This window comes from Agromyces luteolus (assembly GCF_009729855.1).
Taxonomy (GTDB): domain Bacteria; phylum Actinomycetota; class Actinomycetes; order Actinomycetales; family Microbacteriaceae; genus Agromyces; species Agromyces luteolus.
Map to the genome: position 1 here is coordinate 111142 of NZ_WODA01000006.1, position 56623 is coordinate 167764.

At 72.4% G+C, this 56623-nt stretch carries 52 protein-coding genes (2 of these 52 running past the window's edge); 24 read left to right on the plus strand and 28 right to left on the minus strand.

Annotation, left to right across the window (positions count from 1 at the left end):
- Both GLX25_RS04145 and GLX25_RS04150 read left to right on the plus strand, forming a co-directional pair.
- On the plus strand, window positions 1-1181 hold the 3' portion of the coding sequence (locus GLX25_RS04145; protein WP_155840932.1) for a DUF6421 family protein. 283 nt of this gene lie to the left of the window's left edge; the window shows 1181 of its 1464 coding nt (coding positions 284-1464); its start codon lies beyond the left edge, outside the window; it ends in the stop codon at window positions 1179-1181.
- 153 nt (window positions 1182-1334) lie between these two features.
- Window positions 1335-1991 (plus strand): SDR family NAD(P)-dependent oxidoreductase, encoded by a 657-nt coding sequence (locus GLX25_RS04150; RefSeq protein ID WP_166548431.1) that lies wholly within the window; start codon window positions 1335-1337, stop codon window positions 1989-1991.
- On the opposite strand, the gene GLX25_RS04155 is transcribed toward GLX25_RS04150, so the two are convergent.
- Window positions 1960-2406 carry a hypothetical protein gene (locus GLX25_RS04155; RefSeq protein ID WP_155840934.1) on the minus strand — a complete coding sequence of 149 codons (447 nt, stop codon included), beginning with the start codon at window positions 2404-2406 and terminating at the stop codon, window positions 1960-1962. The genes GLX25_RS04150 and GLX25_RS04155 overlap by 32 nt on opposite strands.
- A 213-nt stretch (window positions 2407-2619) precedes the next feature.
- Between GLX25_RS04155 and GLX25_RS04160 the strand changes: the two genes are divergently transcribed.
- Together GLX25_RS04160 and GLX25_RS04165 are read left to right on the plus strand one after the other, a co-directional pair.
- Entirely contained in the window at window positions 2620-3462 is an 843-nt protein-coding gene (locus GLX25_RS04160; protein WP_166548432.1) for a PIG-L deacetylase family protein, read from the plus strand.
- A 51-nt stretch (window positions 3463-3513) separates the two neighbouring features.
- The gene (locus GLX25_RS04165; protein WP_166548433.1) at window positions 3514-4335 is read left to right on the plus strand and encodes an alpha/beta fold hydrolase; all 822 of its coding nucleotides are present in this window, start codon (window positions 3514-3516) and stop codon (window positions 4333-4335) included.
- A gap of 30 nt (window positions 4336-4365) precedes the next feature.
- Here GLX25_RS04165 and GLX25_RS04170 read toward each other — a convergent pair whose 3' ends face one another.
- Entirely contained in the window at window positions 4366-5766 is a 1401-nt protein-coding gene (locus GLX25_RS04170) for an FAD-binding oxidoreductase (protein ID WP_155840936.1), read from the minus strand.
- A 52-nt stretch (window positions 5767-5818) separates the two neighbouring features.
- Window positions 5819-7213 carry an MFS transporter gene (locus tag GLX25_RS04175; RefSeq protein ID WP_271192350.1) on the minus strand — a complete coding sequence of 465 codons (1395 nt, stop codon included), beginning with the start codon at window positions 7211-7213 and terminating at the stop codon, window positions 5819-5821.
- A 293-nt stretch (window positions 7214-7506) separates the two neighbouring features.
- Here GLX25_RS04175 and GLX25_RS04180 point away from each other — a divergent pair, with 293 nt between their 5' ends.
- The 3 genes from GLX25_RS04180 (at window position 7507) to GLX25_RS04190 (ending at window position 12107) form a co-directional block, all read left to right on the plus strand.
- A complete protein-coding gene (locus tag GLX25_RS04180; protein ID WP_155840937.1) occupies window positions 7507-8649 on the plus strand; it encodes a sugar phosphate isomerase/epimerase family protein in 1143 nt (380 codons plus the stop codon).
- A gap of 101 nt (window positions 8650-8750) precedes the next feature.
- Window positions 8751-11513, plus strand: coding sequence for a PQQ-dependent sugar dehydrogenase (locus tag GLX25_RS04185; RefSeq protein ID WP_155840938.1), 2763 nt, complete (start codon window positions 8751-8753; stop codon window positions 11511-11513).
- Between the two features lie 201 nt (window positions 11514-11714).
- A complete protein-coding gene (locus GLX25_RS04190; protein WP_155840939.1) occupies window positions 11715-12107 on the plus strand; it encodes a phage holin family protein in 393 nt (130 codons plus the stop codon).
- A 2-nt stretch (window positions 12108-12109) separates the two neighbouring features.
- Here GLX25_RS04190 and GLX25_RS04195 read toward each other — a convergent pair whose 3' ends face one another.
- The 3 genes from GLX25_RS04195 to GLX25_RS04205 form a co-directional block, all read right to left on the minus strand.
- Window positions 12110-13210: an ABC transporter ATP-binding protein gene (locus GLX25_RS04195; protein ID WP_155840940.1), complete on the minus strand. Its 1101-nt coding sequence runs from the start codon at window positions 13208-13210 to the stop codon at window positions 12110-12112.
- Window positions 13207-14814 carry an ABC transporter permease gene (locus tag GLX25_RS04200; RefSeq protein WP_155840941.1) on the minus strand — a complete coding sequence of 536 codons (1608 nt, stop codon included), beginning with the start codon at window positions 14812-14814 and terminating at the stop codon, window positions 13207-13209. Before GLX25_RS04200 ends, GLX25_RS04195 begins: the two co-directional genes overlap by 4 nt.
- Before the next feature lie 73 nt (window positions 14815-14887).
- A complete protein-coding gene (locus tag GLX25_RS04205; RefSeq protein WP_155840942.1) occupies window positions 14888-15907 on the minus strand; it encodes an extracellular solute-binding protein in 1020 nt (339 codons plus the stop codon).
- Window positions 15908-16152: 245 nt separating this feature from the next.
- Between GLX25_RS04205 and GLX25_RS04210 the strand changes: the two genes are divergently transcribed.
- Genes GLX25_RS04210 through GLX25_RS04220 form a run of 3 tightly spaced genes read left to right on the plus strand, consistent with a single transcriptional unit; the run spans window position 16153 to window position 17509 of the window.
- Window positions 16153-16491, plus strand: a complete 339-nt coding sequence (locus tag GLX25_RS04210; protein ID WP_155840943.1) for an ArsR/SmtB family transcription factor — start codon at window positions 16153-16155, stop codon at window positions 16489-16491.
- Window positions 16488-16949: an SRPBCC family protein gene (locus GLX25_RS04215; RefSeq protein ID WP_155840944.1), complete on the plus strand. Its 462-nt coding sequence runs from the start codon at window positions 16488-16490 to the stop codon at window positions 16947-16949. Before GLX25_RS04210 ends, GLX25_RS04215 begins: the two co-directional genes overlap by 4 nt.
- A complete protein-coding gene (locus tag GLX25_RS04220) occupies window positions 16949-17509 on the plus strand; it encodes a dihydrofolate reductase family protein (RefSeq protein ID WP_155840945.1) in 561 nt (186 codons plus the stop codon). Before GLX25_RS04215 ends, GLX25_RS04220 begins: the two co-directional genes overlap by 1 nt.
- 5 nt (window positions 17510-17514) lie before the next feature.
- Here the strand turns inward: GLX25_RS04220 and GLX25_RS04225 are convergent, their stop codons facing one another.
- Window positions 17515-18870: an MFS transporter gene (locus tag GLX25_RS04225; protein WP_155841166.1), complete on the minus strand. Its 1356-nt coding sequence runs from the start codon at window positions 18868-18870 to the stop codon at window positions 17515-17517.
- Window positions 18871-19044: 174 nt separating this feature from the next.
- Between GLX25_RS04225 and GLX25_RS04230 the strand changes: the two genes are divergently transcribed.
- The 6 genes from GLX25_RS04230 (at window position 19045) to GLX25_RS04255 (ending at window position 25107) form a co-directional block, all read left to right on the plus strand.
- Window positions 19045-20382 carry a sensor histidine kinase gene (locus tag GLX25_RS04230; protein ID WP_155840946.1) on the plus strand — a complete coding sequence of 446 codons (1338 nt, stop codon included), beginning with the start codon at window positions 19045-19047 and terminating at the stop codon, window positions 20380-20382.
- Window positions 20379-21167, plus strand: coding sequence for a response regulator (locus GLX25_RS04235; protein WP_166548434.1), 789 nt, complete (start codon window positions 20379-20381; stop codon window positions 21165-21167). Before GLX25_RS04230 ends, GLX25_RS04235 begins: the two co-directional genes overlap by 4 nt.
- Before the next feature lie 108 nt (window positions 21168-21275).
- On the plus strand, window positions 21276-22160 hold the full coding sequence (locus GLX25_RS04240; protein ID WP_155840947.1) for an ABC transporter ATP-binding protein: 885 nt from the start codon (window positions 21276-21278) through the stop codon (window positions 22158-22160).
- The gene (locus tag GLX25_RS04245; RefSeq protein WP_155840948.1) at window positions 22157-23263 is read left to right on the plus strand and encodes an ABC transporter permease; all 1107 of its coding nucleotides are present in this window, start codon (window positions 22157-22159) and stop codon (window positions 23261-23263) included. Before GLX25_RS04240 ends, GLX25_RS04245 begins: the two co-directional genes overlap by 4 nt.
- Window positions 23264-23308: 45 nt before the next feature.
- The gene (locus GLX25_RS04250) at window positions 23309-24400 is read left to right on the plus strand and encodes a threonine aldolase family protein (protein ID WP_271192349.1); all 1092 of its coding nucleotides are present in this window, start codon (window positions 23309-23311) and stop codon (window positions 24398-24400) included.
- A gap of 119 nt (window positions 24401-24519) precedes the next feature.
- Entirely contained in the window at window positions 24520-25107 is a 588-nt protein-coding gene (locus GLX25_RS04255; protein ID WP_155840949.1) for a nitroreductase family protein, read from the plus strand.
- A gap of 112 nt (window positions 25108-25219) precedes the next feature.
- Here GLX25_RS04255 and GLX25_RS04260 read toward each other — a convergent pair whose 3' ends face one another.
- The gene (locus GLX25_RS04260) at window positions 25220-26269 is read right to left on the minus strand and encodes a zinc-dependent alcohol dehydrogenase family protein (protein ID WP_155840950.1); all 1050 of its coding nucleotides are present in this window, start codon (window positions 26267-26269) and stop codon (window positions 25220-25222) included.
- Window positions 26270-26399: 130 nt separating this feature from the next.
- On the opposite strand from GLX25_RS04260, the gene GLX25_RS04265 reads away from it, so the two are divergent.
- The gene (locus tag GLX25_RS04265) at window positions 26400-28010 is read left to right on the plus strand and encodes a sensor histidine kinase (protein WP_155840951.1); all 1611 of its coding nucleotides are present in this window, start codon (window positions 26400-26402) and stop codon (window positions 28008-28010) included.
- On the opposite strand, the gene GLX25_RS04270 is transcribed toward GLX25_RS04265, so the two are convergent.
- Window positions 27964-29490 (minus strand): TRAP transporter substrate-binding protein, encoded by a 1527-nt coding sequence (locus GLX25_RS04270; RefSeq protein ID WP_166548435.1) that lies wholly within the window; start codon window positions 29488-29490, stop codon window positions 27964-27966. The two genes, GLX25_RS04265 and GLX25_RS04270, sit on opposite strands and share 47 nt — an antisense overlap.
- A 159-nt stretch (window positions 29491-29649) precedes the next feature.
- On the opposite strand from GLX25_RS04270, the gene GLX25_RS04275 reads away from it, so the two are divergent.
- Together GLX25_RS04275 and GLX25_RS04280 are read left to right on the plus strand one after the other, a co-directional pair.
- Entirely contained in the window at window positions 29650-31032 is a 1383-nt protein-coding gene (locus GLX25_RS04275) for a histidine kinase (RefSeq protein WP_155840953.1), read from the plus strand.
- A complete protein-coding gene (locus tag GLX25_RS04280; RefSeq protein WP_155840954.1) occupies window positions 31029-31697 on the plus strand; it encodes a response regulator in 669 nt (222 codons plus the stop codon). Before GLX25_RS04275 ends, GLX25_RS04280 begins: the two co-directional genes overlap by 4 nt.
- Window positions 31698-31713: 16 nt before the next feature.
- Here the strand turns inward: GLX25_RS04280 and GLX25_RS04285 are convergent, their stop codons facing one another.
- Complete coding sequence (locus GLX25_RS04285) at window positions 31714-33273, minus strand: carboxylesterase/lipase family protein (protein WP_155840955.1); 1560 nt, start codon at window positions 33271-33273, stop codon at window positions 31714-31716.
- Between the two features lie 114 nt (window positions 33274-33387).
- Between GLX25_RS04285 and GLX25_RS04290 the strand changes: the two genes are divergently transcribed.
- A complete protein-coding gene (locus tag GLX25_RS04290) occupies window positions 33388-34647 on the plus strand; it encodes an MFS transporter (RefSeq protein ID WP_155841172.1) in 1260 nt (419 codons plus the stop codon).
- Between the two features lie 165 nt (window positions 34648-34812).
- Window positions 34813-35409, plus strand: a complete 597-nt coding sequence (locus tag GLX25_RS04295) for a hypothetical protein (RefSeq protein WP_155840957.1) — start codon at window positions 34813-34815, stop codon at window positions 35407-35409.
- 60 nt (window positions 35410-35469) lie between these two features.
- Here the strand turns inward: GLX25_RS04295 and GLX25_RS04300 are convergent, their stop codons facing one another.
- Entirely contained in the window at window positions 35470-37680 is a 2211-nt protein-coding gene (locus tag GLX25_RS04300) for an ATP-dependent Clp protease ATP-binding subunit (RefSeq protein ID WP_155841174.1), read from the minus strand.
- Window positions 37681-37823: 143 nt separating this feature from the next.
- Here GLX25_RS04300 and GLX25_RS04305 point away from each other — a divergent pair, with 143 nt between their 5' ends.
- Entirely contained in the window at window positions 37824-38273 is a 450-nt protein-coding gene (locus GLX25_RS04305; RefSeq protein WP_155840959.1) for a nitroreductase family deazaflavin-dependent oxidoreductase, read from the plus strand.
- Window positions 38274-38283: 10 nt separating this feature from the next.
- Here GLX25_RS04305 and GLX25_RS04310 read toward each other — a convergent pair whose 3' ends face one another.
- From GLX25_RS04310 to GLX25_RS04355, 10 genes are all read right to left on the minus strand, one after another.
- Window positions 38284-39447: an FAD-dependent oxidoreductase gene (locus tag GLX25_RS04310; protein ID WP_155840961.1), complete on the minus strand. Its 1164-nt coding sequence runs from the start codon at window positions 39445-39447 to the stop codon at window positions 38284-38286.
- On the minus strand, window positions 39440-40201 hold the full coding sequence (locus tag GLX25_RS04315; protein WP_155840963.1) for a methyltransferase: 762 nt from the start codon (window positions 40199-40201) through the stop codon (window positions 39440-39442). Before GLX25_RS04315 ends, GLX25_RS04310 begins: the two co-directional genes overlap by 8 nt.
- Before the next feature lie 3 nt (window positions 40202-40204).
- Window positions 40205-41353 carry a type III polyketide synthase gene (locus GLX25_RS04320; protein WP_155840965.1) on the minus strand — a complete coding sequence of 383 codons (1149 nt, stop codon included), beginning with the start codon at window positions 41351-41353 and terminating at the stop codon, window positions 40205-40207.
- Between the two features lie 114 nt (window positions 41354-41467).
- On the minus strand, window positions 41468-43237 hold the full coding sequence (locus GLX25_RS04325; protein WP_155840967.1) for a SulP family inorganic anion transporter: 1770 nt from the start codon (window positions 43235-43237) through the stop codon (window positions 41468-41470).
- The gene (locus tag GLX25_RS04330) at window positions 43224-44348 is read right to left on the minus strand and encodes an AI-2E family transporter (RefSeq protein ID WP_271192348.1); all 1125 of its coding nucleotides are present in this window, start codon (window positions 44346-44348) and stop codon (window positions 43224-43226) included. Before GLX25_RS04330 ends, GLX25_RS04325 begins: the two co-directional genes overlap by 14 nt.
- Window positions 44349-44383: 35 nt before the next feature.
- Window positions 44384-46258 carry an alkyl/aryl-sulfatase gene (locus tag GLX25_RS04335; protein WP_155840969.1) on the minus strand — a complete coding sequence of 625 codons (1875 nt, stop codon included), beginning with the start codon at window positions 46256-46258 and terminating at the stop codon, window positions 44384-44386.
- A gap of 55 nt (window positions 46259-46313) precedes the next feature.
- A complete protein-coding gene (locus tag GLX25_RS04340; protein WP_271192364.1) occupies window positions 46314-46976 on the minus strand; it encodes a GAP family protein in 663 nt (220 codons plus the stop codon).
- A 35-nt stretch (window positions 46977-47011) separates the two neighbouring features.
- Window positions 47012-47635: a hypothetical protein gene (locus tag GLX25_RS04345; RefSeq protein ID WP_155840973.1), complete on the minus strand. Its 624-nt coding sequence runs from the start codon at window positions 47633-47635 to the stop codon at window positions 47012-47014.
- Window positions 47636-47645: 10 nt separating this feature from the next.
- A complete protein-coding gene (locus GLX25_RS04350; protein WP_240898141.1) occupies window positions 47646-48002 on the minus strand; it encodes an SHOCT domain-containing protein in 357 nt (118 codons plus the stop codon).
- A gap of 9 nt (window positions 48003-48011) precedes the next feature.
- Complete coding sequence (locus GLX25_RS04355; RefSeq protein ID WP_155840975.1) at window positions 48012-48443, minus strand: DUF6325 family protein; 432 nt, start codon at window positions 48441-48443, stop codon at window positions 48012-48014.
- A 181-nt stretch (window positions 48444-48624) separates the two neighbouring features.
- Here GLX25_RS04355 and GLX25_RS04360 point away from each other — a divergent pair, with 181 nt between their 5' ends.
- Window positions 48625-49020 carry an SHOCT domain-containing protein gene (locus GLX25_RS04360; RefSeq protein ID WP_166548436.1) on the plus strand — a complete coding sequence of 132 codons (396 nt, stop codon included), beginning with the start codon at window positions 48625-48627 and terminating at the stop codon, window positions 49018-49020.
- Window positions 49021-49079: 59 nt separating this feature from the next.
- Here the strand turns inward: GLX25_RS04360 and GLX25_RS04365 are convergent, their stop codons facing one another.
- The 6 genes from GLX25_RS04365 to GLX25_RS04390 all read right to left on the minus strand — a co-directional run bounded on the left by GLX25_RS04365 (window position 49080) and on the right by GLX25_RS04390 (window position 55590).
- On the minus strand, window positions 49080-50207 hold the full coding sequence (locus tag GLX25_RS04365; protein WP_155840977.1) for a hypothetical protein: 1128 nt from the start codon (window positions 50205-50207) through the stop codon (window positions 49080-49082).
- A 135-nt stretch (window positions 50208-50342) separates the two neighbouring features.
- Window positions 50343-50750, minus strand: a complete 408-nt coding sequence (locus GLX25_RS04370; RefSeq protein WP_155840978.1) for a DUF7144 family membrane protein — start codon at window positions 50748-50750, stop codon at window positions 50343-50345.
- An 89-nt stretch (window positions 50751-50839) separates the two neighbouring features.
- Window positions 50840-51337, minus strand: coding sequence for a DUF2017 family protein (locus GLX25_RS04375; RefSeq protein WP_155840980.1), 498 nt, complete (start codon window positions 51335-51337; stop codon window positions 50840-50842).
- Entirely contained in the window at window positions 51334-51630 is a 297-nt protein-coding gene (gene clpS, locus GLX25_RS18750) for an ATP-dependent Clp protease adapter ClpS (protein WP_420837638.1), read from the minus strand. The genes GLX25_RS04375 and clpS overlap by 4 nt, the downstream gene beginning before the upstream one ends.
- Window positions 51631-51698: 68 nt before the next feature.
- Window positions 51699-54368, minus strand: coding sequence for an adenylate/guanylate cyclase domain-containing protein (locus GLX25_RS04385; RefSeq protein WP_166548437.1), 2670 nt, complete (start codon window positions 54366-54368; stop codon window positions 51699-51701).
- Window positions 54369-54411: 43 nt separating this feature from the next.
- Entirely contained in the window at window positions 54412-55590 is a 1179-nt protein-coding gene (locus tag GLX25_RS04390) for a class I SAM-dependent methyltransferase (protein ID WP_271192347.1), read from the minus strand.
- Window positions 55591-55870: 280 nt separating this feature from the next.
- On the opposite strand from GLX25_RS04390, the gene GLX25_RS04395 reads away from it, so the two are divergent.
- Window positions 55871-56473: a hypothetical protein gene (locus GLX25_RS04395; protein WP_155840989.1), complete on the plus strand. Its 603-nt coding sequence runs from the start codon at window positions 55871-55873 to the stop codon at window positions 56471-56473.
- 128 nt (window positions 56474-56601) lie between these two features.
- On the opposite strand, the gene GLX25_RS04400 is transcribed toward GLX25_RS04395, so the two are convergent.
- On the minus strand, window positions 56602-56623 hold the end of the coding sequence (locus GLX25_RS04400; protein WP_155840991.1) for an ArsR/SmtB family transcription factor. It continues 362 nt past the right edge of the window; only the last 22 of its 384 coding nucleotides appear in the window; its start codon lies off the right edge, out of view; it ends in the stop codon at window positions 56602-56604.

The window sequence follows — 56623 nt, forward strand, 5'->3', positions numbered from 1 at the left end:
TCGAGGCGCTGCAGGCCGACTTCCGGAAGTGGCAGGCCGAGGGCCTCGGCGTGCCCGACTTCCTCGACTCGCTCGTCGAGTTCCAGCCGCAGCTGCACCGCGTCGACGGCATCCGCCACCTCGTCGTGTTCCCGATGACCACCCAGAACGGTTCGTCGGACCGGCACGTCGAGGCGCTCGTCGTCGAGACGATCTGGCCCGAGTTCATCGCGCACCTCGAGGCCGGCGACTACGGCAACAAGCTCTTCGTGAGCCTGCGCCTCGTCGACTTCACGCCCGGCTACGACACGAACTCGGCCGTGCTGTTCCCCGAGACCGTCGCGATGCGCGAGATCCCGCCGTTCACCTGGGGCGCGATCTTCCAGGACCGCGAGGCGGCCCGGTACCGCCGGGTCGTGCGCGCGGCCTCGGAGATCACCAAGCTCGAACTGCCGGATGACGCGGCGAGCCTCCTCGAGGACCAGGACCTCGCCGAGCGCACGTTCGTGATGTGGGACATCATCCACGACCGCACGCACATGCGCGGCGACCTGCCGTTCGACCCGTTCATGATCAAGCAGCGGATGCCGTTCTTCCTCTACTCGCTGGAGGAACTGCGCTGCGACCTGACCGCGTTCCGCGAGTCGGTGAAGATCGAGCGCGGGCTGCGGGCACGGGTGGCGGAGGGCGACGAACTCGACGCGGTCGACGCGCACCTGCTCGAGCACGCGAAGCTCGTGCAGTACGCGGTGATCTTCGACCGGATCTTCCGGTTCGCGATCACCGGGTCGCGCGTGCGCAACTACGACGGGCTCGGCGGCCAGCTGCTCTTCGCGTGGCTGCACCAGAAGCACGTGCTCGACTGGACCGACGTGAAGCTCACGTTCGACTGGGAGGCCGTGCCCGACGCGGTCGTCGAGCTCGGCGACGCGATCGACGAGCTGTACTGGAAGTCGATCGACCGGCCGAAGACCGCGCACTGGCTCGCCGCGTACGAGCTCGTCCGCGGCGTGCTCACGCCCAACCCGGCATCGGTGTGGGCCGAGGGCCTGCCGCGCGAGGTGCTCGCGGGCGCGCCGAAGGGCTACACCGACCTCGTGATGGACGACGAGTTCCCGCTGTCGATGTTCTTCGAGGCGCTCGACAGGAAGATGAAGCCCGTCATCGAGTCGACCGTGGGCATCACCGCCGCCGACGCCTGACGGTCTGGATATCGCTGCGATGCCGGTGGTCGAGCAGCACGCGAAGCGCGCGTATCGAGACCGCTCACGGGTCTCGATACGGCCGCGGAGCGGCCTGCTCGACCACCGGCGCGTGGAGCGCGCGCACCGGAACCAATGAGAGGATCCCCTACCGTGAACACCCTGCAGGACAAGGTCGTCGTCATCGCCGGCGCGACGAGCGCCTCCGGCCGCGCGGTCGCGCGCGCCCTCGTCGAGCACGGCGCGAAGGTCGTCGTCGTCGGCACGCACCAGGGCCGCCTCGACGAACTCGAGGTCGAGATCCCCGGCGTCGTCGGCGAGCGCGCCGACCTCACCGACGGCGACGACGTGCTCGAGCTCGCGATGCGCGTGCACGCGAGGCTCGGCGACGTCGACGGCGTCGTGCACCTCGTCGGCGGATGGCGCGGCGGCGGCGGCATCCCCGGCCAGACCGAGGAGGACTACCGCCTCCTCGAGCGCTCGCTCACGGCGCTGCGGTACGCCAGTCGCGTGTTCTGGGAGGACCTCGTCGCCTCCCCGGCCGGCCGCGTCGCGATCGTCTCGTCGACGACCGTCGAGAAGCCGACCGCGGGCGGCGCGAACTACACCGCGATCAAGGCCGCGAGCGAGTCGTGGATGCGCTCCCTCGCCGACGGCTTCGCGAAGGCGGACTCGCCCGGCGCGGCCGTGACCTTCCGGGTGAAGGCGCTCGCGGGGCTCGAGCAGCGGCTCGCCGACGAGGTCGTCGCGCTCTGGGCCACGGATGCCGCGGCCGACCTCAACGGGCGCGTGACGACGCTCCAGGGGTGACGTCCCCGGCCGCGTCGAGGTCGTCGTCGGTGTCGAACGCCTCGATGCCACCGGCCTCATCGTCGTCGACCTCGTCGGCCTCGGCGCCGTCGGCGTCCGCGTCGGTCGCGAGGGCGGCCGCCGTCTCGGCGCGCGGCGCGAACGCGCGGATGCTGCCCGCGATCGCGATCGTGGCGAGCGACACGACCACGGCGAGGATGCCCGCCGTGAGGACGGCCGCGGCGACCACGACGCGCGACTGGCCGCCGTAGACGTCGGCGGCCGTGCCATCCGGGCTGTTCAGCGCGGCGACGAGCGCGTCGTTCTCGGCGATCGTCATCGCGATCCCGAGCACGAGCACGGCGATCGACGCGACGAGCGCGAACGGCGGGATGACGAGCGCGGCGAGGGAGATGGAACGGCGGGACGCGGGCATGGAGACCTCGGTTTCATTCGGCGACGCTCGCGGCGTCGGTTCGGACCCGACCGACCCTAGGGGCGGCGGTTATGCGCCGGCTGTGGATCGTCCATGCGCCTGCGGGGTGTTCCGCCCGAGCACGATTCGGGATTCGCGCGCACGCGGGGTAGCATTCCCGCGCCCCTTGACGCGCCGTCGCCCACGGCCCACCCGAACGAGAGCCCCACCCCCATGCGCAAGCGCACCGTCGCGCTCATCACCGTGTCCGCCGTCGTCCTCGCCGCCGTCGGCGCGGCGTACTGGGCGGGCCGCGACCTGTTCCACGAACCGAGCGCCCGAGGCGTCGACTCGATGGTCGCCGAGCTCGACGGCGAGCGCGTGCTCGGCGTCTTCGCCCACCCCGACGACGAGCAGACCGTCAACGGCCTGTTCTGGCGTGCGTCGCAGGACGGCGCCGAGACGGCGATGATCACGGCCACGCGCGGCGAGGCCGGGCACCAGGTGCCCGTCGTCGCGCGGCAGGAGGACCTCGGCACGGTCCGCGCCGCCGAGGCCCTGAAGAACAGCTTCAACCTCGGCGTCGCCGAGCACGAGGTCTGGGAGTACCCCGACGGCGGCCTGCCCGACATCGACGAGTCCGAGCTCGTCGAGCGCGTCGCCGACGCGATGCGCGACTTCCGACCCGACGTCGTCGTCGCGTTCTGGCCCGAGAGCGGCGCGACCGGGCACGCCGACCACATGGAGATGGGACGCGTGACCGAACTCGCGATCGCCGAGCTGGCGGCATCCGGCGGCTCGTACACCGGACCCGACTACCTCGTGTACACGATCAGCCCGACGAAGGCGCTCACGACGTTCGGCGGCGAGACCGGTGCGTTCGTCGTCGCGAACCAGCCCGAACCCGACTACGCGATGCCGGCCGAGGTCGGGAAGAAGTTCGAGGGCTGGCAGATCCACGCGTCGCAGCGCGACTTCATGCCGGCGTCGTACATCCTGCCGACCTGGCTCGTCTACGCGCTCTGGGACCACGAGTTCTACGCCGTCCGCGACCTGGAGGCCGAGCCGCTCGCCTGAGCCGCGCCCGGCGGGGTAGTGTGCATCCACGCGAACCGGAAGGGGCGGAGCGTGGTCGACCTGATCGCATCCGACGGCACCCGGCTGAACTACCTCGAGTACGGCGACCCGGACGGACGGCCGGTGGTGCTGGTCGCCGGATTCAAGGCGCCCGCGACCAGCTGGCGGTACCAGGTGAAGCCGCTGGCCCGCGCCGGGTACCGCGTCATCGCGCTCGACCGCCGCGGGCACGGGAAGTCGGAGGCGGGCGTGGGCGAGCCGACGATGGAGCGGCACGGCCGAGACATCCGCGACCTGCTCGACGCGCTCGACCTCGCCGACGCCACGCTCGTCGGGCAGTCGATGGGCGGCGACGCGCTCTGGGCGCTCGCCGCGGAGCACGGCACCGACCGTGTCCGCGACCTCGTGATCGTCGACCAGACGCCGTGCATGCTGAACACCGACGACTGGGCCCACGGGTTCTACGACTACGACGAGCAGAACCGCGACACGTACTTCGCGACCGGCATCCCCGATCCGAGGAGGTTCCCCGCGAAGTCGAAGGGGCTCGTTCGCATCGCGCGACTGCTGACCTCGCTCGAGGTGCCGCGGGGCGGCCCACCCGCCTTCACCGAGGCGGAGCTCGCCCTCCTGAACGACCACGCCACGCGCGACTGGCGACCGGTCGTGGCCGCCTGCGAGGTGCCGGTCCTCTTCATCGCCGGCGCCGAGAGCGAGTTCTGGCCCGCCGATCACGCGGCGGCCGCGGCCGGGCTGAACCCGCTCGCCGACTCCGTCGTGATCCCCCGCGACGGCCATGCCGCGAACATCGAGCAGCCGGCGCTGTTCAACCGGATCCTGCTCGACCGGCTGGAGGCGGTCTCCGCGAGCTGACGGGCCCGGTTCGGGCCCTCGGCTCGGGCCTCACGTCGGGAACGCCTTGCCGGGATTCAGGACGCCGTGCGGGTCGAGCGCCCGCTTGACCGCGCGGTGGAGCTCCACCACGCGGGGGCTCAACTCGCGTGCGGCGCCGGGGAGCTTCAGCAGTCCGACGCCGTGCTCGCCCGTGACGGTGCCGCCGAGCGCCCGGCAGTCGTCGACGATGCGGTCGAACGCGAGCTTCGCCCGCGCCTTCGCCGCCTCGTCGCCCTCGGGCGCGATGATCAGCGGATGCAGGTTGCCGTCGCCCGCGTGGGCGATGTTCGCGATCACGACGTCGTGGTCGAGCGCGCCGGCCTGGATCCGCCGGAGCATCTCCGGCACGCGGCCGCGCGGCACGCAGATGTCCTCCGTGAGCACGGGGCCGAGCCGTTCGAGCGAGGGGTACGCGAGCCGGCGCGCGAGGAAGAGCCGGTCGGCCTCCTCGGTCGAGGCGCCCCGCTCGACCGTGAGGGCGCCGGCCCGCGCCATCCGCTCGGCCACCGCCCCGGCGAGGGCCTCGCCGGCCGCACCGACCTCGTCGACCCGCGCGAGCAGCATCGCCTCGACGCCGTGCGGCAGGCCGAGCGACTGCCACGCGTCGACCGCCTCGATGCAGGTGCGGTCGATGAGCTCGAGGGCGGATGGCACGATGCCCGCGCCCGAGATCGCCGCGACCGCGTCGCCCGCCGCCTCGAGCGAGTCGAACGAGCCGACGATCGCGCGCTCCTCGCGCCCGCCGAGCGGCAGCAGCCTCAGCGTGAGCTCGACGATGATGCCGAGCGTGCCCTCCGACCCGACCATGAGCGCCGTGAGGTCGTAGCCCGTGACGCCCTTCGCCGTGCGGCGGCCGAGCCGGACCACCTCGCCGTCGGCGAGCACGACGGTCATGCCGAGCACGTAGTCGCGCGTCACGCCGTACTTGACGCAGCAGATGCCGCCGGCGTTGGTGGCGGCGTTGCCGCCGATCGTCGAGATCCGGTGGCTCGCCGGGTCGGGCGGGTACCAGAGGCCGTGCGCGGCGACCGCCTGACGCAGGTCGTCGTTGAGGACGCCGGCCTCGGCGACCACGAGCCGCTCCGCCGCGTCGACCTCGAGGATCCGGGTCATCCGCTCGAGCGAGACGACGATGCTGCCCGCCATCGCGTTCGCCCCGCCGGAGAGCCCCGTCCCGGCGCCCCTGGCGACGACGTGCAGGCCGGATTCCGCGGCCGCGCGCACCGCCGCGACGACGTCGTCGACGGACTCGGCGAGCACCACCGCGAGCGGATCCGCGAAGTCGGCCCACTCGGCGTCGTCGTGCGCGTAGCGCGCGAGATCGGCCGGCTCCGTGATCACCCGGCCGGCCGCGAGTCCGCTCCGGAGTCGGGTGACGGCGTCGGCGGGCGAGGCGGTCGGATCTGGCATCGAGAGCGCTCCTCGTGGTGGTCGCGGTGGCGGCGGGTGGCGGCGGCCGGGGTCAGGACGTCGGGGGCGGCATCGTGGCATCCGTCGCCGGACCGTCGCCCGCGTCGCTCTCGCCCTCGCCGTCGCCGCTGCCCGCCGCCCCGCCGTCGCCGTCGGCGACCTGGCGGGCCGTGTCGGCCGGATCGTGCTCGGCGCGGCTGAGGAGCACGAACGGCGCGGCGAGCACCTGCACGGCGCCGCTGCACAGCAGCGAGAAGCCGTACCCGCCGAGGTCGGCCGCGCGGCCCAGTGCCGGCTGGATGACGGCACCGCCCGCGCTGCCGAGGAGCGAGTCGAAGGACAGCACCGTGGCGCGCTGCTTCGACGGGATCATGTCGTTGAGGTAGGCGCGGTGCACCGGATCGTCGATGGAGGACGAGACGCCCCAGAGCGCGATGAGCACGACCGCGAGCCAGAAGTTCGCGACGAGCCCGAGCGCGAGGAGGACGACGGTGCTGAGCACGGTCGCGAGCAGGATCACCGACGTCCGCTTGCGGAAGCGGCGCCGGACGACGGGCGCGAGCAGCCCGCCGACGATCCCGGCGCCCGAGAGCAGGGCGGCCGCGAGGCCGGCGATCGAGTACGCGCCCTCGTCGCCCCAGAGTTCGAGCAGGTACGGCTGGAGCGCGTAGAACGCGTAGAAGCCGACACCGGTCGTGAAGGGCGTCGTGAACATGAGCCAGCGGACGGGTCGGCGACCCAGCCCGTACTTCACGGAGGCGCGGAGGACCTCGCCCGTCGCCTTCACCGGGCCGACGCCCCGTTCCGGGGTGAATCCGAGGTCGTGCATGAGGATCGCGGCGACCGCGAACATCACGACGAGGATGCCGGCGCGGATGAGGAACGGCACCCCGAGGTTCGACAGTTGCGCGATGACGCCGCCGAGCACGGAGCCGCCGAGCATCGCGACGTTGCCGACGACGACCGCCCGGCCGAACACCGCCTCGAGGCTGCCCGTGTACCCCGTCGCCTGGAGGGCATCGACGAGCCAGGCGTCGACGGCGCCCGAGAAGAACGTGAAGCCGAGGCCGAGCAGCACCGATACGATCGCCCACGCCCAGAACGGCGACTGCCACAGCCAGAGCATCCAGTACATCGCGGTCGTCGCGGCGAGCGTCAGGGTGCCGAGGAGGTAGGAGGCCCGGCGTCCGAGGGTGTCGGCGACGACGCCGGTCGGGATCTCGAAGACGAACATGCCGAGGCTGAAGAACGCGTTCGCGGCGAACGCCTCGAGGTTCGAGAGACCGGCGTCGAGCAGGAAGAGGGTGTTGATGCCCCAGATGAACGAGGCGGCGAGGGTGTTGCCGAGGGTCAGCGTGTAATAGGTGCCCTGGACCCGGCGCGCGGCGCGCCCGCCGTCGTCGCCCGGGTCGGCGGCGGCCTCGGCCGAACGCCTCGGACTCCCCACGCGCTCCATCATGCCTGCTGGGGAAGCGCGCGCGCCAGCCTCCGGCGTTCACTCGGGGGCACCCCCCGTTCGTGGTTCTTTTGCCGTAGAACGTTAAAAGCCGCGCGTCAAGCGATTTCTTTTGCTTGACCGCGGTGAGACAAATGCCGTAGTGTCCGAAAAAGTTCGTGGCGCCAACTCACGAGCAACGGTGCGAAGAGTGGCTAGGTGACGCTTCGCGCCGGGCGCGGTCACAACCCCGCGTCGCGGGCGTTCCGCCCGACCCCCACAACGGTTCAGTGCAAGGGAGCATCATGGATGAACTGACGGAACAGGCCGAGCACGACGCCCGGATCCTCGGGACGCGACTCGGCCTCACGCGGCGGCAGCTGCTCGCTGCGACGACCGGCATGGCAGCGGCGGCAGCCGTCGGCCTCGCCGGCGGCCACACGCACGCCCACGCCGCTCCCGCGGCCGCGGGCGGCAACGGGGTGCTCGTCCCGCCCGGCAAGCGGGGCATCATCCTCTACACGGTCCGCGACGCCATCGGCCGCAACCCGCTGACGAACCCCGGCCTGCCCTCGGGCTTCAAGCAGGTGCTGGAGGAGCTCGCGCGCCAGGGGTACAAGCAGATCGAGTTCGCGGGCTACAACCAGAACTCCAACTCCGAGGGCGGCAACCTGAACAACGTCGCCGGGGCGCAGCTGCTGCGCACGTGGCTCGACGACAACGGGCTCGAGGCCGAGGGCAACCACGGCTCCATCCCGGGTTCGATCACCGACACCACGCTCGCCCAGTTCGACGCCGCCTGCGAGATCGCCAACATCCTCGGATTCGGCCACATCGGCACGGGCAGCGACCCGACCAACTCGGCGTACCTCGCCGACTGGCAGGCCGCCGCCGAGCGCTGGAACATCCTCGGCGAGCGCGCGGCGACGCACGGGCTGAAGCTGTACACGCACAACCACGATGCCGCGTACAACTTCCTGCTCGACAGCGGGCCGCTCGACGCGATGGGCCGCCCGACCGCCTCGAGCGGCGTCCGCCGCCTCGAGTGGTTCCTGCAGAACACCGACCCGAGCTACGTGTACCTCGAGATGGACATCTACTGGGCCCACGTGGCGCAGCACCGGTACCAGAGCTACACGGCGGCCGACGGCAGCACCGTCCCCGACTGGTTCGACCCGGCGGGGCTCGTGGCCGAGCAGACCACGCGGTTCCCGCTCTTCCACGCCAAGGACGGTGCGCGCAACACCAGCGCCGCCGGCTACTCGATCGTGCCGTTCGGCGCGGGCGACATCGACTTCACCACGTTCTTCCAGCGGATCGGGGCGAAGGGCTACCACAACTCGATGTACGAGCAGGACAACGCCTCGAGCGTGCCCATGGCCTCGCCGACCATGTCGCTCGAGAATGCCGCGTCCTCCTACAAGAACCTCGCCGCGCTCCGCGGCTGACGCGATACCCCGGGCCGCGCGGGTGACCCAACTCCCCGCGCGGCCCGGACACCACATGGATCCCGCCGAACCTCCTTCCATTCGTTGACTGGAGAACATCCATGCACATCGCACGTTCACGCCTTGCGGCGCTGGTGGTCGGAGCCGCGGTCGCGGCATCCGTCATCGTCGCGGGGCCCGCTGCCGCCCACGATGGCGTAGACCACGGTGACGAGGTCTCGGCCACGACGTGGGCCAACTACGAGCGCGTCAGGCTCGCCGGCACCCAGGGTGTCGGAGAGCCGATCGACCTCGCGGTCCTCCCCGACTCCCGAGTCCTCCACACGACGCGGAACGGCCAGCTCCGCCTCACCGACCCCGCACAGGGCACGACGACCACGGTCAACACCATCGACGTCTACTCGAACTCCGAGGACGGCCTGCAGACCGTGACCCTCGACCCGGACTTCGAGGAGAACGGCTGGGTCTACCTCTACTACGCCCCGCGCGAGATGGAGGCGCCGTACCCGGCGACGACGCCGGTCGGATCGGCGCCGAACACGCTCCCGGCCGGGCAGGACGCCTCGTACTGGGACCAGTGGAAGGGCTACAACCAGCTCAGCCGCTTCACGTGGGACGCCGAGGCATCCGCGCTCGACCTGTCGACCAAGCAGGACATCATCAAGGTCGAGGTCCAGCGCGGGCAGTGCTGCCACGTCGGGGGCGACGTCGCCTTCGACGACGAGGGCAACCTGCTCCTCTCGACGGGTGACAACACGCCGGCCAGCACGCCGGGCGCGAGCGGCTACGCGCCGAACAACGACCGTCCCGGCTACAACCCCGGCTTCGACGCGCGCCGCGGTGCGGGCAACACCAACGACCTGCGCGGCAAGATCCTCCGGATCGACGTGCAGGACGACGGCAGCTACACGATCCCCGAGGGCAACCTCTTCGCGCCGGGCACGGCCGAGACCCGCCCCGAGATCTTCGTGATGGGCGTGCGGAACCCGTTCCGCATGGACTTCAACACGGTCACGGGCGCCGTCACGTGGGGCGACTACGGCCCCGACGCGGGCACGGCGAGCGACCTGCGCGGCCCGATGGGCTACGTCGAGTGGCAGTCGACCACGACCGCGATCAACGGCGGATGGCCGTACTGCCACGGCCCGAACGCGAACTACAACGACTGGGACTTCGAGACCGCGACCCAGGGCGAGTGGTTCGACTGCGAGGGGACGCTCATCAACACGAGCGCCTACAACACCGGCCTGGACCAGCTCCCGACGGCGACCGAGCCGCAGCTCTGGTACGGCGACCGTCCCGAGCACCAGCCGTGGCCCGAGTTCGGCTCGGGCGGCCAGGCCCCCATGGGCGGCCCGACCTACGTCTACGACGAGGAGAACCCCTCGGAGACGAAGTTCCCCGAGTACTGGAACCACAAGACGTTCATGGGCGAGTTCTCGCGCGACCGCGTGTTCGTCTTCTCGCAGGACGAGGGCGACGGGCCCGTCACCAAGATCGAGGACTTCCTCCCGAACGCCTCGCTGAACGCCGCGGGCATGCCGCCGTGGGACAACGTGATGGACATGGAGTTCGGCCCCGACGGTTCGCTCTACGTGCTCGACTACGGCGACGGCTTCTTCCGCCCGAACCCCGACGCAGGCCTCTACCGGGTCGACTACGTCGTGGGCACGAAGGGACCGCGCGTCATCCTCGAGGCCGCGCCCACGTCGGGTGAGGGACCGCTCGAGGTCGACTTCGACGCCTCGGACTCGACGCACCCCGACGGGCTCGCGCTGAGCTACGCCTGGGACTTCGAGGGCACGGGCACGTTCGAGGAGGGTGACGCGACCGCGTCGCACACGTACGCCGAGGACGGCCAGTACCAGGCCCGCGTGCGGGTCACCGACGAAGGCGGACGCGTGAGCCTCGCCTCGGTCACGATCACGGTCGGCAACACCGCGCCCGTCGTCGAGATCGTCTCCCCGGCGAACGGCTCGTTCGCCGACTGGGGCGACGAGATCGAGTTCGTGGTCGAGGTGACCGACCCCGACGAGACGATCGACTGCGACCGCGTGCTGTGGAGCTACGGCCTCGGCCACGACAACACGCACACGCATCCGCTGTTCACGGGCAACGGCTGCACCGCGACGATCGAGATGGCGCTCGAGGCCGGGCACGGCGAGACCGAGAACATCTACGCCCAGATCGGCGCGTCGTACACCGACGCCGGCACCGACACCGCTCCCGCGCTGACGGGTGACGACGTCGCGCTGCTCAACCCGCGCGCACTGCAGGCCGAGCACAACGACGCACGCAGCGGCGACGTGACGGTCGTCGACGACGAGTCGGCCGAGGGCTTCCGCCACCTGGCGGGCCTGGACGCCGGCGAGTGGATCGCCTACCAGCCGGTCGAGTTCGGCGGCATCACCGGTGCCACCGTCCGCGCCTCGGGTGAGGGCGAGGTGTCGCTGCACTGGGGTGACGCCGATGCCGACGCCTTCGCGACCTTCGCGGTCGACTCCGAGGGCTGGGCGGATGTCTCCGTGCCGCTCGTGACCGTGCCGGAAGGCACCGGTCGCGTGGTCGTGACCTCGACGGGCGGGGTCGTCCTCGACCAGTTCGTGTTCACGACGTCGACGGACGACATCCGGGCTCTGCTCGCCGCGCTGAAGGCCGACGGCAGCATCACGCGCGGCGTGGAGGCCTCCTTCGGCGACGTCCTCGCCGAGGTCGACGCGGCCCTCGAGGCCGGTGACACGGCCACGGCCATCGCCCGGCTGCAGTTCATCGTCGACAAGACCCCCCAGCGGGTGCGCACCGACGCGGATGCGGCGGCGCTCATCATCCGGGCGGCCGAGGCGGTGATCGCCGACCTCCAGTAGGCACCACCGCGGCGGCGGGGCGCGTCCCCGCCGCCGCGCACCAGGCCGGTGCGGTCGGGAAACGACCTTGGCGGGATCCGCCGGCCGCACCAAGAACGGATCGGGCCGTGTCCTCCTGAGGGCACGGCCCGTTCCCATGCCCGCCGGCGGCGGGCCGTTCGGCTCTGCCGCACAGCGCGCGTTCGGGTCTACGCTTCGCCCATGATCCGCTTCCTGATCAACATCGCGATCTCGCTCATCACGGCGGCCGTGGGCCTGCTGGTCACGTCCTGGATCCTCCCGGACTTCCACCTCGACGCGGCCGGGTTCATCGTGGCCGTGCTCGTCTTCACGATCGCGCAGGCGATCCTGGCGCCCTTCATCTTCAACATGGCCCGGCAGTACGCCTCGGCGATCCTCGGCGGCATCGGGCTCGTGTCGACCTTCGTCGCGCTGCTCATCGCGTCGCTGTTCCCGAACGGCATCCGCGTCGACGGCATCGTGACCTGGATCCTCGCGACGCTCATCATGTGGATCATCACGGCGCTCGGCACCTGGCTGCTCGGGCTCTGGTGGTTGAAGGGCCGCGTCGAGGAGCGCCGCGCGAACCCCTGAGGTCAGTACTCCGGGCGGTACGCGAGCACCGGACCGGCGACCGACACGCGCACCTCGGTCCCGCGCGGCACGAACTCCGAGGCGGTCACGCGCGCCCGCAGGCTCACGCCGTCGGCGAGCGCGAGGGCGAGCATCGCATCGTGCCCCGTGTACTCGACGTCGGTCACGATCCCGTCGAGGGCCGCGGCGCCGGCGACGGATGCCGCGTCCGCGCGCACCACGCGCAGCTCCTCGGGGCGCACCAGCACGGTCACGTCGGCGCCGTCCTCGGGCGCGAGCCCCGCCGCATCCGCCACCGGCATCGCCCGCAGCCGGCCGATCGAGGTCGCGACCTCGTCGCCGTGGAGCACTCCGCGGAGGAAGACGGCGTCGCCGACGAACCCGGCCACCCACGGCGTCGCGGGCGTGCGGTAGACCTCCTCGGGCGTGCCGAGCTGCAGCACCTCGCCGCCGCGCATGACCGCCACGCGATCTGCGACCGACAGCGCCTCGGCCTGATCGTGCGTGACGAGGATGCCGGTGACGCCCTCCGCCCGGAGCAGCTCGCGCACCGCGGCGCGGAGGTCGGCGCGGAGCATCGGGTCGAGTGCGCCGAACGGCTCGTCGAGGAGCACGAGCTCGGGGCCGGCCGCGAGGGCCCGGGCGAGCGCCACGCGCTGCGCCTGCCCGCCCGAGAGCTGCCCGGGCGCGCGGTGCGCGAGCGGCGCGAGGTCGACGAGGTCGAGGAGTCGCCGCACCTCGTCGGACGTCGCCGCGCGACGGGCCGCCCGCGCCGAGCCGCGCCCCGCGAGCATGCCGAACGCGACGTTCTCGGCGACCGTCAGGTGGGGGAAGAGCGCTGCGTCCTGCGGAACCCAGCCGATGCGCCGCTTCTCCGGCGCGAGGTGGATGCCGTGCGTGGTCACCATCCGCTGCCCGATGCGGATCTCGCCGGACTGCGCGCGGAGCAGGCCCGCGATGGTGCGCAGCAGGGTCGTCTTGCCGCATCCGCTCGGCCCGACGATCGCGAGGAGCTCGCCGTGCGGCACCTCGACGTCGACGGCGTGCAGCACGGGCCCGCCCTCGTAGCCGACCGTCAGGTCGCGCACCTCCAACCGGCTCATGCGATCGCCTCCCTGGCGGCCTCGCGTCCGGCGCGCGTCTCGGGCGCGATCGCCTCCCGGGTCGCCTCGCGTCCCGCGCGCGCGTCGGAGAGCAGGAACGCGGGCACCGCGGCGACCAGGAGCAGTGCGACCGCGTAGGGCGCGGCGGCGCCGTAGGCGGAGATGTCGGTGCGCTGCCAGAGCTCGACGGCGAGCGTGTCGGTGCCGGTCGGGCGCAGCATGAGCGTCGCGGGCAGCTCCTTCATGGCCGAGACCGCGGCGAGCAGCGCGGCCGCGAAGATGCCGGGACGCGCGAGGCGCGCCGTGACCGACCACCACGTGCGGGCACGCGAGTTGCCGAGCGTGCGCGACACGTCCTCGAGCGAGGTCGGCACCTGGCCGGTCGCCGAGCGGATCGACCCGATGGCCTTCGGCATGAAGAGGATGCCGTAGCCGAACGCGAGCACGAGCGCCGTCTGGTACAGCGCCGGCACGACGCTCAGCGAGAAGAACACGAGCGACAGGCCGACGACGATGCCGGGGAGGCCGAGCGCGAGGTAGCCCGCGGACTCGATGCCCCGCACCATCCGCCCACGGTGGCGCGCAGCGAGCACGCCGATCGGCAGGGCGAGGGCGACGGCCACCAGGGCACCGCCCGCCGAGAGCAGCACGGTGTTGCCGATCGCCTGCGCGAGGTTCACGCCGTCGAACGCCTGCAGCGTCTCGGCGGTGAGCACCCGGCTGAGCAGCACCGCGACCGGGACGAGGACCGCTACCACGGGGACGAGCGCGAGGAGCAGCAGGCCGGGCGCGGTCCACGGCCCGAGGCGGGTCATCCGTCGCCGCCCTGCCGCCGGGGCGGCCTGGATGCGTCGTGCCGCGCGCCCGCGCGCGACCTGCTCCCCGAGCACGACGAGCAGGGCGAGCCCGACGAGCAGCACCGCGAGCACGGCGGCCTCGTCGCGGCTGAAGCTCGCCGAGTACGCCTGCTGGATCGCGGTCGTGAGCACCGGGAAGCGGAACAGCGCGACCCCGCCGAAGTCGCTCAGCGTGTAGAGGCAGACGAGCAGTGCGCCCGCGAGCACCGCCGGCCGGATCTGCGGCCACGTGCCGAGCATGAACGAGCCGAACGGCCCGCGTCCGAGCGTGCGGGCGACGTCGTCGAGACCGGTGCTGCCGATCCGCAGCGCCGCGGCGACCGGGAGCGTGACGTACGGCACCGAGACGAAGCTGAGCACGAGCCACGCGGCCCAGAAGCCCTTCATCGACGGCTGCCAGGCGAGCCATCCGTACGCCGCGAGGTAGGAGGGCATCGCGAGCGGAAGGGCAGCGAGCACGGCCCACGCGCCGCGCCAGCGCAGCCGGGCGCGTGCGAGCAGGAACGCGCTCGGCACGCCGAGCGCGACCGCGGTCAGGGTGACGGATGCCGCGAGCAGCACCGAGTTGCCGACGAGCAGCGGGATCCGTGGCCGGTCGAAGACCGCGGCGAGCTCGGCCGGGTCGGCCGAGAGCACGCGCACCACGAGGTGGATGACCGGGATCGCGGCGAGCGCGACCGCGACGAGGGATGCCGCGATGAGCCCCCACGGGCGGCGGGGGCTCGCTGTCGCGACTCGATCGGTCATGTCAGGTCCAGCGTAGGCGTGCGGGGCCGGGTTCCCGCCGGGTCGCCGGCCGCGGCATCCGCCCGCCCGCCGATCAGATGAGGCCGTTGTCGGCGAGGAGCTGCTGGGACTCGCCGACCGAGTCGAGGTCGCTGAGGTCGAGGCCAGGGTTCACGAGCGTGTCGATCGCGGGCAGGCCCTCGGGGGCGTCGACGCCCGGCAGCAGCGGGTACTCGAAGGTCTCCTCGACGAAGTACCGCTGCGCCTCCTCGGAGACCAGGAACTCGACGAACGCGCGTGCGGCGTCGTCGTCGGCCGCGCCGTTCAGGATCGCGGCGCCCGTGACGTTGACGATGCCGCCCGGGTCGCCCGGCAGGAACTTCAGCTGGGCGCGCATGTTCTCGGCGCCGACCTCCGCGGCCTGGCGGAACCAGTAGTAGTGGTTGATGAGGCCGAGCTGCGCCTGCCCGGTGTTCACGAGGTCGAGCGATGCGAGGTTGTTCTCGGTGAGCTCGGGGTCGTTCGCGGCCATGCCCTCGACCCAGGCGGCCGCGGCGTCCTCGCCTTCGAGCACGCGCAGGGCCGTGATGAACGACTGGAAGCTGGCGTTGCCGGGCGCGAAGGCCACCTCGCCCGACCACTCCTCGCCCGTCAGGTCGTCGACGGTGTCGGGCACGTCGTCCTCGGCGAGCTCCTCGCCGTCGTACGCGATGACGCGGGCGCGGCCGGTGACGCCGATCCACGAGTCGTCCTGCGACGTGAAGCCGTCGGGGATCAGGCCGGCGAGGTCGGACGGGATCTCGCTGACGAGGTCGGCGTCGGCGAGCGCGCCGAGCGCGCCGGCGTCCTGCGAGAGGAACACCTCGGCGGGCGTGCGGTCGCCCTCCTCGAGGAGCAGCGCGGTGAGCTCGGGCGTCGCGGCGTACCGCGCCTCGACCGTGATGCCGGTCTCCTCCTCGAACTGCTCGATGAGCGGACCGACGAGGCCCTCGTCGCGGCCGACGTACACGGTGAGCGTCTCCGCGTCGTCGGCCGGCGCGGTGCAGCCGGTCAGGGCGAGGGTCGCGGCCGCGAGGCCGGCTCCGGCGAGGACGATTCCGCGTCGTGCGCGCATGGGCGTACTGGCTCCAACGATCGGTGGAAGGTGAGGGCCCGTCGAATGCGGGCGAACTTAGCTTAGCCTCACCTGCGTTCGCGCTCGACTCGGGAGGTCACGGCCGCGCACGACCGCGACGAGTGATCCGTGCATGAGAGCCCCGTGAGCGGGCATCGGCCGGATTCTCATGCAGGGGCCGGGTCTTGACGACCCGGCCCGTGCCGCTTATGGTTAAGCACATCATTAATTAAGGAGTTGCTTACATGACGGATGGCACGGACGAGCTCAGCCTCGTCTTCCGCGCCCTCGCCGACCCGACCAGGCGCGCGATGCTCTCGCGCCTGCACCGCGGTTCGGCGACCGTCGGAGAACTCGCCGAACCGTTCGCGATGAGCCGCCCCGCGATCTCGCAGCACCTCGCGGTGCTCGAACGCGCCGGGCTCATCGAGCGCACCGTCACCGCGCAGTGGCGCACCTGCACGCTGCGGACGGAGCCGCTCGACGAGGCGTCCGACTGGGTCGAACGCCATCGCGGCGAGTGGAACGAGCGGTTCGACCTGCTCGACGAGCAGCTCCGCAGGATGAGAGGGGGGACCCCATGACCGCGCAGACCGACGCGCAGTTCACCATCACCCGCATCTTCGATGCGCCCCGCGAACTGGTCTGGCAGGCCTGGACCGAGTCCGCGGACGCGGCGGAATGGTGGCACCCGCGCGGCATCGTCATCAAGGACGGCAGCGTCTCCGTCGACGCCCGACCGGGTGGGCGGTACGCGTACACGATGGTGAACCCGGTCGACGGGAGCGAGTACCCGACGGCCGGGGTCTACCGCGAGGTCGACCCGCCCAGGCGGCTCGTCTTCACGTGGGCCTCGCCGGGCGATCCGGACGAGACCGCACCCGTCATCACCGTTGACCTCAGGGAGCTCGACGGCGAACGCACGGAGATGCTGTTCCACCTCCGCGGGTTCCCCGGCGCACCCGGCGACGAGAACGTGTACGACGGCTGGGACTCGGCCTTCGACCTGCTCGGCGAGCAGCTCTCGGCGAGGATCCGCTGATGGGGCGACTCATCGTCGAGCAGATCGTGTCGGCCGACGGCTACGCGGCCGATGCGGAGGGCGGGATCGGCTTCTTCGAGGCGATTCCCGGCCTCGAGGCAACCGACCACGACCAACTCGAGTTCCTCGAGGGCGTCGACGCGATCCTCCTCGGCGCGAACACGTATCGCATGTTCGCGGACTACTGGCCGACCGCCGACCCCGCCGTCGACGCGGTCGCCGAACCCATCGCCCGATTGCCGAAGCACGTCGTGTCGAACTCGCTCGAACGGGCGCCCTGGGGCGACGGCGAGATCGAGGTGCTGCGGGGGGATGGCGCGGCCTCCGTCGCACGCCTGAAGGATCGGTTCGACGCGATCGTGCTCTGGGGCAGCCTCGCGCTCGCCGATGCGCTGTTCGCGGCGGGACTCGTCGACGAGCTCCGGCTGCGGATCGTGCCCGTGCTGATCGGGGCGGGCCGGTCGTTCACGCCGGCCTCGCTCGGGGAGCGCCCGCTCGGACTCGACCACGCGTTCACGCACCCGTCCGGCCATGTGAGCCTGCACTACCGACTGCGGTAGCGGGCTCAGGCCCTCGGCTCGGCCTCGGCTCGCTCGAGGTCGGCCGAGGGCTCCGCCGGCACGGACGACTCCGTGCCCGCGTAGGTCGCCGACAGCAGCCGGTACGAGCGGGTCGTGAACGCGACCAGCGCGAGCACCACCGTGGCGATTCCGGCGAACAGGAACACGAGCGCGATGCCTCGCGCGTCGCCCTCGCCGAGCAGCCAGCCCCAGGTCGCCTGCCCCGAGGCCCCGTCCATGTAGGGGATGATCCAGAACTCGGCGATGGGCGCGATGAGGAACGCGGTGATCGGCGCCGCCGCCGCCTCGACCGCCGCCGCGAAGCCGAAGACCCGGCCCTGCCGACGGAACGGCACGACCTTCTGGATCACGGTCTGCTCGGCGGCCTCGACGACCGGGATGAGGCACATGTACAGCCAGATGCCCGCCGCGTACAGCCACCACTGCTCGCGGATCGTGAACGCCGCACCGAGCACGCCCATCACGACGACCACGAGGAGCATCGTGCGGATCGGGTTCCGGCCGAGGCCGAACTTGGCGATCACCGCGCCGCCGATGATGAATCCCGTCGCCGTGACGCCGAGCACGACCCCCCAGACCTCGACCGGGAAGATCGTGAGGCCGTACGGGTCCATGAGCGCCATGTAGACGCCACCGATGAGGTTGTTGAAGGTCGCGAAGATGATCAGCGCGAAGAGGCCGGGCACGACCCGGATCGCGGCGATGCTGCCCCGGACGTCGATCATCGGCTGCCGCTCGCCGTCGCGGGCGGGCTGCTCCTCCGGCACGCGCAGGAAAAGCAGGTGCACCAGCGCCACGAGCGTCAGGGCGATCGCGATCGCCAGCGTCCACCCCATGCCGAGGAACCCGATCGCGAGGCCGCTGAAGACGCTCGTCACGATGAAGGCCACACCCTGCACCGTGCCGACCATGCCGTTCGCGTTCGCGTGGCGTTCGACCGGCACGAGGAGGGTCACCGTGGTCGAGAGCGCGATGTTGCGCATGTGCTCGACGACCGAGCCGAACAGGATGATCCCCGCGAACGCCCAGAACCATGGGCCGCCGAGGTCGACGAGCGCGGACTCGGACTGCAGCAGGTAGATCGCGCCGGCGACGAGGAACGAGCCGAGCGTCACGAGGCTCGAGAACCGCATCACCTGGAGCTTGCGGTGCCGGTCGACGATCGTGCCGAACAGCATCGCGAAGAACGCGATGAGCAGCATGTAGGTGCCGCCGATGATGCCCGTCGCCAGCACCGACCGTGTCTCGAGGTACACCCAGAACGTCAGCGCGAACCAGAGGAAGCTCGTCGTGACGTTGGCGAGCGCGGTGTTGACGAGCACCTGGAGGAACGTGCGCATGCCGTTCGCCGGCGTCTCCGCACCGGCGGCGGATTCCGCCGCCCCGCCCTCGGCAGCCTCGTCGGCTCGTTCGACCATGCTCGCGAGGCTAGGTCGCCCCGCCGACATCCGCCATCCCCCGTCTCACCCGTGCGACGGATGCCGCCGATCCGATCGACGCCTACGGTGGGACCCATGCTCCAGCGCACCGCGAACGCGCCCCCGGTCCTCGACGGGGTCGAATGGGTGCGGCCTCGGCCGACGCGCGAGCAGGTGCGCGCCGACGCGGTGCTCGCGCTCGTGCTCGCCGTCGCGGCGACCGCGAGCGTCGCCCTCTACCGCGCGACCGGGTTCGGCGACGGCGTGCACTGGGGCTGGTCCGCGCTGTGGATCGCGGGCATGACCCTGCCCCTCGCCGCGCGGCGCCTCGCACCCGAGCTCGTCGCCGTCGTCCTGGCCGCGGTGTTCATGGCGGGAGGGATCGCCGAGGTCGGCGAGCTCCTGTTCTGCAACATCGCGCTCTTCATCGCGATCTACACGGTCGGCGCGTGGAGCCGCACCCGCGTCCGGGCGCTGGTCGTCCGCGCCGTGATCGTCCTCGCGATGTTCACCTGGCTGCTCTGGACGCTCCTCTACTTCTCCGCGGTGCAGGACCACCTTCCCGAGCTCGACCGCGTCGCCGACGGCGGGCTCTCCCCGTACGTGGCGTACGGGCTCATCAACGTCCTGACGAACCTGCTCTACTTCGGCGGCGCTTGGTACTTCGGGGATGCCGCCCACCGCTCCGCTCGCGCTCGCACCGAGCTCGAGCAGCGCACGACGGAACTCGCGGCGGAACGGGAGCGATCACGCGAACGCGCGGTCGCCCTCGAGCGGATGCGGATCGCCCGCGAGCTCCACGATTCGGTCGCGCACCACGTCTCGGTCATGGGCGTGCAGGCCGGCGCGGCCCGACGCGTGCTCGAACGGGATCGGGCCGCCGCGGCATCCGCGCTGGCATCGATCGAGCAGAGCGCCCGCGATGCGGTCGAGGAGCTGCACCGCACGGTCACCGCGCTGCGCGCTCCGGACGAGGACGTGCCCGGCGGCGGGGCGGCGACGGCGGATGTCGCGGCGAGCACACTCCGCATCGAGCACCTGCCGCACCTCGTCGACGACGTCCGAGGCAGCGGGCTCCCCGTCGACCTCACGGTGATCGGCGACGCGCGGGCCGTGACGCCGATGGTCGACCTGGCGGTCTACCGCATCGCACAGGAGGCCCTCACGAACGTCCGCAAGCACGCCGGCCGGGGCGCCCGCGCCGACGTGCGGCTCCGGTGGCTCGACGATGCGATCGAGCTCGAGATCGCCGACACCGGCGTCGGCCCCCGCGGGCGACCGGATGCCTCGGGGAGCGCCGGGACGACGGGCGGGCTCGGCCAGCTCGGGATGCGGGAGCGGGTCGCCGCCGCGGGCGGCACCATCGAGCTCGGGGAGCGCACGCGAGGCGGTTACCTGGTCCGCGCCCAGGTGCCGTACCGGAGCGGCGCGTGACGTCCGGCGGCGACTCCGCGAGTGGTCGCGAGGGAGGCATCCGCGTCCTCCTGGTCGACGACCAGGCGCTCGTGCGGGCGGGGTTCCGGACCATCCTCGACTCGGAGGAGGGCATCCGGGTGGTCGGCGAGGCCGGCGATGGCGCGGCCGCGGTGGCAGCGGCGGCGGAGGTCCGGCCGGACGTGATCTGCATGGACGTCCAGATGCCCGGAATGGACGGGCTCGAGGCGACCCGGCGCATCCTCCGGGACGGGTCGGCGCGGCCGGCGGTCCTCATGCTCACCACGTTCGACCGGGAGGACTACCTGTTCGCGGCGCTCGAGGCCGGGGCGAGCGGGTTCCTGCTCAAGAACTCGCGGCCCGAGCAGCTCATCGAGGGGGTGCAGGTCGTCGCACGCGGGGACGCACTGCTCTCACCGGACGTCACCAGGCGCGTGATCGAGGCCGCGGCGCTGCGCCGCGCCGCCGGAGATGCCGATGCTCGCCCGTCGGGCGGAGCGCTCCCGGACCGGTCGCACCCGTCGCCGTCGCGACCGCCCGCCGCCGACGGGCGCGGCCCCGCGCCGTCCCCGCCGGGGCTCGACGAGCTGACGGAGCGGGAGCGCGAGGTGCTCGTGCTCCTGGCGGAGGGCATCTCGAACGCCGAGATCGCCGCACGGCTCGTGGTCGGCGAGGCGACGGTCAAGACCCACGTGTCCAAGGTGCTCATGAAGCTCGGGCTGCGCGACCGCGTGCGCGCGGTCGTGTACGCGTACGAGCACGGCGTCGTGCGACCCATCGGCTGAACCCCCGCCGGCTCCCCCGCGCGGCGGAGGCGGCGGCGGTCCCATGCCCGCTCCGACCCGTCGCCAGGCGGATGCGGTGCCCTGCTCGACCTCCGTAGCGTTGAGGGCATGCTCGAACTCAGCAACCTCAGCAAGCGCTACGGTGATCGGCTCGCCCTCGACGACGTCTCGTTCACCGTCGGCGCGGGCCGCCTCACGGGGTTCGTCGGAGGCAACGGCGCCGGGAAGACGACGACGATGCGCATCGTGCTCGGGGTGCTCGCCGCGGACGGCGGTCGGATCACACTCGACGGGTCGCCCGTGACCGACGTCGATCGTCGACGCTTCGGCTACATGCCCGAGGAGCGCGGCCTCTACCCGAAGATGCGCGTCCTCGAGCAGACGGTCTACCTCGCGCGCCTGCACGGCTGGGCTCCGGCGGCCGCCCGGCGCAACGCGCTCGACCTGCTCGAACGGCTGGGCCTGCAGGAACGCGTCGACGACACCGTCGAGTCGCTCTCGCTCGGGAACCAGCAGCGAGCGCAGATCGCCGCCGCCCTCGTGCATCGTCCGGAGGTGCTCGTGCTCGACGAGCCGTTCTCCGGCCTCGACCCGCTGGCGGTCGAGATCGTCCAGGCCGTGCTGACCGACGCGGCACGGTCGGGTGCGCCCGTGTTGTTCTCGTCGCACCAGCTCGACGTCGTCGAGCGGCTGTGCGACGACCTCGTCGTGATCGCCGACGGCCGCATCCGCGCCGCAGGTTCCCGCGAGGAGCTCCGCGACCAGCACGGCGCCGAGCGGTGGGAGCTGCTGCTGTCCGGGGACGCGGGCTGGGTGCGGGACTTCCCCGGCATCCGGGTGATCCGGTTCGACGGGGGATGGGCCCTGTTCGAGTCGGAGTCCGAGGCGGCACGGCAGTCCGTCCTGGCGGAGGCGGTCTCGCGCGGCGAGGTCGTCACGTTCGCGCGCGAGCAGACGACGCTCGCCCAGATCTTCAAGGAGGTCGTCCGATGACGCTCGACGCAGCGGTCGCAGACCGCGACACCCCCACCTTCGTCCGCACCGTGGGCCTCGTCGCCGGACGCGAGATCACGTCGCGCCTGCGTTCGAAGGCCTTCCTCGTCTCGACAGCCGTCCTCATGCTCGGGGTGCTGGCATCGGTGATCCTGCCGAGCGTGCTCGGCGGGGACGACGACACCCGGATCGCCGTCGTCGGCGGTGCCGCGGCCGCGACCGACGGCGTCTCCGGGCTCGACCCGGTCGCGGTGGCCGATCGCGCCGAGGGCGAGGCGATGCTGCGCGACGGCGACGTCCACGCCGTCGTCGTCCCCTCGGACGGGCCCGGCGTCGGGCTGACCGTCATCGGACTGGATGCGACGCCCGGTTCGGTCGTGTCGGCGCTGTCGATCGCCCCGGCGGTCGAAGTGCTCGAGCCCGCCGCCGTGGACTCGACGCTCGCGCGCCTGGTCGCATTCGGCTTCGGCATCGTGTTCTTCATGTCCGCCCTCACGTTCGGCACCACGATCGCCTCCTCGGTCGTCGAGGAGAAGCAGACCCGGATCGTCGAGATCCTGCTGTCCACCGTCTCGGCTCGCGCGCTGCTCACGGGCAAGATCGTCGGGAACAGCCTGATGGCGCTCGGCCAGATCGTCGCGATCGCGGTCCTCGCCCTGCTGGGTCTCGCCGCGACCGGCGAGCGCGTGCTGCTCGGCGGCCTCGGGCCGTCCATCGCGTGGTTCGCGATCTTCTTCGTCGTCGGCTTCATCATGCTCGCCGCGCTCTACGCCGGCACGGCCTCGATGGTCTCGCGGGTCGAGGACGTCGGAACGACCACCACCCCGGTGACCATGCTCGTGATGATCCCGTACTTCCTCGTGGTCTTCTTCTTCGACGACCCGACGGTGCTCACGATCATGAGCTACGTGCCCTTCTCGTCGCCGGTCGGCATGCCCGTCCGCGTCTTCCTCGGCGAGACGGAGTGGTGGGAGCCGATCCTCTCGCTCGCGATCCTCCTCGCGACGACGGCTGCCGCCGTGCTCATCGGCGAGCGCATCTACCGCAACTCCCTGCTGCGGATGGGCTCCCGCGTGAAGCTCGGCGAGGCGCTGGGGAGGTGATCGGCGGGTGACGGCCCCGGCCCGCACGTCTGGGAGAATCGTCCGGTGACCCCTGAGTTCCAGCCCCTGCACGACACCGCGTTCCGCGGATTCGCCTCCGACAACTACTCGGGCGTGCACCCCGAGGTGCTCGCCGCGATCGCCGGCGCGAACGGCGGCCACCAGGTCGCGTACGGCGACGACGACTACACCGGGCACCTGCACGAGGTCTTCGCCCGCTCCTTCGGCGACCCAGTCGAGGTCTACCCGGTCTTCAACGGAACGGGTGCGAACGTCACGGCGCTTCAGTCGATGCTCCCGCGCTGGGGCGCGGTGATCGCGGCATCCACCGCCCACATCAACGTCGACGAGGGCGGCGCCCCCGAACGCGTCGGCGGCATCAAGCTGCTCACGGTGCCGACGGACGACGGCAAGCTCACGCCCGAGCTCGTCGACCGCGAGGCGTGGGGCTGGGGCGACGAGCACAGAGCGCAGCCGCTCGTCGTGTCGATCACGCAGACCACCGAGCTCGGCACCGCGTACTCCGTCGAGGAGATCCGCGCGATCGCCGACCACGCGCACGAGCGCGGCATGACGCTGCACATGGACGGTGCGCGGATCTCGAACGCCGCGGCATCCCTCGGCCTCCCCCTGCGCGCCTTCACGCGCGACGCGGGCGTCGACGTGCTGAGCTTCGGCGGCACCAAGAACGGTGCGCTGCTCGGCGAGGCCATCGTGGTGCTGAACCCCGCGGCATCCGAGGGCCTGAAGTACCTGCGCAAGCTCAACATGCAGCTCTCGTCGAAGATGCGCTTCGTGTCGGCGCAGCTCATCGCGCTGCTCGACGGCGACCTGTACCTGCGCAACGCGTCGCACTCGAACGCCATGGCCCGACGCCTGCGCGACGCGCTCGACGCCGGCATCGCCGCGGGCGAGTTCCCCGGCCTGTCGTTCACGCAGGCCACCCAGTCGAACGGCGTGTTCGCGGTGCTGCCCGCGGGCGTCGCCGACCGGCTGCGCGAGCGCGGCTTCAAGTTCTACGACTGGGATGCCGCGAAGAACGAGGTGCGCTGGATGTGCTCGTTCGACACGACCGAAGGCGACATCGACGCGTTTGTCGCCGGGATCCGCGAGGAACTGGCGCGCGCGGCGGCGTGACCGGCGCGGGCAGCGCCTGGCGCCACGCTCGGAATGTTCCGAGGATCAATGCGTTGTAATGCAGTGGGACGACGGTGTCCCGGCAGATCCATCGGAACCATTCGGAAGGCACCGTCACCATGACCCTCGTCGACACCTCGCGCCACGTCCCCACCGACGCCCCGCTCATCGCTCCGCTCGTGGAGCGCTGGAGCCCCCGCGCGTACGACCCCACCGCCGAGCTCTCGGAGGAGAGCCTGCGCACCCTGCTCGAGGCGGCCCGCTGGGCGCCGTCGGCGAACAACGTCCAGCCGTGGCGCTTCATCGTCGCCCGACGCGGCAGCGAGGCCTTCACCGCCATCCACGACGCGCTCCTGGGCTTCAACCAGGCGTGGGCCGACTCGGCCGCCGCGCTCGTCGTGAACGTCGCTGAGACGGTCGACGAGGCCGGCACCCCGCGCCCGTGGGCGAAGTACGACCTCGGCCAGGCCGTCGCCTACATGTCGCTCCAGGCCCAGCACGACGGCCTGCACACGCACCAGATGGGCGGCTTCGACGCCGCCCGCCTCGCCGAGGTGTTCGGCCTGCGCGCCGGCCTCGACGTCGTCTCGGTCACCGCGATCGGCAAGGTCGGCGACGCGTCGGCCCTCCCCGAGCCGCTCCGCGAGCGCGAGGTCGCCCCGCGCAGCCGCAAGCCGCTCGACGAGATCGTCATCGCCGCGGCCTGATCGGGCCGCCCGGCTCCCCTACTCCCGCCGAGTGATGCAGCTCGCGCCGAGTGTGACCGGTGCGCCGGTATCATTCGGCGCGTTCGGTATCACTCGGCGGGGGCTGGGATGATCACGGCCGCAGCAGCACCTTGATCGCGCGGCGCTCGTCCATCGCGGCGTAGGCCTCGGCCGCCTGCGCGAGAGGCAGCTCGAGGTCGAAGACGAGGCCGGGGCGGATGGCGCCGGAGCGCACGTCCTGCAGCAAGTCCTCGATGTAGCCGCGCACCGGCGCGACGCCGCCGTTCACGCCGACGTTGCGGTTGAACATGGGGCGCACCGGCAGCTCGGGCCCGCCGTTCGGCGCGCCGACGTAGCCGACCATGCCGCCGGGGCGCGTCGAGCGGAGCGCCTGGTCCATCGACTCCTTCGTGCCGACGCACTCGAGCACGCGGTCGGCGCCGATGCCGCCCGTGAGCTCCTTCACGCGGGCGACGCCCTCGTCGCCGCGTTCCTCCACCACGTGCGTCGCCCCGAACTCGCGGGCCAGCGCCTGCCGATCGGCGTGGCGCGACATCGCGATGATGGTCGTCGCACCCAGCCGCTTCGCTGCGATGATCGCGCAGAGCCCGACGGCGCCGTCGCCCACGACCGCGACCGAGTCGCCCGGGCCGACGCCCGCCGAGACGGCGGCGTGGTGGCCGGTGCCCATGACGTCGGAGAGCGTGAGCAGGCCCGGCACCTCATCGTCGGCGACCGGCCCGGGCACGACGACCAGCGTGCCGTCGGCGAGCGGCACCCGCACGCGCTCGCCCTGGCCGCCGTCGGCGACGCCGCCGACCTTGTCGTCGCCGCCCCACCAGCTGCCCGCGAGGCACGAGGTGCTGACCCCGTTGCGGCAGTTCGCGCAGGTTCCGTCGCACACGTAGAACGGCGCGATCACGAAGTCGCCGGGATTCACGACCGTGACCTCGGGGCCGACGGCCTCCACGACGCCGACGAACTCGTGCCCGATCCGGTGGGGCGCGTGCGTCGGCGTCACGCCGCGGTACGGCCACAGGTCGGAACCGCACACGCACGCGGCGACGACGCGCACGATCGCGTCGCCACCGGTCGAGAGTTCGGGGTCGGGCACCTCTTCGACGCGGATGTCTCGGGCGGCGTGGATCACGGTGGCGAGCATGCACGCGAGCCTACGCCCGTGCAGAACGGATGGCCCGGCGGCCGCCCAAGCCCCACGACGCCTCGCGAACTCATCCGGCCTGTTCGGTCCGCCGAGTGCGGCGGACGGTTCGGGCTGGGAGAATCGGCCCGTGCGAGCCGCACCGCGACGGTCGCTTGACGAGGTCCTCGGAATCGTGGTGACCGCCCTCGCGGTGGTCGCCGCGATCGCCGCCGTGCCGGCGGCGGCGACGGTCTGGGCGGAGACGGCCGACGTCCTGCTCACGGGCGCCGAACTCCTCGTCGGCATCTCCTACGCCTCCGTCGCACTGGTCATCCCGGTCGGCGTGGAGGTTCGGTTCGCGGCAGCGACCACAGCGTTGCTCTGGGCGGCGGGGACCTTCCTCCCAGGTGCCGCCACTGCGCATCAGGCCGGCCTCGCATGGCTGTTCGTGGCCGCGGCAGGCGGATGGCACGGGCCGTGGGCGCTCGCCGGCATCGGTGCGCTCGGCGTCGCACTCGGCTCCGGCGTTCTGCCCGCGCCGGCGTCGGCCGTGGTGTTCGGCGGGATCGCGGCGTGGTCGTCGTTCCAGCGGAGTCCTGGCGTCCGACGTCGGATGGCCGCCGCCTCGGCGGCCGCGTCGGCCCTCGTCGCTCTCGCGTTGGGGGGAGCCTGGGCCGCGCAGGCGCGGATCGGAGGCATCGATCCGAGGGCGGCGCTCGTGGCATACGCGGCGGTGCTGATCGCCTGCGCGGGCCTGATCGTGGGCGGTGCGCTCTCCGAACGGCGACGCATCGCCCGACTTCGCGAAAGCGCCGCGTCCGCCGGCGACGCCACCGGGCTGCGCGGTCTCGAGGGCGTGCTCCGGGCCACGTTGCGCGACGATCGCCTGCAGCTGATCGTTCCCTCCGAGCACGATGCGATCGTGACGGACGCCCTCGACGGTCGCGAGTCGCGGGGCCGCGCCACGACCGAGATCGCCGACCGGGCCGGCGCTCCGATCGCCCGGATCCTCCACCGCCCGGGCTCCCTCGACGAACCCGTGCTCGCGCGCGCCGTGGCCGATGCGGTGCGCCTCGCGAACGACCACGACCGGCTCCAGGCGCAGTTGGAGGCGCAGCGCCGCGAGGTCGCGCGCACGCGCGCCGACCTGCTGGAGGCCGCGCAGGTCGGCCGGCTGGCCGTGGCCTCCGAGGTCGACCGAGAGGTGCTGGCGCCGCTGCGTCGCGGGTTCCGACTCATCGATCGGGTCCAGCCGGAGCCTCGTCCGGCAGTCGACGGGGAGGTGCCGGCCGATCCCCTTGCGATCGCGGTCGAGGAGGTGCGCCTCGCAGAGCGCGACCTGCTCGGCGTGATCGACGCGGCGCGAGCGCGCGATCTCGGCGACGGCCGACTCGCAGCCGAGTTGCGCGCACTCGCCCGAACCGGGGTCCCGGCGATCGACGTCGCCGCCGAGGCGGACGCCACCGCTGATCCCGCAACGGAGACCGCGCTCTACTTCATCGCCTCCGAAGCCGTCTCCAACGCGATGAAGCACGCCCGCGCCGCTCGGATCGGGATCCGGCTGAGCCGCGTCGAGGAGACGGTTCGGCTGGAGGTCGTCGACGACGGTCGGGGTGGGGCCGATCCGGCGGGCATGCCGTCCATCCGGCGCCGCGTCGAAGCACTCGCCGGGCGGCTCGAGATCGAGAGTCCGCCCGGCGAGGGCACGCGGGTCACCGCGGAGGTTCCGCGTCGCCGATCCGCATCCACGGCTCGATGATCAGGAGCCCGTTGATCGGCCGCCGTCCGTCGACGTCGCCGAAGACGAGCGAGTCGCCATCGAGGTGCCACGCTGCGATGACATCGGCGGTCCGGAAGCAGTCCGCCGGGCACTCCACGTAGCGGCCATGCACCTCCTCGTCGTAGACGAAGGTCACGACGCCGTCACCGTTCGCCACGAGCCGCCCCGCCTCGAGGACGTGATCCGCGGGCAGCTGCGCGTTCCCGCAGTCGTCGTCGGGGTCGGACAGGACCTGGCACCGGAAGGCGTACGTGCCGTCGAGGATGTCCAGGGTCCAGGTTCCCGGGTAGCCGGGCTCCGCGGAGAGCTTCGCGTTCCGCACCTCGTCCGCGGTCACCTCGACGCGGTAGCGACCGTCCGGCGGCAGGGCGGCATCGCGCTGCTCGGCCGTCGGCTCCAGGGCGCTCGGGTCGTCGCAGCCCTCGGGGATCGTCGGGGTGTAGACCTCAGGGTGCCGTTCGGCCACCGAGAGGACGACCTCGAGCAGTTCCGCCTCGTCCGGGTCGTTCGCGAGTCCATCGAGGACCGGAGCCGCTTCCGCACGCAAGGCGTCGATCGACGCGTCGCCGGCGAGGACGAACCTGACATCGTTCTCGCAGAGTTCCTCCGTCGCGACCGATTCGTCGTAGTCGCCCGACATCGATTCCTCGACGGCGAGTCTCGCCGCCGATTCGATCCATTCCCGCTGCTCGTCCGGCAGCGACTCGAGCTTCGCCCGATTCATGGACAGGACGAGCACCTTCGGCCAGAGCACGACATCGGCGGCGACCCACGGAGCCTCCGTGGTCAGGCCGATCTGCTGGTAGTGCCGGATGTCGAACTCCGCCCCGTCCAACCCGCCTGCACGAAGCTGATCGGACCAGTTCGCGCCGGCCACGACCGCGCGACCCCCGAAGGACTCGACGGCGAGCTGCTGCACGGGAGAGTTGAACACGCGGAACCGCACCCCGTCCCAGTCCGCCGGCTCGAGAAGCGGGCCCTCGGCCGAGAAGGGGCGACGAAGCGGTCCGATCAGCAGGCCCAGCGACTCCAGTCCGGCCTCGTCGAGTCGCTCCGCGATCATCTTCGGGGCCTCCCCCTCGATGAGCGCGCGCTGCGCGTCGTAGCTCATCAGCTGCAGCGGTGCCTCGACGGCACGCAGACCGTCGATGCCCGCGGCCGCGAACGCGCGCGTCGCGGGCCAGGCGAGGTCGACATCCCCGTCGACCACGGCCTGGACGAGGTCGGCCTCCGCCTCGGGACCCCCGTCCCCGTACCCGGTCTCGAGGACCACCTCGATGGCGCCGCCGCTCTCCGCCTCGAGCGCGTCCATGAACGCCGAGACGCCGACGAGCTGCCCCGTGGGGTTCACCTCCCCGTCGATCGTCGCGATCCTGAGCGTGAGCGTCGACGATCCGGTGCGATCCGCACCGGTCGCGCACCCGGCGGTGAACGCGACCGCAGCGACGGCGACCAACATGGTGGCTCTCGTGATCCGCATCATGACCACCCCTCCCCGATTCTGGACCCGATGCGTCGAGACTCGCCACCGATCCGGCGGGCGGGCACCGTGCCGGCGCGGTCTCCGGCCGGGGAAAACACGGAACCCTCGCACGACGCCGATCGCTACGATCGCACCATGACCGCACGGTCGGGGGTCCGCGACCCCTGGGACGGTCCTCGGACCGATCCATCCGACGATGCGTCGCCGCGACGAGCTCCGGCCGCATCCGGCCTGATCGCGGCCGCCGTGGCGAGCGCGGTCGCCGCGACCGCCGCGACCGGCGTCCTGCTCTACGCGATGCGATCCGATCGGCTGGTCGCCCGTGAGCCGCTCGTGGCCTGGGCCGAATCGCTCGCGATCGCGCTCCTCGTGGGCGGGGCGTGGCTGTCGGCACGACGCCCCGTCCTGGCCGGCGCCTGCGCGGTCGCGACGGTCGGCATCGGAGTGCCCGTGCTCGCCGGGGCATCCGTCGCGCCCGCGGTCGCGACCACCGTCGGGATCGGGCTGGCGCCGCTGACGGTCGCCGCTGCCGCGGTCGTGACGATGGAGTACGCGGGACTCGGTGGTCGGTCCGTCCGCGCCGTGCTCTGGGGTGTCGCATCGGCGGCGGCGGCGTTCATCGTCATCACGGTCGACCCGATCGACGAAGCCTCGTGTCTTCGCCGGTGCCCCGACGTGGCCGGTCCGATGTCGGGACTCGTCGGCTCGGACGTCGCCGTCGCGTTCGGGGCGATCGCGTCGCTCCTCTGCGTGGCGATCGCCGCCGGTGCGGTGGCCCGTGGACGCCGTGGCCTCACCGGGGCGGCGGGCCCGGCGGTGATCGCGGCGGTGACAGCGGGCGCGGTGATGGCGGTCGGGCAGGTGGTCAGGGCGGCCTCGTGGGGACACATCGGTGCGTGGCCGTGGGGCGCGGCCGCGCTGGCCGCGGGCGCCGGGCTCCTCGGCGCGACCGTCGTCGCGGAACGTCTCGATCGGATCCGCACGACGGCCGACGTGCGCCGGCTGGCGCAGCGGCTGCGGGTGCGAGGGGCCGGGCGAGCCGTGTTCCCGTCGCTGGACGAGCCGGGTTGGCTCGATGGCGACGGCTCGTCGGTGGATGACGTCTCGGGGTTCCGTACGGAGGTCTCCGACGACCTCGGCGTGATCGCCAGGCTCGCACTCGGCCGTCGCGACCGCTCCCTGCGCGCCGCGGACCTCGACCCCGCCGACCTCCTCGCCATCCGCAACGCGCGGATGACGGCATCCGCCCTCGCCCGAGTGCGCTGGCTCGAGGAATCGCGGCGGCTCGTGATCGCGTCGACCGAGCGCGAGCGCGAGCGCGTCGAGCACGACCTCCACGACGGCGCGCAGCAACGGCTCGTGAGCGCCCTCCTGTTCCTCGCCGTCGCACGACGGCAGCTCGGCGACTCCGGGGCGCTCTCCGAAGCGGAGTCGCAGATCAGGACGGCGCTCGAGCGCCTGCGCGCTCTCTCGCACCGACCCCGCCCGCACGACCGAGAGGATGGTCCCAGCACATGACCCGGGAGCAGGGGATCATCCCGCTCAGGATCGTCCTCGCCGACGACGCTCCGCTCATCCGCCGCGGCATCGCCCTGCTGCTCGAGGGCTCGGGCGCCGAGGTCGCGGGCGAGGCCGACGACGCCGCAGGACTCCTCCGGCTCGTCGAGAGCCGGCACCCCGACATCGCGGTCGTCGACATCCGCATGCCGCCGACGTTCACCGACGAGGGGGTCGTGGCGGCGCGGACCATCCGCGAGCGCCATCCGTCGACCTCGGTCATCCTGCTCAGCCAGCACATGGACGTCGCGACCGCCGCCGAGGTGCTCGCCGAGCCGTCCGGCGGCGTGGCGTACCTCCTGAAGGAGCGGGTGTCCGACATCGGCGTGCTCATCGACGCGATGCACCGCGTCCGCCGCGGCGAGGTGGTGCTCGACCCGACGCTCGTGTCCGCGCTCATGCGCGGCACGACCGATTCGCCCATCGACCGGCTCACGCCCCGCGAACGCGAGGTGCTCGCCGCGATGGCGGAGGGCCGCTCGAACGCGGGCATCGCGCACGCGCTCTTCATCAGCGAGCGCACCGTCGAGTCGATCTCGGCGTCGGTGTTCCAGAAGCTCGGGCTCGAGCCGTCCGGGGACCAGAACAGGCGGGTGCAGGCCGTGCTCCGGTACCTCGATCGGTGACGGCCGCCGTGCGCGCTCACACGTGCGGCACGAACTCCTGCCACGCGCGCCGCTTCTTCCGCCTGGGGTCGGCGACGACGCGGTCGACGGCGTCGAACACGAGCGTCCGGCGGTCGCCCTCGTCGTAGCGCGGCCAGTCGGGGCCGGGTGCGCCGGATGCCGCGAGGCCGGCCCAGTGCGCCTGCATCCGCCGCCCGACCGCGCGGAACATGCGCCGGCCGCCGAGCAGCGTCAACCCGGCCCCGACCGGGGTGTCGAACTTCTCGAACAGCGCGAACAGCTCGAGGCCGTGGGTCGCGTCGAGGCCGAGCCATCGCGCCGCGCGCGGCGCGGCGTCGAACCGGTAGCACCAGGTCGGCGCGTAGCGGGAGTGCCGCTCGGCGACCTTCACGCTCGGGAACCAGAACGTGAAGTCGCCCGCGAAGTCGGCGGCCGCGCGGCGCTCGGGCAACCCGGGGTAGCGCGCCTTGATCGCCTTGCGCGAGCGCTTCGCGGTGTTGGCGAAGATGGCGCGGATCCGCGGCTTCGTGGTCGGCAGGATGTCGATGCGCCCCTCGAACAGCGAGCCCTCGCGGTCGTTCGTGCCGATGACGAGCGGCACGCGGTGGGCGAGCCCGTCGCGGAACGCGTCGAGCGGTCGGTGCGGCAGGAAGTCGCCGTCGATCACGGGCGCGAGCGCGATCGTGCCCGGATTCTCATCCGGCGTGCGGACGGTGAGCTCGGTCGTCGCGTCGGCCAGGCGCATCGGATCGGTCGAGCGCAGCATGGCCGCGGCATCCTCGGGCGCCTCGCTGTCGAGGTCGTCGTCGTCGACGAGTCGGGCGAGGATCCGCACGTACTCGGCCGCCCACTTCTGCGCGATCTCCGGCGCGTAGACGGCGTTCGCGGGCGAGCTCTGCGCGATCGCGCGCGAGAAGAGCCCCTCGGCCGCGGGCACCGTGAGCAGCGTCGTCACCGAGTTGCCGCCTGACGACTCGCCGAAGAGCGTGACGCGGTCGGGATCGCCGCCGAAGGCGCGGATGTTGCGGCGCACCCACTCGAGCGCCGCGACCTGGTCGCGCAGTCCCAGGTTCACCTCGAACGGATGCCCCGGGCGCGAGTACGCGCGGAAGTCGAGCCAGCCGAGCGCGCCGAGCCGGTAGTCGATGCCGACGTAGACGACGCCGTGCTCCCGTGCCATCCGCTCGCCCTGCCTCGGGTACTCGGCGGCCGAGCCGACGCTGTAGGCGCCGCCGTGCACGAACACCATGACCGGGCGGAGCCCGCCGTCCTCGCCGTCGGCGTCCGGCGCGGTGACGTTCAGGTGCAGGCAGTCCTCGCTGCGCTCGAGGTGCTCCTCCGCGCCCAGGAACTGCCCCCGCCGGTGCTGGGGCGCCACGGGCCCGAAGGCGGCGGCGTCGCGGATGCCGCCCCACGGCGCGGGTGCCGCGGACGCCCGGAATCGCAGGTCGCCGACCGGCGCCGCGGCGTAGGGGATGCCGCGCCACTGCCGCGTCCCGCGCCTGCGCCGTCCTCGGATCGCACCGCCGTCGAACTCGACGATCATCGACCGGTCCGCCCGCGCCCCCACCGACATGACCACGACCGTAGGTCGCCCGGGTGAACGGGCGGTGGCGGATGCCGCGGCCTCCGTCGCATCGCAGGCTCGTGCGGTGTCGGCGGGATCGGGCAGACTGCACTGGTGAGCGGCATGACGGGCTTCTGGAACGCGCTCCCGACCGAGGGCAGGTGGCTGCTGTCGACCGTCGCCATCCAGACGCTCGGGCGCGGGCTCACGCTCCCGTTCACGATCATCTACCTGCACGAGGTGCGCGGCTTCGACCTCGCTCTCTCGGGCGCGCTCATGAGCGTCATCGCCGTCACCGCGCTCGTCGTCACGGGTCCGGGCGGCACGCTCATCGACCGCTACGGCGCGCGCTCGGTGCTCCTCGTCGGCCTCACCGCCATGATCGCGGGCTGCGCCCTGCTCGCGTACGCGACCCATCCGGCGGTCGCGGCGATCGCGCTCGTGCTCATGGGCGTGAACTTCGGCGTCTCGTGGCCGGGGTTCAACGCGCTCATCGCCACGGTCGTCGACGGCGAGATCCGGCAGCAGTACTTCGGGATCAACTTCGCCCTCGTCAACCTGGGCATCGGCGTCGGCGGGATCATCGGCGGGTTCACCGTCGACGTCGACGAACCGGCGACGTTCACGACGATCTTCCTCGTCGACGCGGCGAGCCAGCTGATCCCGATGGCGCTGCTGCTCGGTCCGCTCCGGCGCGTCCGCACGCAGGGCTCCGGCGACGACCGCGCCGAGGACGGCGACGCGGTGAGCTACCGGGCGATCCTCCGCCGCCCGGCGATCCTCTGGCTGACCCTGCTCACCTTCATCGCGATGTTCATCGGCTACGGCCAGATGGAGGCGGGGTTCCCGGCCTTCGCCCGGCAGGTCTCCGAGGTCTCCACGCAGGTCGTCGGCTTCTCGTTCGCGGTCAACACGGCCGTGATCGTGCTGCTCCAGTTCACGGTGCTGAAGCTGATCGCGGGCCACCGGCGCACGCGCGTGATGCAGGTCATGGCGCTCGTCTGGGCCGCGTCGTGGCTGGTCCTCGGCGCGACGGGCCTGCTCCCCGGCTCACTCGCCGCCGCGATCGGCGTGCTCGCGTTCATGGGCGTCTTCGCCTTCGGCGAGACCATGCTGCAGCCGACTGTGCCCGCGATGTACAACGACCTCGCGACCGACCGGAACCGCGGACGGGTGAACGCCGTCAACGCCGCCGCGTTCCAGGGCGGGGCCATCACGGGCCCGATCGCCGCGGGCCTCCTGCTCGACCAGGGCTGGGATGCGGGGTACATCGCGACGATGGTGGCCGGCTGCGTGGCGATCATCGTGCTCGCGATCGCCCTCGAGCGCCGGGTGTCCGCCGCCGCCAACGGCGTGCCGGAGCCGGCGGCGGTCGTCGAGTAGCCGAGCGGCCGAGGGTGCGGGAATCCCCGCCGGACGACCGCGCGACCACGGCGGCCCCGCAGAGACAGCACGGATGCGTCGATCCGACGGGTCGCCGTACCGTCGTCGCGGTCCGGACTCGTCGGGCCACGCGGTGCAGAACCGCGCGCGTGATCGGAGGATCTCATGCAACGCAGGATCACTGTCGCAACCGTCGCCGCACTGCTCGGGGCGGCCGTCATCGCACCCGCCCCGGCATTCGCAGCCGGACCGCCCGAGGTGGACCACTTCGTCGAGACCGAGAGCCATATCGAGCAGGAGGCCCACGGCCCCGACTGGTGCGGCGGCGCGGTCGCGTTCGACGTGCTCTGGGATCGGCGGACCGAGGGGACCTTCGTCGGCCGGACGCGAGGGAACGGCCTGTCGTACGGCCTCGCGAACTTCCGTTCCGTCGAGGTGTACACCAACGTGGAGAACGGGAAGACGTACACGATCCAGTTCCGCGGCGGCGACCGTGAGAGCTCGATCGTCGACAACGGGGACGGCACGCTCACCCTCACGGTCACGGTGACCGGCAGCACGCAGTACACCGGCCCGGACGGCCGACGCGTGTTCCTCGACGCCGGCGCCTTCTCCTTCTCGTTCCTGATCGACCACAACGGAACGCCGGGTGACCCCTCGGACGACCTCGAGCTCGAGTTCCTCGGGATCGACGGTCCGCACGGGCGGTTCGACACCTGGGACCGCGACCTGTGCGCGGACATCGCCACGCTCCTCGGCTGACGACGCCCGGGCACCGGGGCCGCGCGGTGATCGCCGCCGCGGCCCCGACGGAGGGGCAGCTCAGTCCTCGACGATCTCGGCGTCGATGACGTCGTGGTCGCCGCCCTCCGGCACGTCGCCCGGCTCGGGCGCGCGCGTGACCGAGAGGTGCTCGCCGTCGTCGGCGAGGCCGACCACGACCGTGTCGCCGTCGCGGATCTCGCCCGCGAGCAGCGCCCGCGCGAGCCGGTCGGCGACCTCCGTCTGGATGAGCCGGCGCAACGGCCTCGCCCCGAACAGCGGGTCGTACCCGCGCTCGGAGAGCCACGTGCGCGCGTCGGGCGTGACCCCCAGCTCGAGCCGACGCTCGTGCAGCCGGGCCGTGAGCCGGTCGATCGAGAGGTTCACGATCTCGCCGAGCTCCTCGTGCGTGAGCGCCGAGAACACCACGAGGTCGTCGAGGCGGTTCACGAACTCGGGCTTGAACGCCTGCCGCACCGCAGCCATGACCGCCTGCTCCTTCTCGTCCCACGAGAGCGTCGGATCGATGAGGAACTGCGAGCCGAGGTTGGAGGTGAGCACGAGGATCACGTTCCGGAAGTCGACCGTGCGGCCCTGACCATCCGTCAGCCGCCCGTCGTCGAGCACCTGGAGGAGCACGTCGAACACCTCGGGGTGCGCCTTCTCGACCTCGTCGAACAGGATGACCGAGTAGGGACGCCGGCGCACGGCCTCGGTCAACTGCCCGCCCTGCTCGTAGCCGATGTAGCCGGGAGGCGCGCCGACGAGGCGCGCGACGGAGTGCTTCTCGCCGTACTCCGACATGTCGATGCGCACCATGGCGTGCTCGTCGTCGAAGAGCACCGAGGCGAGCGCCTTGGCGAGCTCGGTCTTGCCGACGCCGGTCGGGCCGAGGAACAGGAACGAGCCGGTCGGCCGGTCGGGGTCGGAGACGCCGGCTCGCGCGCGGCGGACGGCGTCGGCGACAGCCTCGACGGCGCGGCGCTGTCCGATGACGCGCCGGCCGAGCTCCTGCTCGAGGTGCAGCAGCTTCTCGGTCTCGCCCTGCATGAGGCGGCCGACGGGGATGCCGGTCCACTGCGCGATGACCGCGGCGATGTCCTCCTCGGTCACCTGCTCGTTGACCATGCGCGGCTCGTCGGGCGCCTGCTCGGCCTGCTCGGCGGCCTCGAGGTCGCGCTGCAGCTGCGCGATGGTCTCGTACTCGAGCTTGGACGCGCGCGCGTAGTCCGCCTCGCGCATCGCGCGGTCGCGCTCGGTCATCGCCTCGTCGAGCCGCTTCTTCAGGTCGCCGACGCGGTTCAGCGACATCCGCTCGCGCGACCACCGCTCCTCGAGCGCGGCGAGCTCGCGCTCCTTCTCGACGAGCGTCTCGTGCAGGCGCTCGAGCCGCTCCTTCGACGCGTCGTCCTTCTCCTTCTTGAGGGCGAGCTCCTCGAGCCGCATGCGGTCGACCTGGCGCTTGAGCTGGTCGATCTCGACCGGGCTGGAGTCGATCTCCATCTTGAGGCGGCTCATGGCCTCGTCGATGAGGTCGATCGCCTTGTCGGGCAGCTGGCGCGCGGTGATGTACCGGTTCGAGAGCGCGGCCGCGGCGACGAGCGCGGCGTCGGTGATCGTCACGCCGTGGTGCGCCTCGTACCGGCCCTTGAGCCCGCGCAGGATCGCGATCGTGTCCTCGACGCTGGGCTCGCCGACGAACACCTGCTGGAAGCGGCGTTCGAGCGCGGCGTCCTTCTCGACGTACTCGCGGTACTCGTCGAGCGTCGTCGCGCCGATGAGCCGCAGCTCGCCGCGCGCGAGCATCGGCTTCAGCATGTTGGAGGCCGCGACCGAGCCCTCGCCGCCGCCGGCGCCCATGAGCAGGTGCAGTTCGTCGACGAAGGTGATGATGCGCCCTTCGGCGTCGTTGATCTCCTTGAGCACGGCCTTCAGGCGCTCCTCGAACTGGCCGCGGTACATGGCGCCCGCGACGAGCGCGGAGATGTCGAGCGCGACGAGCTGCTTGTCCTTCAGCGAGTCGGCGACGTCGCCGGCGACGATGCGCTGGGCGAGGCCCTCGACGACGGCCGTCTTGCCGACGCCGGGCTCGCCGATGAGCACGGGGTTGTTCTTGGTGCGCCGCGTGAGCACCTGGCTGACACGACGGATCTCGGCGTCGCGGCCGATCACCGGGTCGAGCTTGCCCTGCTTCGCGATCTCGGTGAGGTTCACGCCGTACTGTTCGAGCGCCGACTTCTGCTCCTCCTGCGAGCTCGGCGCGCCCTGCATGTTCGCCAACGGGGCTCCTTTCGACAAAGTTGAGTGTACTACGCTCAACTTGTCATTCGTGAGCCCTGTTCCGGATGCCCCGGGAATCGCGAGCGGGCTGTGCGCGTTACCGTGGAGCACGGACCCGAACGAGGAGGAGACGGATGCCGCTGCAGGGCGACTACGCGCCGAGCACATCGAAGTGGGCGCGCGACCAGGCCGAGACCTACGAGGCCACGGAGGGGCGCGAGGCGAACTCGCTGCGCGGCCGTCCCGTCATCGTGCTGACCACGGTCGGCGCGAAGAGCGGGAAGCTGCGCAAGACCGCGCTCATGCGCGTCGAGCACGAGGGCGAGTACGCGGTCGTCGCGTCGCAGGGCGGCGACCCCGAGCACCCGTCGTGGTACTTCAACATGAAGCAGCAGCCGCACGTCGAGCTGCAGGACCGCGCGGTCAAGCGCGACTACCTCGCGCGCGAGGTCACGGGCGCCGAGAAGGACGCCTGGTGGTCCCGCGCCACCGAGGTCTGGCCCGACTACGACGGCTACCAGACGAAGACCGACCGGGAGATCCCGATCTTCGTGCTGTCGCCGTTCGAGCCCGGATCGGACTGATCCCCGGGCGTCACAGCCACTGCATCGTGAACGCGCGGCCGAGCACGCCGCGCAGTCCGGGCAGCCCGAGCACGCGCACCGCCGCGTTGCGCGTCCGCAGCCGCACGCCGGTCGCGGGCGCGCCCATCCGCATGTTGAACGCCGCCTGCCGCGTCGCGCGGAGCGCGGCCGCGCGCCGCGACCGGTCGTAGGCCGCGAACACGTCGATCGGGGCGGCCGCGGCGAGCGCGGCGGCGAGTTCCCGGTCGAGGTGCACGGCGTCGCTCCATCCGAGGTTCATGCCCTGCCCGCCGATCGGGCTGATCTCGTGCGCGGCGTCGCCGACGAGCGCGACCCGGCCGGAGGACATCGGGTGCGCGACGTGCTGCGCCGCCACGAACGCGGTGGGGCTGGTCGCGGCATCCGTGTCGAACGACGACCCGGTGCGCGATTCGACGACGGTCGCGATCGCGGCGGCGTCGAGCTCGGCGGGCTCGCGTCGCACCCGAGCGACCCAGCGACGCCGGCCGCCGGGCATCGGGAACGACTCGACGACGCCGGCGGGCTCGAAGTGCAGCAGTGCGGTCTCGGGCGCCCCCGTGTCGTCGCGCGTGTCGCACATGACGTACGAGGCTCGGCCCCGGCGCGGCCTCCAGTCGGCGCCGATGAGCGAGCGGATGCCGCTGCGAACGCCGTCGGCGCCGACGGCGTAGCGCGCCGGCACGTCGAGCTTCGCGTCGCCGTCGACCGCGTGCACCACGAGGTGCGTCCCCCGATCGGTGACGCCGGTGACCTCGACGCCGCGGCGGAGCGAGACGGTGCGGGCGCCGTCGATCCGCTCCTCGAGGAGGGCCTCGACCTCGAGCTGCGGCAGCGAGTGCACCATCCCGGAGCGCGGGAACCGGAGGCGGCCGAGCGTTCGCCCGTCGCACGTGACGCGGCCGTCGCGGATGACCACGGCCCGGCGTCGCACCTCGTCGCCGACGCCCGCGGCTGCGAGCGCGCGGAGCCCGGGCGGGTGGATGCCGATCGCGCGCGACGGGGTGGCGGCCGGGTCGGGAGCGTGGCGCCGTTCGAGGACGACCGCGTCGAGGCCGCGCCGCGCCAGCAGGCACCCGAGCAGCAGCCCCACGGCGCCGCCGCCGACGACGACCACGTCGTGCATCGGCCGCGCGCCGGACCCCGCCTCACTCATCGGGGATCTCGCTGCCCCACACCAGTTCGAGCCGCGACGGGAAGCTGCGCTTGACGCGCCAGCCCGGCGGGAGGGCGCGCGCGAGCTCGGGCACGGTGTGGCTGCGCCGGATCGAGGTGAGCCCGTCGGGGCGGATGTACGAACCCGCGAACACGTTCCAGGCGAACGGCAGCGTCGCGGCCCAGAACCCCACGTAGGCCCCTCGGCTGCGCTCGATGTCGCCGTGCACGCCGATGCCGCCCGGCGCGACGAGCCGTTCGGTGTCGGCGAGCAGCGCGCCGAGCTCGGCCGCGCCGAGGTGGTGCAGCACGTGGTTCGACCAGACCACGTCGAAGGTCTCGCCCTCGGCGACGAGGTCGGCGGTCGTCGCCACCCGGACCTGGAATCCTCGCGTCGCGAAACGCGACGCGGCCGCCACGGCACGCTCGTCGGGGTCGATCGCGACGACCTCGAGCCGCAACCCGTCGCGCCCGGCGAGCTGGAGGATGCGGAAGGGCAGGTCGCCGCCGCCCGCGCCGATGTCGAGCAGGCGCGCCCGGTGCGTCGTCGCGAGGTGCGGCCGCACCCACTCCTCGTACACGGCCGCGGGCCGCGACACGATCCGGTTCACGAGTCCGAAGCGGTGGAACGTCCGTTCGAGCGCCGCGGGATCGGCGGCCGGGTCGTCCATCAGCTCGCGCGCGTCCACGTCCCGGTGGTCGAGCGTGGCGAGCGCGTGCAGCAGCCCGGGCTCGCGGCCGTCGGGTCGCGGCATCCGTCAGCCCTTCACCGTCATCAGGGCGGACTCGACGGTGAGGCCCGGTCCGAAGGCCATCGCCGCGACGCGGTCGCCGTCCTCGGAGGATGCGCGGTCGAGGATGTTGCGGAGCACGAACAGCACGGTCGCGCTCGACATGTTGCCGAAGTCGCGCAGCGTCTCGCGCGCGGGCTCGAGCTGCGGCTCGGTGAGCCTCAGGCGCGACTCGACCTTGTCGAGGATGCTGCGCCCGCCCGGGTGGATCGCCCAGTGCGCGACGCGCTCGCCCGCGGCATCCGTCGCCAGGCCCTCGGCGAGTTCGTCGTCGGGCGCGAACAGCGGCTCGAGCGCCCCGGTGATGTGGTCGTCGATGATCGCCGGGATCGCATTGGAGAGCACCATCTCGAAGCCGTGGTCGCCGATCTTCCAGGCCATGTCGCCCTCGCCCACGGGCGTGATGCGGGTCTCGAACCGGTCGAGGGCGAACGCGCGCTCGCCCTCCTCGAGCGGTCGCGCCGTGACGATGCCCGCTCCCGCTCCGTCGGCGAAGAGCGACGACGCGACGATCGTGTCGGGGTCGTTCGACGAGCGCAGGTGCAGCGTGCAGAGCTCGACGCTCACGACGAGCACGACCGCGTCGGGGTCGGCCTCGCAGAACTGCGCGGCGTTGCGGAGCGCCGGCATCGAGGCGTAGCAGCCCATGAAGCCGAGGTGGTAGCGCTGCACGGCCGGGCCGAGCCCGAGGTCGCGCACGAGCATGTAGTCGGGCCCCGGCGCGTAGAACCCCGTGCACGAGACGGTCACGACGTGCGTGATGTCGGATGCCTCGATGCCGGGCGTCGCTTCAATGGCGCGCCGACCCGCCTCGAGGTACATCTTCGTCGCCTCGGTCGCGTAGATCTCGTTGCGCGCCTTCGTTCCCGGCATCAGCAGCTCGCCGGAGACGCGGTCGAAGAAGATCGGCTCGTCGTCGCGTTCGTCGAAGGTCAGCTCCTCGAGCACGCTGTAGCGACGGTCGATCCCCGACACGTCGAACGACGTCGTGATGATCCGCTGCGCGAGCCGGTTGAGGCCCGGCTGCGCGGCGAACACGTCGCGGACGGCGGGCTGCGGCAGCACGGTGGCGGGCACGGCGGTCGAGAGACCCCGCAGGTGCACCCCCGCGCTCATGCCGTCGTCCTCGGATCGGTTCGTCGCTGCGGCATGGGTGCCCCCTTCCCGCTTGCAGACTAGCCGCGCCGACCATCGCCGATCCAGCATCGCGGGCGCATCCACGGCTCGCGTTCAGCCGGCGCGCTCCGCGGCCCACGCGAGCGCGTCGCGGTGCGCCGTGCGCACCGTCTCGCCCAGCCACTCGGTGCCGCGGTACACGCCGTCATCGCCGATCACCTCGGTCACCCCGCCGTGGCGCAGCTGCGAGGCGACCTCCTCGGTGGTCACGATGAGCCGGAGCGCCGAACCCCGGTCGCGCAGGTCGACCGCGTACCGGCGCAGCACCTCGACGAGCGAGAGCCCGAGCTGGTCGACGCCGCGCAGGCGGAGGATCACGACCGAACCGGTCGACGTGGGCTCGACCCGAGGCAGGCGCGACTCGAAGACGGGCGCGCTGGCGAAGAACAGGCTCCCGTACGGCTGGACCACGACGACCTCGTGCGCCGGGACCACCTCGACCGGCTCGGTCTCCCGGATCCGCCCGTCCGGCCGGAACTCCACCTGCCGGACCCGGATCCGGTTGGACTGCTGGACGACGAACATCACGATGCCGAGCCCGACGCCGACGAGCACCGCGTACTGCAGCGGGATCAACAGCGTGAGGACGAAGGTGACCGCCATCACCGCGATCTGCACCGCGCCGGTGCGCGCCACCGAGACGACCTTGGCCGGCTTGATCGACCCGATGCCGACGACGATGAGCAGCGCGGCCAGGGACGGCATCGCGACGAACGCGACGACGCCCGAGGCGAACAGGATGACCGCGGCCATCACGGCGCTCGCGAACAGCAGGGCGAGCCGGGTGCGCGCACCCGCCGCCGCGATGAGCGCCGACGCCGACATCGAGCCGCCCACCGGCATGCCCTGGAAGACGCCCGCCACGAGGTTGCCGGCCCCCTGGCCGACGAAGTCGTGGGAGGCGTCCGCCGGACGTCCGTCGAGGTTCGGCACGCCGGCCGAGACGGCCGCGCCCTGCACGAGGCCGACGAACGCCAGCGAGATCGCGGGCACGAGCAGGTACGCGACGTCCTCCAGCGAGGGCAGGACCGGCCCCGGGAGCCCGCTCGGCACGTCGGCGATGTCGGCGACGGTGGCGACGTCCCAGTCGAGCCAGAGCGTGAACGCGAAGGCGAGCAGCGAGCCGACCGCGACCGCCACCACGAGCCCGAACGACTTCAGCGGCGTGCGCGTGAGCACCACGATGAGCGCGAGGGAGAGGATGCCGACCACGGTCGTCGGCAGGTCGACCTCCACGACGTGGACGGCGAGGTCGAACGCGCGGAGCACGCGGTTGGCGGCGTCGCTCTCGTAGCCGGTGAGGTTCGCGAGCTGGCCGAGCACGATGTTGACGCCGACGGCGGTCACGAATCCCGTCATCACCGCGGTCGGCACGAACCGGAGGAGGCGACCCCCGCGGAGGAGGCCGGCGACCAGCATGACGATGCCGGTGAGCATCGCGAGCGTGAACAGGGCCCGATCGGGGTCCGCGCGCGAGGCGAGGTCGGTGTCGGCGACGACGAGCGCCATCGCGCCCGTGGCCTGCACGGCCATGAACGAGCTGCTCGTGAAGAACGCGGCCCCCGCCATCCCGAAGAGGTACGCGTAGAGGCCCGCGAGCGGGTTCACGCCGGCGAGCACGCCGCTCGCGAGGCCGTCGGGGACGCTCTCGACGCCGAGCACGACGCCCGCGACGGCGTCCTTCCCGAGCGTCTCGCGCCGGAAGAGCCGTCGCGCGCGCCGGGCGCCGGGGACGCGGGCCCAGGGGGGCTCCGGCCCGGGCTCCGGGCTGGGCCCGGGCTCCGGCGAGCGGCCCGGCTCGGCCGAGGGGTCAGGCTCGGTCATCCGGCGCCGGTTCCGAGGCGGCATCCGCCGTGGCCCCCGCCGGCGGCCCGGCGGCCCGGATCGCCGCGTTCCCCGAGAGCCAGCGCAGCCACCCGTCGCGGTCGCCGAGCAGCGCCTCGCGCGCGGCGAGCGTGAGCGGGATCGACAGGATGGCGCCGAGCGGGCCGATCACGAACGTCCAGAACACGACCGAGAAGAAGCTCAGCGTGAGCGAGAGGTCGACCGCGTCGCTGACGAACTTCGGCTGCACGAGCACCTGCAGCACCACGTTCACGACGGAGTAGACCGCGATCACCACGAGGAGCAGCGGCACGCCCCCGACCACGAACGCGAGCACCGCCGGCGGGATGAGGCCCAGCACGAACCCGATGTTCGGGATGAAGTTCGTGACGAACGCGAGGATCGCCCACACCGCCGGGATCGGGATGCCGAGCGCCCAGAGCGCGAGCCCGTCGATGACCGCGACGATCGCGCCGAACGACGCGTTCACGACGTAGTAGCGGCGGACCGAGGAGTTCAGCGCCCGGATGCGATCGAGACGCGGGCGGATGCCGGCGCCGAAGGCGCGTTCGGCGCGACGGTACCGGGCTGCGTCGGCGGCCATGAAGATCACGTAGGCGAGCACGAAGAACGCGGCCGTGAGGAACCCGAGCAGCCACCCGCCGAGGCCCTGCGCGAGCTCGAGCAGCGCCGACGGGTCGAGCGCCGACGCCGTGGCATCCGCGAGCTGGTCGCCGAGCCCGACCGACGCGAGCCAGGCGGCGACGGATGCCACGGCCGCCTGCAGCTCGTCGACGACGTCGACCACGAGGTCGGCGAACTCGACGCCGGCGAACACGAGCAGGGCGGCGAGCACCGCGAGGATCAGGTAGGCGACCGCGATCACCACGGTCGTCGCCGCCCAGCGGGGCCAGCCGCGACGCTCGAGCGGATGCCGGATCGGGTGCACGATGACGACGAGCACCACGGCGAGCGCGAGGGGCGCGACGAGCTCGCGCGCGAACCAGAGGGCGACGAGCACGAGCAGCGCGGCGATGACGGTCACGCCGGCGCGCAGGCCCGGACCGCTCGCGCCGGCGGGGGCGGGGAGGGGAGGCGCCTGGTCGGTCACGGACCCCACGATAGGCGGCGCCTCCCCTCCCGTGCTCACGGCAGCACGATGTCGAACGACGGATCACCGGGCTGCAGCACCGACATCAGCCGGTCGAGCACGTCGGTGTCGCCGCCGCGCTCGATGCCCGGGCTCTCCCGGTCGCCGCCGACGAGCGCGAGCATGCGGGGCTTCGCCAGGCTCACGGTCGCCTGCGCCGTCGACTCGTCGGCCGCCTTCTCGACGTAGACGAGCACGCCGTTGCGGAGCGTCACGCGGAAGTTCCGGCCGACGTCCGTGAAGGTGAGGTCGAGCGCGAGGTCGAGGTCCCACGCCCTCGGGCCGTCGATGCTGATCGCGATCGCGTCGAGCAGCTGCTCGGGCGAGAGCTGGGCGAGGATCTCCGGGGCCGCGGTGCTCGTGGGCGTGCCGAAGTTCTCGCCGCGCAGCTCGGTCGCGCCGGAGAGGAAGAAGTTGCGCCACGGGCCGTTCTCGGCGCCGTAGGCGAGCTGCTCGAGCGTGTCCGCGTAGAGCGTGCGCGCCGCGGCGTGACCGGGGTCGGCGAACACCGCGTGGTCGAGCAGGGTCGCCGCCCACCGGAAGTCGCCCTCGTCGAACGCTTGCTGCGCGACCTCGACGACGCGGTCGATGCCGCCGATGGCGGCGACGTACCGTTCGGCGAGCGGCTTCGGCGGGTGCGGCCACAGCCGCGCCGGGTTGCCGTCGAACCAGCCCATGTACCGCTGGTAGATCGCCTTCACGTTGTGGCTGACCGAACCGTAGTAGCCGCGCGCGTGCCAGGCGTTCTCGAGCGCGGGCGGCAGCTGGATCTCCTCCGCGATCTCGGCCCCGGTCATGCCCCGGTTGAGCATCCGGAGGGTCTGGTCGTGGAGGTACGCGTAGAGGTCGCGCTGCAGGCCGAGGAACTCGCGGATCTCATCCGCCCCCCAGGTCGGCCAGTGGTGCGAGGCGAAGACCACGTCGGCGCGGTCGCCGAAGCGCTCGATCGCCTCGGTGAGGTACTTCGACCACACGTGCGGGTCGCGCACGAGCGCGCCGCGGAGCGTGAGGAGGTTGTGCAGGTTGCGCGTGGCGTTCTCGGCCATGCACAGCGCCCGCCTGCCGGGGAAGAGGAAGTGCATCTCGGCGGGTGCCTCGGTGCCCGGCGCCATCTGGAACTCGATCTCGACTCCGTCGACGACGTGCGTCTCGCCGGTGCTCCGGATCTCGAGCGTCGGGACGAGGATGCCCGCACGGCCCTTCGACGTCGACTGCCCGAGGCCCGCCCCGACCGCGCCCTTCGGCCCGCGGTCGAGCGAGGCGCCGTACATGTAGCCCGCGCGTCGCCCCATCGCCGTGCCGGCGTACACGTTCTCGGCGACGGCCTCGCCGACGATGCCGAGCGGGGCGATGACCTGCACGCCGCCGGGCCGCACGTCCTCCGGGTCGACGACGCCCAGCACCCCGCCGAAGTGGTCGATGTGGCTGTGCGTGAAGATGACCGCGGTGACCGGCCGGTCGCCGCGGTGCGCGCGGTAGAGCGCGAGCGCGGCCGCCGCCGTCTCCTTCGAGATGAGCGGGTCGATCACGATGACGCCCGTGTCGCCCTCCACGAAGCTCACGTTCGAGAGGTCGAGCCCGCGCGCCTGGAAGATGCCCTCGGCGACCTCGAAGAGTCCCTGCTTCGACACGAGCGTCGACTGCCGCCAGAGGCTCGGGTTCACGGTGTCGGGCGCGTCGCCGGTGATGAAGGCGAACTCGTTCGCGTCCCACACGACGTTCCCGTCGGCGTCGCGGATCTCACCCGGTTCGAGCGCCGCGACGAACCCCCGTTCGGCGGCATCGAAGTCCCGTCGGTCGCCGAACGGCAGCGAGGCGGCGAGCGCCGCCTGCTGCGCCCGGATCGCCTCGGTCGCCTCGTTCTGCTGCATGGTTCCCTCTCCATTCCCCACGTGGTCCATCCGACGCCGAACCGCGACGCCGGAGTCAGAAGTTGCCGATGCCCTTGCCGATCAGCACGGCCCCGATCACGAGCAGGAGGACGGCCATCACCGTCGCGTTGTTGTGCACGAGCCAGCCCCGCAGCCGCTCGAGCGGTTCCGCCATGCGGTCGGATGCCGCGAGGTAGGCGATCACCGGCAGGGCGACGGATGCCGCGGCGATGACCGTGAACACGAGCAGCACCACCGCGGTCGGCCCGGCCCCCAGCGCGGCCGAGCCGATCGCCAGGCCCGCGCCGGCACCGAGCAGGAGGTTCTTCGGATTCACCGCGGCCAGGAGGAATCCGAGCCCGAACGCCCGTCCCGCGGTCATCGAGTCGATCCCGGCCATCCACTTCGGCAACGGCGGCTCGACGCCGGGTGCCGGACGACTGCGCCATTGGCGGAGGGCGAGGAACAGCAGGCCCGCCCCGAGCACGAGCTGCATGACCGCGGTGATCGGCTTCGGGTCATCCGAGTCGCCCTGGGGCAGCACCGCCGAGAGCAGGGTGAACACCGTCGCCGCCACCGCGATGCCGACGACCCAGCCGCCGAGGAATCCGACGCTCGTGGCCCGCGCCCTCGGCGAGAGCAGCATCAGGATCGCGGCGATGATCGGGATCGGGCTGATCGCGATGCCGACCGCCAGCGGAAGGGTCTCACCGATCACTGCGCCCAACGTGTCCCCCTCGTGCTCGGAATCGGTCAGATCTTGATCGGGAACGTCGACAGGATGACGATGCCGACGATGGCGACGACCGCGGCGAGGCCCAGCAGCGTGCGCGCCACCCAGGGCGCGATCTCGCGCTGGGACATGGCGGTCAGGAAGAGCACGAGTGCGAACAGGACCGTGAGCAGCGAGTAGTTGTCGCCGCGCTGGTTGTTCTCGAGCGCCTCGGCGAACTTCGCGTCGGCGCGGGCGCTCAGCTCCTGGGCCTCGAACGTGCCCTCGGGAACGTACTCGTCGCGCGCGAAGGGTGCCCGCTCGACCTGGCCGTCCCGGACCCACGCGTCGTACGCGACCTCGAACTCGGGCGTGAACCGTTCGCGGATGTAGTCCGCCAACTCCTCCTCGCCGCTTCCGGCCGCCTCCACGTAGGCGGCGTAGATGGTGAGGTCGAAGGAGGTCGCCGACCTCGCCTCGCCCTCGGCCGCGGCCGCCTGGATCCGCGCGCTCGACGCCTGGCTGAACGCGATCGACATCTCGCCGCCCCACTTGGACGCCTCGAAGCCGCACCACGCGGTGAGCACGGCGGTGATCGAGAGCAGGAAGACGCCGACGATCTCCGTGGCGCGCGTCCACCCGTCGCGCGTCTCGTGCTCCGTCATCGAGGGTCCGTCAGCCGAGCAGCTTCGCCTTCGCGGCGGCGAACTCGGCGTCGCTCAGGATGCCCTGCTCCTTCAGCGTCGCGAGCTTCTGCAGCTCGGCGACGACGTCGACACCGCCCGCTGCGGGCGCCGGGGGCGGCGGAGGCGGGGCTGCGGCCGCCTGCTGGGCGGCGGCCTGCTGGGCCTGGTACTGCTCGGCCTCCCACTGCTGCTGCGCGGCGGCCTGCTGCTCGGCCTCCTTGTCCGCGTACCTCGCCTGCTGCCGGCGTGCGACGCCACCGCTCACGGCGGTCGCGGTGCCCGCGACGACCGCGGTGCGCGCGGCCATCCCGACCAGGCCCGGTCGTCCCATCCTGCGAATCGGCATGATCTCCCCCTATTCCTCGTAGCTCGCCTCGGCGAGCACCTCGTTGACGACCGTGGCCGGGATGCGCTCGACCTGGAGCACATCGCCGCCCGACGCGGCGAACGCCGATGCGAGCTTCTTCGCCCACAGGAGCTCGATCGCCATGATCGCGCCGGACGTGCCCGGCGGGATCGTGTCGGCGAGCTCGTCGATGTCCTCGTCGCCGATGACACCGGATGCCTCGAGCTCGACGACCGTGAAGCCGGCGTCGTCGCGGAACTCCTCGTACTCGCGCACCGTGACCTCGCCGTCGCCGTCGCGCGAGACGATCAGCAGGTCGAGCAGCCGGATCTCGTCGCCGACCATGAGTTCACCCAGCGCGCTCGCCGTCGCCTCGTCGAGGCGATCGCCCTCGAAGCTCACGACGTAGACGTCGACCGGACCGTATTCGAATGCAGTCATCGCAACCCCCCGATCAGCACCTTAGGGCCGCGGCGCGTGCGGCACCAGACCCGAACCGCCCGGGCGGAGAGAGTTCACCTCTTCCGCGTGGAATCCTCCCGTTCCGAGCCGCCGCAGCGCTAGTGTGACGCTCGGGGGCGGCATCCGGCGTCCCCGTCAACGACTGGAAAGGCTCACCCCCGTGGACTTCGCGAGCAACTTCTGGAGCTTCATCTGGATCTTCTTCTGGAGCTTCGCCTTCATCGCCTACCTGTTCGCGCTCTTCGCGATCATCGGCGACCTCTTCCGCGACCACCAGCTCAACGGCTGGTGGAAGGCCGTCTGGATCCTCTTCCTGATCTTCGTCCCGTTCCTCACGGCCCTGATCTACCTCATCGCCCGGGGCAACGGCATGGCGACGCGTTCGGCGTCCGCGGCCGCGGACGCCCAGGCCGCGACGGACGCCTACATCCGGCAGACCGCCGGCGCGGCGAGCCCGTCCGACGAGATCGCGAAGGCCAAGGCGCTGCACGAGGCCGGCACCATCAACGACCAGGAGTACGAGGCCCTGAAGGCCAAGGCCCTCTCGGGCTCCTGACTCCGACGACGGGGGGCCGGGCACCGCGGTGCCCGGCCCCCCGTCGCGTCCGCGGCCGGTCAGGCGGTCACGGCGACCACGCGCCGGGCCCCGACCGAGCCGCTGTTGCGCAGGAACAGGATGATCCAGCTGAAGATGAGCAGCCCGGCGACGAGCTCGACCGCCGTGAGGTTGTAGTAGCCCGTCGCGAAGAACACCCCCAGCACGACGATCACGCCGACGTACACCCAGCCGAGGATCACGAAGACGCGCGGCATCGAGGGCAGGAAGCGCGGCAGCCCGATCACGATCACCGCGTAGACGACGGCCATGCCCGAGGCGACCGTGTTGTGCAGGAGGAAGAACTCGTCGACCGGGAAGATCCCCACGCACGCGAGCAGGATTCCGATGAGCACGAGGCCGTAGCGGACGAAGTCGCGACCGCGGCGGTCCTTCTCCGTGGTGACCGGCAGCCCCGCCGTCGCGTACCTGGCGACGATCGTCACGATCGCGCCGGCGACGACGAGCGTGAGGTTGAACGCAAGGGCCGAGACGTCGTCGGTCATGCCGAGCGCGCTGAGGTTCATCTGCCACCAGTGCGGGTCGGTGGAGCTCAGCATCGCGGTGAGGACGCCGAACACGAGGAACACGGCGAGCACGATCGACAGCAGCATCGGCGTCATCCGCACCGCGGACAGGAAGCACACGTACGCGGTCAGGGCGAGGGCCACGCCGAACAGCAGCGCGGCGGGGAGCGCGTAGACGGGCGCATCGACGAAGCTCTCGTCGAGCACGTCCGCGAGCGCCACCCAGCCGAGCATCGCGATGACGCCGTGCGCCACGGACAGGGCGACGACGTCGAACCAGTGCAGCCGCGGCGCCTCCGCGCCCCGCGGGCCGGTCGCGCTGCGCGTCGCCGCGGCATCCTCGACGTCCGGGTCGTCCGGCGCCGGGCCGAAGCGCCGACGCAGCAGCAGGCGACCGGCGACGAACGCGAGCAGGGCGACGAGGGCCGACCCGAGTGCGATGAACATGCCGAGCGAGTCGGGACCGGAGATCGCCAGGTCGCGACCCCAGAAGAGCAGGAGGCCGAGGGGCGCGGCCACGACGAACGCGATCGCGCCGACGATCAGCGCCGACGACTCGGTCGACTCGGTCGTGCGCGTGGGTTCCCTCAGGATCCCGACGATCGAGGACGGCTGGGACATCGCTCCTCCGCTCAGCGGTGCCCGTCGCGCCGTTCGCCGGCGCAGGCGCCGGGCCCGCGGCACCAGACTGCCAGCCGCACGGGCGCGATGGCCAGCACCGGCCCGGGAGCAGGGCCGGTGCGAGCGCGGCGCGGCTCAGCGCCTCGCGGCGAGCTCCTTGCCGTGCACCGTCAGCGCGTAGATCACGAACACGTCGACCGCGATGACGATCGCCGACCACCAGGGCTGAAGCGGCAGCACCATGAGGTTCGCCAGGACGCTGAAGGCGGCGAGGATGATCGCGACCACCCGCGCCCAGGCGGCGCCGGCGAGCAGCGCGATGCCGACGAGCACGAGGAAGAGCCCGAGGAACAGGTGCAGCCAGCCCCAGCCCGTCGCGTTGAGGATCAGGAGCTCCCCGTCGGACGGCTTGAGGAAGTACGTGTTGTCCGGCAGCAGGATCGCGATGAGCCCGTAGATGGCGCCGATCGCACCGGAGATGATGATCATCACCCCGGCGAACCAGCCCCAGCCGACCCAGCCGGTGACGTTCGTGTCGGACATGGCGCGCCTCCATCCGGCGCGTCCCGTATGGACGCGCCCCCGCGCATCGTCCTACGGTTCGACGCGGCGACCTCGGGACCTTCGGCCCGTCACCGCCCGATCGGGTCGAGCACCTCGAGCATCGAGCCCTGCACGATGCCGGCCCACTCGTAGGCGGCGCGGAGGTAGTCGTCGCGCTCGTCGTCGGCGGGTTCGGCCTCGTCGGGATCGGTCACGCCGACGCGCTCGGCGAGGATCAGCCGCAGGTCGGTGAGGAAGGTGAGCCAGCCCCACGCCTGCGCCTGGTCGAGCTCGATCTCGACGAGGCCCGCGTCGCGCTCGGTGGCCGTCGCGTCGCGCACCGACTGGGCCGCCTGCCGCTTGCCGTCGACGAGGTTGTCCCGCGTGTACCGCGTGAAGTCGTGCGCGGCCTCCCGGTCGTCCGGGTAGGCGGACGGGAACAGGCGCCCGAGCGCGGGGTCGTCGTCGCCGCCGAGCAGCAGCACCGAGTCGACCTGGTCGGCGAGCTCGGAGAGGAGCATCGCCTCCTCGGTCTCCAACACGATCCGCACGCCGTCGGCGCCGCCCTCGCGTCCGGCGACGATCACGGCTCGGCCTTCGAGACGGTCGCCTGCAGCCCGTAGCCGTGCATGGCGTGCACGTGCCGCTCCATCGCCTCGCGGTTGCCGGATGCCACGACCGCGCGCCCCTCGTGATGCACCTGCAGCATGAGGCGCTCGGCCTCCTCGCGCGGGTAGCCGAAGTAGCTGCGGAACACGTAGGTGACGTACGTCATGAGGTTCACCGGGTCGTCCCACACGATCGTCTGCCACGGCAGGTCGGGCCGAACGGCCTCGTCGGCGACGAGGTCGGACTCGAGCTGCTCGATGGTGGACGTCACGATCCCAGACTGACACGCTGGCGGCTCGCTCGCACGTCCCTTTCGATCCGCCTCGACCCCCGTCGACGTCAGTCCTCGTCGGTCGGCACGGGCCGCCCGAGGGCGTAGGCGACGGCCTGGGACAGGTCCATCGCCATGCCGACCCGGAACAGCGGCTCCAGGTCCTCACGGGTGGGGTCCAGCTCCTCCGTCGAGAGGCCCCGGATCCGGGTGATCTCGTGGTCGACGATCTTGGCGCCCGACGAGTTCCGGAGCCCGCGCACGGCGCCCGCGAGTCGCGCCGCGCGCTCCTCGTCGCCCGCCGCCTGCGCGAGCGCGGCGGCGAGGGAGAGGAAGAGCACGACGGCCGAGACGTCGCGGTGCGGGGCGAAGAGCTCGAGGCCCTCCTCGAGGTAGTCCCACGCCGTCGCGATGTCGCCGAGCCTCGCCGAGAAGATGGCGACCTCGAACATCCCCCACCCCATGCCGAACTCGTTGCCGGCGCTCCGGTAGTGGTCGATGCTGCGGTGGAAGAGCTCGAGCGCCTGCGTCAGGTCGTCGTCGAGGTCCGCGACGGCCAGCCCGCGGCCCCACGTGATGTTCCCGAGCCCGTCCTCGTCGCCGAGCCGGCGGTAGATCGCCTCGCCCTCGTCGTAGAGCCCGTAGACCTCGGCACGCACCTCGTCCGTGACGCCGCTCGTCACGGCGGCCACCGATTGGCCGATCGCGGCGTTGTAGATCGCGTTCGCGATCGCGGCCTGGTCCCCGTGCTCGCGCTGGATCGCGAGGGCCTCGCGATAGGGCGGCACGCAGCGCTCGATCTCGCCCTGCCACCAGTACACGCCGCCGAGCGCCTCGAGGGCCCGCGCGCGATCGAGCGGCTCGCCGCCCGGCAGCGACACCACCGTCTCGAGTCGGCTCCGGCCCTCGTGGAGGTGGCCGCGGGACTGCCAGAACCGCCACGACGCGGCCGCGAGGCGGAGCGCGAGGTCGGTCTCGCCGTGGACGGCCGCCCAGTCGAGTGCGGTGCGGACGTTGTCGTGATCGGCGTCGAACCGGTCCAGCCACTCCGAGCGGTCCTCGCCCAGGACGTGCTCGGCGACCTCCTCGGCCCAGGCGACGTACGCCTCGAGGTGACGCCGGTGCACGGCGTCGGCCGTGCCGCTCGCCTCGAGCTTCAGCAGCGCGACCTCGCGGATGACGTGGAGCGTGCGGAACCGCGCCCGGCCGCCGGGCGCGGCCACCTGCCTGAGGAGCCCCTGGTCGACGAGCTCGGCCAGTCCGCCCAGCAGGTCGACCGGAACGTCGTCGCACACGACCTCGATCTGCTCGAGGTCGGCGCTGCCGGCGAACACGCCGAGGCGCGCGAACAGGACCTGCACGGGCGGGTCGAGGAGGTCGTGGCTCCACGCGATCGCACCCTCGATCGTGCGCTGCCGCTCCGGCAGGTCGATCGTCCCGGTCCCCGGCCGTGCGGGATCGAGCCGCGCGAGGATCTCGGGCACGGGCAGCAGTCGGACCCGAGAGGCGACGAGCTCGATGGCGAGCGGGAGGCCGTCGAGCCCGCGCACCAGGTCCGACACCGCGGCGGCGTTCTCGGGGGTCACCGCGAAGTCCGGCCGCACGGCCATGGCGCGGTCCACGAAGAGCGCGACGGCGTCGGCCTCGGTCACGAGCTGCACGTCGCGCCGGTCCGGGAGGTCCATGGGCTCGAGCGGCATCTCCTGCTCGGCCGCGATGCGGAGCGGCCCGCGGGAGGTGACGAGGAACCTGGAGCGCGGTGCGACCGAGACGAGGTCGGCGACGATCGGCGCCGCGGGGATGAGCTGCTCGAAGTTGTCGAGGATGAGGAGGACCTCGAGGTCGGCCATGCGGTCCAGGAGCGCGTCGCGCGGCGGCCGGTTCCCCGGCGCCGAGTCCTCGCCGAGGGCGCGGAGGATCTGGGACGGCACGACGGCGGGGTCGTCGACGGGTGCGAGGTCGACGAAGAACACGCCGTCGCGGAACTCCCCTCCGACCTCGGCCCCGACCTCGAGCGCGAGCCGGGTCTTGCCCGTGCCGCCCGTGCCGGTGACGGTCACGACGTGTGAGGACCCCAGGAGTTCGCGGACCCGGGCGCGTTCGCGGCGGCGCCCGACGAAGTGCGTGACCTGCGCCGGGAGGTTGTTCGGCACGGCCTCGTGCGACCGCAGGGCGGGGAAGCGGACGTCGAGACCGTCGATGTCGAGCTGGAAGATCGCCTCGGCCTGCGAGAGGTCGCGCAGGTGGTGCCGGCCGAGGTCGCGGAGCACGATGCCGGCGGGCAGCTCGTGCTCGACGAGCGCCGCGGTCGATGCGGAGAGGACGATCTGCCCGCCGTGCGCCGCGGCCATGATCCGAGCGGCACGGTGCACGTCGAGTCCGATGTAGTCGTCCCCACCGAGCAGGCCGAGCCCCGTGTGCAGGCCCATCCGGACCTTCGGGGCGAACCCCTCGGGCCAGACGTGCTCCGCGATCGCCCGCTGCGCGGTCGCGGCCGCCGTCACGGCGTCGATCGCCGAGGCGAAGGCCGCGAAGAACCCGTCGCCCTCGGTCTTGACCACGGTGCCGGCGTTGCCCTCGATGGCCTCCCGCAGGAGTCGGTCGTGCTCCGCGAGCAGCGCGGGCCATTGCGGACCGGCAGCCTCGACCAGTCGGGTCGAGCCCTCGACATCCGTGAACAGGAAGGTGACCGTCCCCGTCGGGAGACGACGACGGCTCGCCGCAGCCGTGGTGGTCACCCTTCGAGAGTGGCACGTCCGGGGGCGTAGCGCATGCCCCAGTTCACGGCATGTCCCCGGAGTCGCGGGTCCACGATGGGCGGGTCGGCGCGCGGCGGACCGATGCCGTGACCGTGAACTTCGGGTTGCGGGCGACCTGTCGCGTCGGCCCGACGAGCCGCTCGAGCAGGGGCCGGTACCGCAGGTGCGAGTTCCACACGCACCAGAGCTCGCCGCCGGGCGCGAGCACGCGGGCGGCCTCGGCGAACAGGTGCGTCGCGATGCCCGTGTGCACCGCGGCATCCGAGTGGAACGGCGGGTTCAGCACGACGAGCCGCTCGCTTGCGTCGGGCAGGTGCTCGAGGCCGTCGGCACGTGCGACCTCGACGCGATCGGCGACGCCGTTGGCGGCCGCCGTGAGCGGGGCGGATGCCGCGGCCGCGGCGCTCCGGTCGGAGGCGCGCACCACGAGCCCCGGGCGCTCGCGCGCGAGCCACGCCGCGACGACGCCCGAGCCGCACGCGAGGTCCACGGCGGTCGCGGCATCCGTCACCGCGTCGCCGAGCACGCCGAGCAGGAAGCGGGTGCCGATGTCGACGGTCGTGCCCGCGAACACGCCGCCGTGCGCCACGACCGCGAGCCCGAGTTCCTCGTCGCGCGCGGCGCGCGGCCAGTGCGTCGCCGAGGCGATCGCATCGGGGCGCGGTCCGGTCGCGACCAGGACGCGGGACTTCTGCCGGGCGTGCGTCACGTCGACGCGCGCGAACCACCGGGCGAGCACGTCGTTCATGGCGAGCGACATGTGCTTGACGCGACCGCCGGCGAACACCCGCACGCCCGGGCCTGCGTGGCGCGCGACGAGCTCGGCGACCTCGTCGAGGCGGTCGAGGGCACGCGGGAGCCGCATGAGCACGACGCGCGCATCGGCGACGAGTCCCGGGTCGAGGGGCAGGCTCGTCGGACGCTCGTCGGCCGCGATCCCCAGTCGCCCGGCGTTCCCGGCGAGTGCGCGTTCGCCCGTGACGGGGTCCTGGTGCACGCGGACGCCGGACGCGCCGGCCTCGATCGCGCCGAGCGCGAGCGCCCCGTACGCGTCGTCGATCACGACGACCGAGCCGGGCCGGGAGGCGACCTCGGCGAGCGCGGACGCCGACTCGTCGAGGATCAGGCGGTCCGCGGCATCCGCTGCCGTCAGCCCGGGCGCCTCGAGGTCGGGGTGGCGGCGCAGCGCATCGAAGTCCACCCCGGCACCATACCCGCGGCGACCGTCGGGAGACGCGCTGCACGGGCGACGTCGGACGTCAAGCCGATGGCGGCGATCAGGGCGGTTTGCTAGCCTCGGCCCCCGAATGCGAGACATGGCGGGGCCACCGGGGGAGCGCCGCGCGGCGAGGGGATCGTCCACGCGGCGTCCGTCGTCTGCGCCGTCCGGGCGCCGGCGCGCCGGCCCGTCGCGTCCGGCCGCGACCTCCGTGCGGTCGCCGGGCCGTCGTCTCGGCACGGCGCTCGCGGCCACCGTCGCCGTGGCCGGATTGCTCGCCACGCTCGCGCTCGCACCGCTCCCCCGCGCCGGCGTTCCGGTCGCCGAGGCCTCCACGACGACCGTCTCGCCGTTCACCGGGGCGACGCAGGAGGTCGAGGTCGACGGCGACGTCGCGCCCGCGAGCGTGTCCCGCGAGGGCTACTCGACCACGACCGGGCCCGAGACGCTCGTCGACTCCGGCACCAACTACGACTGGGCGAAGCTCGTGCTCGTGTTCGGCGACTGGCCGCTCACCGACGAGAACGTGCGGCTCATGGTCGAGTGGATGCGCGAGGAGAACGGTCCCGACAACTGGTGGAACCGCAACAACCCGTTGAACAACGGCTACGGCTCGGGCGGCGGCAGCGGGCTCGGCAGCTACGACACGCTCGTGACGGCGGCCGAGTACGCGGCCTCCAACCTGAAGAAGCGCTCGTTCTACGCCGGCATCGTCGCGGGGCTCGAGGCCGGCACGTCGGCGCATGCCACGGCCCGGGCGATCTGGGCCTCGCCGTGGGCATCGAGCCACTACGGCAACGGCGCGTGGTGGTCGACCGCGCCCGTCCCGGTGGTCGCGGCGCCCGCCTCCGCCTGGGGGCGCTGAGCGTGGGTCGGTCGGGGTCGCTGAGCGCGCCTCCCCCTCTTGCGCATGAGAATCCGGCGGATGGCGCGCCCAGCGCGCCCATCGGGCGGAATCTCATGCACGGGCCCGGGCGGCGCGCGCGGCGCGCGTCAGGCGTCGGCGAGGAGCTGT

Bases quoted from the DNA above. Each gene is read 5' to 3' on its own strand.
- GLX25_RS04240 (WP_155840947.1), top strand. From the start codon at position 21,276: ATGCTCGAACTCAGCAACCTCAGCAAGCGCTACGGTGATCGGCTCGCC.
- GLX25_RS04225 (WP_155841166.1), bottom strand. From the start codon at position 18,870: ATGCGCACGTTCCTCCAGGTGCTCGTCAACACCGCGCTCGCCAACGTC.
- GLX25_RS04245 (WP_155840948.1), top strand. From the start codon at position 22,157: ATGACGCTCGACGCAGCGGTCGCAGACCGCGACACCCCCACCTTCGTC.
- GLX25_RS04365 (WP_155840977.1), bottom strand. From the start codon at position 50,207: ATGTCCCAGCCGTCCTCGATCGTCGGGATCCTGAGGGAACCCACGCGC.
- GLX25_RS04345 (WP_155840973.1), bottom strand. From the start codon at position 47,635: ATGACGGAGCACGAGACGCGCGACGGGTGGACGCGCGCCACGGAGATC.
- GLX25_RS04270 (WP_166548435.1), bottom strand. From the start codon at position 29,490: ATGTTGGTCGCCGTCGCTGCGGTCGCGTTCACCGCCGGGTGCGCGACC.
- GLX25_RS04160 (WP_166548432.1), top strand. From the start codon at position 2,620: ATGCGCAAGCGCACCGTCGCGCTCATCACCGTGTCCGCCGTCGTCCTC.
- GLX25_RS04335 (WP_155840969.1), bottom strand. From the start codon at position 46,258: ATGCAGCAGAACGAGGCGACCGAGGCGATCCGGGCGCAGCAGGCGGCG.
- GLX25_RS04260 (WP_155840950.1), bottom strand. From the start codon at position 26,269: ATGCTCGCCACCGTGATCCACGCCGCCCGAGACATCCGCGTCGAAGAG.
- GLX25_RS04310 (WP_155840961.1), bottom strand. From the start codon at position 39,447: ATGAGTGAGGCGGGGTCCGGCGCGCGGCCGATGCACGACGTGGTCGTC.
- GLX25_RS04230 (WP_155840946.1), top strand. From the start codon at position 19,045: ATGCTCCAGCGCACCGCGAACGCGCCCCCGGTCCTCGACGGGGTCGAA.
- GLX25_RS04255 (WP_155840949.1), top strand. From the start codon at position 24,520: ATGACCCTCGTCGACACCTCGCGCCACGTCCCCACCGACGCCCCGCTC.
- GLX25_RS04315 (WP_155840963.1), bottom strand. From the start codon at position 40,201: ATGCCGCGACCCGACGGCCGCGAGCCCGGGCTGCTGCACGCGCTCGCC.
- GLX25_RS04215 (WP_155840944.1), top strand. From the start codon at position 16,488: ATGACCGCGCAGACCGACGCGCAGTTCACCATCACCCGCATCTTCGAT.
- GLX25_RS04170 (WP_155840936.1), bottom strand. From the start codon at position 5,766: ATGCCAGATCCGACCGCCTCGCCCGCCGACGCCGTCACCCGACTCCGG.
- GLX25_RS04370 (WP_155840978.1), bottom strand. From the start codon at position 50,750: ATGTCCGACACGAACGTCACCGGCTGGGTCGGCTGGGGCTGGTTCGCC.
- GLX25_RS04300 (WP_155841174.1), bottom strand. From the start codon at position 37,680: ATGCAGGGCGCGCCGAGCTCGCAGGAGGAGCAGAAGTCGGCGCTCGAA.
- GLX25_RS04285 (WP_155840955.1), bottom strand. From the start codon at position 33,273: ATGTCGGTGGGGGCGCGGGCGGACCGGTCGATGATCGTCGAGTTCGAC.
- GLX25_RS04295 (WP_155840957.1), top strand. From the start codon at position 34,813: ATGCAACGCAGGATCACTGTCGCAACCGTCGCCGCACTGCTCGGGGCG.
- GLX25_RS04320 (WP_155840965.1), bottom strand. From the start codon at position 41,353: ATGAGCGCGGGGGTGCACCTGCGGGGTCTCTCGACCGCCGTGCCCGCC.
- GLX25_RS04190 (WP_155840939.1), top strand. From the start codon at position 11,715: ATGATCCGCTTCCTGATCAACATCGCGATCTCGCTCATCACGGCGGCC.
- GLX25_RS04275 (WP_155840953.1), top strand. From the start codon at position 29,650: ATGACCGCACGGTCGGGGGTCCGCGACCCCTGGGACGGTCCTCGGACC.
- GLX25_RS04280 (WP_155840954.1), top strand. From the start codon at position 31,029: ATGACCCGGGAGCAGGGGATCATCCCGCTCAGGATCGTCCTCGCCGAC.
- GLX25_RS04180 (WP_155840937.1), top strand. From the start codon at position 7,507: ATGGATGAACTGACGGAACAGGCCGAGCACGACGCCCGGATCCTCGGG.
- GLX25_RS04325 (WP_155840967.1), bottom strand. From the start codon at position 43,237: ATGACCGAGCCTGACCCCTCGGCCGAGCCGGGCCGCTCGCCGGAGCCC.
- GLX25_RS04155 (WP_155840934.1), bottom strand. From the start codon at position 2,406: ATGCCCGCGTCCCGCCGTTCCATCTCCCTCGCCGCGCTCGTCATCCCG.
- GLX25_RS04210 (WP_155840943.1), top strand. From the start codon at position 16,153: ATGACGGATGGCACGGACGAGCTCAGCCTCGTCTTCCGCGCCCTCGCC.
- GLX25_RS04200 (WP_155840941.1), bottom strand. From the start codon at position 14,814: ATGACCGATCGAGTCGCGACAGCGAGCCCCCGCCGCCCGTGGGGGCTC.
- GLX25_RS04350 (WP_240898141.1), bottom strand. From the start codon at position 48,002: ATGCCGATTCGCAGGATGGGACGACCGGGCCTGGTCGGGATGGCCGCG.
- GLX25_RS04220 (WP_155840945.1), top strand. From the start codon at position 16,949: ATGGGGCGACTCATCGTCGAGCAGATCGTGTCGGCCGACGGCTACGCG.
- GLX25_RS04185 (WP_155840938.1), top strand. From the start codon at position 8,751: ATGCACATCGCACGTTCACGCCTTGCGGCGCTGGTGGTCGGAGCCGCG.
- GLX25_RS04290 (WP_155841172.1), top strand. From the start codon at position 33,388: ATGACGGGCTTCTGGAACGCGCTCCCGACCGAGGGCAGGTGGCTGCTG.
- GLX25_RS04355 (WP_155840975.1), bottom strand. From the start codon at position 48,443: ATGACTGCATTCGAATACGGTCCGGTCGACGTCTACGTCGTGAGCTTC.
- GLX25_RS04195 (WP_155840940.1), bottom strand. From the start codon at position 13,210: ATGAGCCGGTTGGAGGTGCGCGACCTGACGGTCGGCTACGAGGGCGGG.
- GLX25_RS04205 (WP_155840942.1), bottom strand. From the start codon at position 15,907: ATGCGCGCACGACGCGGAATCGTCCTCGCCGGAGCCGGCCTCGCGGCC.
- GLX25_RS04305 (WP_155840959.1), top strand. From the start codon at position 37,824: ATGCCGCTGCAGGGCGACTACGCGCCGAGCACATCGAAGTGGGCGCGC.